Here is a 57671-nt window from a genome sequence, read left to right on the forward strand (position 1 = left end):
ATATGGTATAAAAAGAGTTGTCTATTCAACATACCAAGCTGTATCGGGAAGTGGAATAAAAGGAATAGAGGATTTACAAAGAGGATTAAAAGGAGAAGAACCAAAAACATATCCTCATCCAATAGTTAATAATTGTTTACCTCATATAGATTCTTTCTTAGAGAATGGATATACTAAAGAGGAAGAAAAAATGATAAATGAAACTCGTAAAATTTTAAATAAAAAAAATCTTCCAATAACTGCAACATGTGTTAGAGTTCCAGTTTTAAATGGTCATGCTATATCAATAAATGTTGAGTTAGAAAGAGAGGCAAACTTAGAAGAACTAAAAGCAAAATTTAGAGAAACAAAAGGCATTGTACTTGAAGATGATGTGAAAAATAATAGATACCCTTTAGCTACTGAAGCCAGTGGAACAGATGAAGTTTATGTAGGGCGTTTAAGAAAAGATTTTAGCATAGAAAAAGGATTAAATTTATGGGTTGTAGCTGATAATATTAGAAAAGGAGCAGCAACAAATGCAGTGCAGATTGCAGAAATTTTAATGAAAAATAACTAGAGGAGAAAATATGCTAAAAGTAAATCCAAATTTAGATAAAATTGAGATATCTGTTATAAGAAAGATAGCAGAAGCTTGTAGAGAATATGAAGGGGGTGAAAAGCCACTGATTAATCTAACAATAGGAGAACCAGATTTACCGCAACCTAAAATAATAATAGATGAAACTATTGGGTATATGAAAGATGCTAAATTAGGTTATCCGCAGTTAGGTGGTATGATTGAATTAAGAGAAGAGATTGGAAAATATTATAAAGAAAGATATAGTTTAAAGATAGAACCAGATGAAATAATTATAACTGTTGGTAGTACAGAAGGATTGTCAACAGCAATAAAGACAATAATTATGCCAGGAGATGAGGTTCTAACTCCATTACCTGTTTATCCAGGGTATGAACCATTAATAGTATTAGCTGGAGCTAAGTTAATAAAAATGGATACATCAAGTGACAATTTTGAATTGACTGTTGATGTTTTAAAGAAGTATGTGACACCTCAGACGAAAGCTATCATTTTAAATTATCCATCAAATCCATCAGGTGTAACTATATCTAGAAAAAATAGAGATGAGATATTAAAATTTGCTAAAGAGAAACATCTATATATAATAAGTGATGAGGTTTATAGTGAAATTATATTTGAGGGTGAACATAATAGTTTTTTACAAGATGGATATAGAGAAAATGTTATTTTAATTAATGGTTTTTCAAAATCACATTCTTTAACTGGTTGGAGAATAGGATATATAATAGCAAGTAAAAAAATGAGAGAGTATCTGATAAAGGTACATCAATACGCAGTAACATCAGCGAGTATAATTTCTCAAAAAGGAGCACTAATAGCTTTAAAAGAGTGTAAAGATATATCTTCACAAGTTGAAATTTATAAGAAAAGAGCTGAAAGTGTATATAAAAAGTTAAAAGAGAAAAAAATATCTGTTATAAAACCTAAAGGAGCAATCTATATTTTTGTATCCTTAGATGGAATTACAAAACTAAACTCTTTAGATTTTGCCAAGAGTCTTTTGGAAGAGGAAAGAGTTGCAGTTGTCCCTGGAATAGCCTTTGGAATGGACAATTATATAAGAATTTCTTTAGTAAAAGATGAAGAAATTTTAAATGAAGCAGTAGATAGATTTATTAATTTTGTAAATAAAAAAGATAGAGAATAAACTCTATCTTTTTCTATTAAAATTTAACTTTATTTACTTCATCAGCAAATTTTTTAGTAATAAGTTGAGGTCTAGTGATAGCTCCACCAACAACAACAGCATAAGATCCTAACTCCATTGCTAATTTTGACTTCTCTGGAGTATCAAAATTTCCCTCAGCAATTATAGGAGTTTTACATTTTGATATTAACTCTTTAAGGACATCAAAGTTATTTAAACCTTTAGATTGTTCAGTATATCCAACTAAAGTTGTTCCAATATAATCAAAACCTAATTCTTCTGCACGAACTCCCTCTTCAGCAGTAGAGATATCAGCCATAAATTTTTGGTTAGGATATTTAATTTTTAAAGATTTTAAAAGATTTAAATCAGCATTTATAGTAGCGTCAAGAGCAATGACATCAACATTAGTAGCAATAAGTGCTTCTAATTCTTTTTCAGTAGGAGTAATATAAGAAACCATATTTTCGTAATCTTTTTTTATAATACCAATGATCGGTAAATCAACTACTTTTTTTATTTCAAGAATATCTTCTACTCCATTTGCTCTAATTCCAACAGCTCCTCCCATTTGAGCAGCAACAGCCATTCTACCCATTATAAATGAACTGTGTAAAGGTTCGTTTTCTAGTGCTTGACACGATACAATAAGACCTCTTTTCATAAAATCCTCCTAGTTGTTATTTTCTATAATCTCATTTATTTTTTGTTTAATAGGATCAGCCATAGCTCCAAAAATAGCTTGAATTCCACCTTGTACCTCTAAAACTCCAGTTGCACCAAGACTTTTTAATTTAGCTTTATCAACTTTAGCTACATCTTTAACAGATACTCTAAGTCTTGTTATACAAGCATCAACATCATCAATATTTTCTTTTCCACCAAGAGCAGCTAAAACTTCTTTAGATGTTTCAAAAAGAGAATCTTTAGTTACTATTTTAATCTCTTCATCATCTCCCTCTCTACCAGGAGTTGCAATGTTGAAACGTTTAATTAAGAATACAAAAGAAAAATAGTATAGAGCAAACCAAATCGCTCCAATTATTAAAACATACATCCAATTAGTCGCTTCATTTCCTTGTAGAACACCAAAAAGAGTAAAGTCTATTAAACCTCCAGAGAATGTATTTCCAATAGATATATTTAATAAATCAGCTACAAGAAAAGATAAACCATCAAAGAATGCATGAACTCCATATAACCAAGGAGCAACAAATAAAAACATAAATTCGATAGGTTCTGTAATTCCTGTGATAAAAGATGTAATTGCAGCTCCTAAAAATAATCCACCTACAAGTTTTCTTTTGTTTAGAGGTGTACAATGGTACATAGCTAAACAAGCAGCTGGAAGACCAAACATCATAGTAGCAAAACGTCCAGCAAAGAATCTAGTTCCCTCAGTAAATAGACCAGTATGATTAGGGTCAGCTAATTGAGCAAAGAAAATATTCTGAGCTCCAACAATAGTTTTTCCAGCAACTTGAGCAGTTCCACCAAGCTCAGTATACCAGAATAAAGGATAAATCATGTGATGTAATCCAACAGCTCCACTTAATCTTAAAAGAAAACCATAAAGGAAAGTTCCCAAAATTCCTAAGCTAGCAATAGACTTTCCGGCAGATGTTAACCATCCTTGGAATGTTGGCCATGTTAAGAAAAATATTATACCGATTCCAATTGCTACAAAAGAAGAAACAATAGGAACAAATCTTGACCCGCCAAAGAAACCAAGAACAGCAGGTAGTTTAATATTGCTATATTTATTATGTAGGTAAGCTACTAAAGAACCTATAACAATAGCTCCGACAACACCTGTATCGATAGATCCTACTTCAGGTTTAAATGCTGTAATCAATCCTTTGATAGAAGCATTCATAACTAAAAAAGCTACAGCACCAGCTAAACCAGCTGTTCCCTTATCTTTTTTAGCTAATCCGATAGCAAGTCCGATACACATAATAAGAGCTAAATTAGCAAAGATAACTTCTCCAGAAGCAGACATAACCTGTAAAATACCTTGTAGAATTGGTATATTTAAGAAAGGATAAGCATTAACAGTATTTGCATTTGAAAGAGCTCCTCCAATTCCTAAAAGTAGTCCAGCAGCTGGTAAAATAGCTATTGGAAGCATGAATGATTTACCAATTTTTTGTAAATTTTTAAACATAGTAACCTCCTGTTGTATAAATAATTTTCATATATCATTTGTTTTGTGAAAATAATTTTCATGAATTATAGTATGAATATATCACATAAATATTAAAATTACAACAAAAAAACAGCTTTTAAGCTGTTTAATTTAAAATTGCTTCAATTGTTAACTGCATTTTTTTTCTTAAATCCTTATTAGATAAAAGAATTGTAGAGATTAAGTCAAAAAGATACATAGTTGAGAATTGAGTATTTATAAAATCTCTTTTATGAATAAAGTCTGAAGCACAAATCAAAATTAAATCGTTGGAAAATTTTTTAATAGAACTATTAGGAAAACTTGTAACTCCAATTGTATGAGCACCATTTTTTTGAGAAACTCTCAAAGAATCCACGATTTCTTTTGTTTCACCAGAAATAGATATTCCAATAACAAGGTCATCAGGAGAAACAATAGCACTATTTATAATCATCATATGGGAATCAGTGATACTAGAAACGTTAAATCCCATTCTTAGAAGTCTTTGCATAAATTCCTGGGCAGTAAGTCCAGAGCTCCCAACTCCATAAATATAAATTCTTTTAGCTTTTTTAATCTCTTCTACAACTTTTAAAATAAGCTTTTTATTAATTAGTTGATTTGTTTTTTCAATCACTTCTGTGTAATAGTTATGAACAGCTGAGAAAAGCTCTTTTTCTTTGGGAAGAGAGTTATTAAAAGTTGTATTTAATTTAATCTTCATTTGAACAAAGCTATCGCAATTGATTTTTTTAGAGAATCTAGTTATTGTAGAAGTAGATGCTCCTGTAGCTTTTGAAAGGTTAGTAATTGATATGTTTTCGATATTATCTTTATGTTTAAGTATATAATCAGCGATATCTTTTTCTTTTTGAGAAAAATCGCTATATCTTTGTTTTATTTCATATACGATATCCAAAGTAAAACCTCCTAGAACAGTTATACTATAACTATATCATAAATAAATTTATAAAAAAATAGTTATTTTCGTGATATAATAACCACTAAATAATGATTTCATTGGAGTGAAATATGGAAAAAAAAATAAGAGTGACATTACCTAGAAAAATAGTTGAGATTTTAGAAAATGATATTGAGGAATTTTTTATAAAAAAAAATACTTTATTAAATTATATATATGCAGAAAAAATAAAAGAAAATCAAGAAAAAAAAATTATTTGTCCTTATAAAGGAGAAACTTCAGTTATTCAGTTTAATTTAAATAAAAAAAATTTAGAGGGATATTATAATTTTTTAGAAGAAAATAATATTCAGAATGAGTCAGAATTCTTTAGAGATATTTTAATTGAATATGCTAGCTTAGGAAAGAAAAAAAGAGAATGTTTTTTATTTAAAGAGATAGTTGAAAGGATAAATTATTCAATAAAAGAGAAAAGAATAATAAAGATAGTTTTTCGTGATGAGAAAAATATTGAAGTTGAACCATATTTAATTGAGAGCTCTAAGTTAGAGGTTATGAACTATTTATTTTGTTATAATCTGAGAGAAGCAAAATGGAAGAATTACAAGATTAAGTATATAAAATCAATTTATATAAAAAATATCTCTTTTAAACTGAGAGATAAAGAGTTTATAGATAAAATGAAAGACAATTTTGATCCTTTTATATCTTTTGGACAGTATATTAAGATTAAATTAACAACAAGTGGAAAAAAGATATTTAATGAAATAGAAACTAATAGACCACAAGTTATAAAAATTGATAAAGATGAATACATATTAGAATGTTCACATGAAAAAGCAAAAAGATATTTTAGTTTTTTTCTAGATGAAGTTGAGATATTGGAACCACAAGATTTAAGAGAGTGGTTTAAAGAGAAATATAGAAAAGCTTTATTTAAATATGAGAAATAAAAAAATCCTCATTAAAGAAAACTCCTTTAATGAGGATTTTTTTTTATATATTTTTCAATTTTTCAAGATTATACCCTAAAATAACACCTTTATCATATCTAATAATAGGAGTTTTAAAAAGAATAGGGTTCTCTAGAAGTAACTCCATTGTATCATAAACCATGTACTCTAAGTTTCTTTTTTTAGACTCTTTTCCTTCAATATCTAAAAAGTCATCTAAATCATAGCATTTTAGAAAAATTTCGAACTCTTTTTTTGAGGGAGCTTTCTCCAGTAAATCAATAAATTGAGTTTTAATCCCTCTTTCTTTAAAAAATCTTTGAACTTTTTTAGTTTCATTACAATTTTTTCTTCCAAATATTTGTATTATCATAACTATACCTCAATATACCTCCATTTTCCTTGTCTAAACCTATATAAACATGCTAAACCACGATACGTTAAATCTACAATCATTACCATCCAAGCACCATTTAAACCAAAGTTAAATATATATAAGAATAGATATGTAAGGGGAATTCTAATCAAAAACATACCCAAAGACGTAATCCAGAGAACAGATTTAGTATCTCCAGCTCCTCTTAAAGCACCACTTAAAACCATTGAAACCGCTAAAATAGGTTGAGCGATAGAAACGATTCTAAGAGCAGAACTAGCCATAGGAACTATAGATTGCTCTTTTGTAAACATTGAAATTACAAATTTTGGAAAAATCATAAAAATAAATCCAAACGCAGTCATGACTCCCATAGCTAAAAACATGTTTAAGTAACCAGCTTTTTTAGCTTCTTGATATTGCCTAGCTCCTAAGTGTTGTCCAACAAGAGCAGTACCAGCAACAGAGAATCCAAGTCCTAAATTGAAAGAGAAAGATTCTGCAGTTAGAGCTATTTTATGTGCAGCATATTGCAATGTTCCTAAGTTTATAACCATAGCTTCAAAAATAAGCATTCCAATTCTAAATATTCCTTGTTCTCCAGCAGATGGTAGCCCAACTTTTAGAAGTCGCTTACAAATCTCTTTATTTATTTTAAAATCTTTTTTACTTAATGCAATACAATAATTTTTTTTGTATATTATTAAGAATGAAAATATTAAAGTAACTATTCCTCTAGATATTGTTGTAGCCACTCCAGCTCCAAAAACTCCAAGATTTAAAACAAAGATAAAAATATAATTAAGTAATATGTTTGAAAAAATGCTAATTGTGTTATTAATCATTGGAATTTTAGCTTTATTAATAGATCTAAAACCATATGAAAAAATAATGTTGAAGCATAAAAAAGGAATTCCTAAAGAGACAACTTTTAAATAACTTAAAGCGTCTGTGATAGGTTGATTTTTACTAATAATTCCAAGAATATTTTTACCGAAAATAATAAAGATAAAAGTAACGATAAAAGCTGCAGGAACTCCTAGAATTAAGCTTTGACTCATTCCTTCTTTAGCTTCATTATAATTTTTAGCTCCAAATGCACGGCTGACCATGGCGGTAGTTCCAACACTGATTGCGAAAAATATTGGGATAACAGTTAAAATAGGAGCAGTTCCTAAACCAACAGAAGCAATAGCTTCAGGTCCTAATCGTCCAACCATAATTAAATCAAAAAATCCAAGCAATGTTTGCACAAACATATCTACAATAGTAGGTAAAGCAATGGTAAAAATAGATAGAATTTCACTTCTATTTTCTCTCCAAAGAGAGCGAATTTGTTTCAAAATAATCCCTCCAAAAATTTATTTCTAAAGGGTATTATATATTAAAAAATTTAAAATTGATATATAAAATTTTCAGCTGGAACTTTTTTTTGAATGATACCATTTTCATATAACCAATTAATATTATTTCTCCAAACTTCTTTAGTTTGAGTTAAAAATTTATTTTGAGGCGTTTCCATTATTGGTAGTAAGATTTCTAAACTTTCTTTTTCTACAGTTTCACTTAGTGGAAATTGATCGATAGCTTGTTTTGAAAGAAGAAGATCTAAACATTCATTAGGATTATTTTTAACATCCTCAAATCCTTTTTGCATGGCTTTAAGAACTTTTGCATAGGTATCCTTATTTTGATTTAAAAGTTCATCGTTAGCAACTAAAATAAGTTCGTATGCTTGAGGAATTCCAAAGTTATCAATTAAAAAATAGTTTATATCGATGCCTTTCTCTTTAATAATAGGAACTTCGTGATTAATCATATTTCCAATTGTAAAATCAACTTGATTTGTAATCATAGATGTTAGAAGTTCAAATCCTACATCAGTAATTTTTAAAGAGTTAGGGTTTAAATTTTCAGAAATCATCATTGATTTTAAATATGTTTCCGAAAGAACTCCACCACTAGTACCTGCAATTTTATTTTGGAAATCTTTTGGAGAAGTTATATTTTTTTCTTTTAAAGATATAACTGTATTAACAGATCTCTGAAGTATTGCACCAAAGGATTTTATAGGAATATTTTCATTAGCTCTTGCCATAACTACATTATTTAAATAGGAGATTCCTATATCAGCTTTTTTAGCAGCAGGTAAAGTCAAAGAGTCGCTAGGTGAAGAGGGATAAATTACATTTAATTTTATTCCTTCATCTTTAAAATATCCTTTTTCAATAGCTGTGTAAAGAAAAGAGTGCACAGCGTTAGGGTACCAATCTAAAATTATGGAAACTTCTTTTAAATCTTCCTTTTTTTTTGAGTTACAACTAAGTAATAAAGTAACCATTATTAAAATAGTAAGTATTTTTTTCATTTATTCCTCCAATGTAATATTATATTTTCAAATATAGTTATAATTTGCACTAAAGTTATAGCAAGTAAAGATATAATAACTATGGGTGCAAAGACTCCAGCACCGTCTAATTGAGACATCATTCTTTTACTAAAATATCCAAGACCAGAAGTAGCACCTAACCATTCTCCAATGGCTGCTCCGATTAAAATAAGAGGAATACTCATTTTTAGAGCAGAAAAAAAATTAGGAAGAGCTCTAGGAAGTTTTAATTTTAAAAAAATTTGCAGTTTACTTGCTTTAAGGCTTTTAAAATAATTAATTTCATCTTTTTCTACGTTTTGTAAACCATTATATATAGTTATTGTAATTGGAAAAAAAGATATAATTACAGCAACGATAACTTTGCTCCAAATAGAGTAACCAAACCATAAAATAAAAATTGGTGCTAGAGCAGTAATAGGAATAGTTTGGCTAGTTATAATTAAAGGATGGATACAACTGTATACAACATGACTAAAATCCATAGAGATAGCCAAAAATATTCCTAACAAAATGGTTAATATTAAAGAAACTATTGCAATATTAAGTGTAGCTGGTAAATGGATAAAGAAAAGACTTTCTTTAAGAATCCAAATTTTTTTTAATATATTTAAAGGAGTAGGAAGAATATAACCCTTATTAATATATCTTCCTAGAATCTCCCAGAATATAAAAAATGAAAAAAGAGAAATGATAGAAAAATTAATTTTTTTCATAAAAGCTATCTCCTTTGATGATAGAAAGAATCTCTTTTTTCAATTGTAATTTTTTTTCAAGAGTTATATTTTCAGGAACTAAAAACTCTTTAAATTTTGAAAGAGGTTTTTTTGAGCAAACAAAAATTCTGTGTGAAAGAAAAATTGCTTCATCGATATCGTGAGTAATAAAAATCATACTTTTTTTAAAAGTCGAAATCATATTTAAAAGCCAATTTTGCAAATCTTCTCTAGTTATAGCATCTAGAGCAGAAAAGGGTTCATCTAAAAGAAGTAACTCTCCTTCGCTCATTAATGTACGAATAAGAGAGATACGCTGTTTCATTCCTCCAGAAAGTTCATTAGGGTAACTATCTGAATATTCTAATAGATTAAAACGTTTTAAGAGAGAGATGGCGTTTTCTTTTTCTATCTTTTTATTTCCTTTTTTAATTTCAATTGGTAAAAGTATATTTTCTAAAATAGTTCTCCACGGAAGAAGAGTATTTGATTGAGGCATATAGGATACACTTTTTAGTTGGACAGTGCCATTAAAGTTTTTTTCAATTCCTGCTAATATTTTTATGATTGTTGATTTACCACACCCACTTCCACCTACTACACTAATTAGTTCATTGTGTTTTATATTAAAGGAAAGATTATCTAAAATATAGTTGTTATTATCGTATTTAAAAGTTAAATTTTTTACATCAAGCATATTCATTTTAAAAAGACCCCTTGTAAGACATATCCCAGAATTTATACTCATAAATACTACAATTAATAAAAATTGTTTTTAAGTGTTCTTTTTCTTCTTCAGATATATTTTGACAATACTTTTCAACAAGCTCGATATTCCAATTAGTTAACTCTTTGTATCTAGAAGAGGAGTAGCATTCAATCCACTCACCATAGAATTCATCACTAGAACCATAAAGTTCTTTTAACTTCAATCCAATCATTTCATAACTCCACATACAAGAAAGAGCAGCGACAGCAACTTCTTTTATATCACCACAGTGAGCTACCGAGAGCATATAACTAGTATATGAAGTATTATCAAGAGTTGGTTTTTTTGATGCAATATCTAATTCAGTAATTCCTAATTTTTTCATATAAATTCGATGTATTCCCATTTCAGAATTTAGAATTCCATCTGTAAGTGCAGCAAATTTTTTCATATCACTTTCATTTTTACTTTTAATAACACCCAATGCAAAAAGTTTTGCGTAGTCAAGAAGATAGATATAATCTTGAATAATATAGAATTTAAATTTATCTTTTTCTAGAGAACCCATACCGATTCCTTTTACAAATGGATGTGTGTAGTAACTATCCCAAATTTCTTTTGCACTTTTGTATAACTCTTTTGAAAACATAAAAAACCTCCAATTAAAATTTATATAAATAAAAAAAGCTATTTTCCAAAAAAAAAGGAAAATAGCTTTATATACACAATTATAAAATAAAAGTGATAATTAACTACTTCCCTACGCTAGGATTAACTAGATCAGGTTCTAAGGGTAAGTCTCAGCCAAAAGGCACCCCTAGTAGTTTAAAATATAATTTGATTATTAGAATGGGAATTCATCTTCATCAAATGATGATCCGCCAAAGTCATCATTTGATGACTGCTCAGCAACTTTAGGTGCTGAATAAGATGGTGTTGGAGCAAAATCAGATGGTGCAGATGATTCTCCTCTTCCTTCAACAAACTCCATGCTTTCAACAAGTACGTCATAAGTTGTTCTTTTTTCTCCGTTTACCTCATATCTATTCATTTGAAGTCTACCATTAACAGCAACTTTTCTACCTTTTCTTAAGTATTCACCGATAAGTTCAGCTGTTTTTCCAAAAGCAACACAGTTAATAAAGTCAGCTTCTCCTTTAGAAAAAGGTCTGTCAACTGCTAAACTAAATCTTGAGTATGCTTTTCCGCTTTGACCAAATTTAAGTTCAGGATCTCTAGTTAAACGTCCAATTAATACGACTAGATTCATAAATACCTCCTATATTTTAGTTTATACACAGAGATTATAACAGAAAAATAAAAAAAATAATATTTATTTATAAAATAATTTTTTTAACTAAGGTGTTGAATATGGTATAATATTATGAAAAATGTAAATTGTAGAAAGGGGAAAAAATGAAAAAAGCAATTTTATTAGATGTGAGTGCAATAATGTATAGAGCTTTTTATGGAAATTTAAATTTTAGAACTAAAAATGAGCCAACAGGAGCGGTATATGGATTTGTTAATACTCTTATGAGTATTATAAATCAATTAAATCCTGATTATATAGGAGCTGCTTTTGATGTAAAAAGAGCTACTTTAAAAAGAAGTGAAATATATAAGGAATATAAAGCTCAAAGAGATGCAGCACCAGAGGATTTAGTAGCTCAAATACCTAGAATAGAAGAGCTTTTAGATTGTTTTGGAATAAAAAAATTTAAAATAGATGGATATGAAGCAGATGATGTATTAGGAAGCTTGGCTAAAGAGTTAGGAGCTAAAGGTATTGAATCTTATATAATAACAGGGGATAAAGATTTATCTCAGATTTTAGATTCACATGTGAATATCGCTCTTTTAGGAAAAGGCGATGGTGGAGGATTAAAAATATTATCTACTGAAGAGGATGTTATTGAACAACTTGGAGTAAAACCGAAAATGATTCCAGATTTATTTGGATTAATTGGAGATACAAGTGATGGAATTCCAGGTGTAAGAAAAATTGGTTCTAAAAAAGCTATCCCAATGCTAGAAAAATATGGAAATTTAGAAGGGATTTATGAAAATATAGATTCTTTAACTGAGCTTCCTGGAATAGGAAAATCCTTAGTAAATAATCTGATTGAAGATAAAGAATTAGCTTTTATAAGTCGTGAGTTAGCGACAATTGAACTGTTAAATTTAGGTGTGAAGGAAAATGAATTAGAATATAAAAAAGACGATAAAAAACTTTTAGAACTTTTTAAAACATTAGAATTCAAATCTCTAATAAAAAAGATGAATTTAGAAGAGGGGCAAAATCAAGTTATAGCTCAACCAGTTTCACAAAATGGGATGCAGCTAGGATTGTTTAGCTTTCAAGGAACAACTGAAATACTTGAAGAAAAAGGATTCTTTGTATTAGAAGGAGTTAAAATAAAAGAAAGGTTAAATTCAGATAGTGAAATAGCTATTTATTGGGGAGAAAAAGGTGTAGCAGTATCTTTAAAAAATAAAGATTACTTTTTGCCGTTAAAAGATGAAGAAAGTAGGAATTATTTTAAGGAAGTTTTAAATTCTAATAATAAATTTATATCATATGGATTTAAAAACTTTTTGAGACATGGGTATTTTGTAAAAAATATGGATTTTGATACAATGTTAGCTTATCATTTACTGACATCTCAAACTAGAGAAGAGATTGAAGTAATGTTAAGAAATGTCATAGAAGAGGATGTAGAAAAGTATAGTGAAGTTTTTGGAAAAACAAAAATAGAGGATATATCTGCTGAAGATTATGGAAAGTTTCTTACAAAAAGAACGAGGGGAATGCTTATTGCTTATCCAGAGCTTGTAAAAGAGTTAGAAAATAATAATCTATACAATGTTTTAAAAGAAACAGAGATGCCTTTGATCAGAGTATTAGCTGATATGGAGATTGAAGGAATAAAAATATCCCCAGAATACTTCTCTAAATATAGCTTAGAGCTAGAGAGCAGAATAGATGAGTTAACAAAAAAAATATATGAAGAAGCAGAAGGGGAGTTTAATATCAATTCTCCCAAACAATTAGGTGAGGTTTTATTTATTAATTTAAATATTCCACCAGTGAAAAAAACTAAAACAGGATTTTCAACTGACAGTGAGGTTTTAGAAAAATTAGCTGAACAAGGGTATGAAATAGCTAAATCTATTTTAGAGTTTAGAAAGTTAAGTAAATTAAAATCTACTTATGTGGATCCTCTTCCTAAAATAGTTGATGAAAACAATAGATTACATACAACTTTTAATCAAACAGGTACAGCAACTGGAAGATTGTCATCATCAGATCCAAATCTTCAAAATATTCCAGTGAGAACTGAAGAGGGAATGAAGATAAGAGCAGGATTTATAGCTAAGGAGGGTTCTGTTTTATTGGGGATAGATTATTCTCAAATAGAATTAAGAGTTTTAGCTGAAATATCGCAAGATACAAACTTAATAGAAGCATACTCTAAGAACTTAGATTTACATAGTTTAACAGCTAGAAAAATCTTCGATTTATCAGAAGATGCTTTAGTGACAAGAGAGCAAAGAGATGCTGCTAAAACAGTAAACTTTAGTATAATATATGGTAAGACAGCCTTTGGATTATCTCAAGAGTTAAAAATAACACCAAAAGAAGCTTCAGATTATATAACAAGATATTTTGAACAGTACCCATCAGTTAAACATTTGGAAAAAGAGATAATTGAATATGCTGAAGAACATGGATATGTTGAAACATATTTTAAGAGAAAAAGAATAATAGAAGGAATCAACTCGAAAAATAGAGTTATAAAAAATCAAGCGGAAAGAATGGCTGTAAATACAGTGATTCAAGGAACTGCTGCCGAAGTTTTAAAAAAGGTTATGATAAATTTATATGATCTATTAAAAGGTAAGGAAGATATACATATGTTGCTTCAAGTTCATGATGAATTGATATTTGAAGTAGAAAAAGAAAAGGTTTTAGAATATAAAGAAAAAATAGAAAAAATAATGAGAGAAAGTATTCAGTTCTCTAAAGTTAAATTAGAAGTAAATAGCTCTATAGGAAAGAATTGGGCTGAAACAAAGTAGGAGGAGATTGTGTCGTATACTTATAAAGTTAAAAATGAGATACTTCATCGTTGCGACTTAAATAAAGATGAAAAATACGCCGAGATAAGAGCGATACTCTTATTAAAACACGCTATTAACCAAAATAGCATAGAGTTGAAATTAGAAAATAAAGAGATAGCAGAAAGAATTTATTTTATGTTAAAAGAGTTAACTAACTTAAAGATTTTTATAAAATTTTCTAAAAGTAAAAAATTTGGAGAACATAATACCTATGTAATAAGCATTCCATCACAACCTGGAATAAAAAAAATTATTGAAAATTTAGAAAACTATTCATCTAAAGGGGATGAAGTGAGTGAAGAGATTGAAAAAGGATTTATAAGAGGAATGTTTTTAGGATGTGGTTATATAAAATCTCCTGAGAAAGAGTATGCTTTAGATTTTTTTGTTGATAGTGAGGAATTAGCAGATGAACTATACAACCTCTTAGTGAAACTTGAAAAAAAAGTTTATAAAACAATAAAAAGAAATAAGCCACTTGTATATATGAGAAATGCAGAGGATATTATGGATATAATAGTTTTAATCGGTTCAATGAAAGAGTTTTATAATTATGAAGAGACAACGATGATAAAAGATTTAAAAAATAAAACTATTAGAGAGATGAACTGGGAAGTTGCCAATGAAACAAAAACTTTGGATACAGCTAGAAAACAGGTAAAAATGATAAACTATATTGGGTATAAAATTGGACTAAATGAATTGAGTCCAGTTTTAGAGGAGATAGCATTTTTAAGATTGGAAAACCCAGAAGCATCATTACAAGAGTTAGCAGAAATGATAGGAATATCTAAATCTGGAATTAGAAATAGATTTAGGAGATTAGAAGAAATACATAATGAACTTTTAGAAAAAGAAAGGGAAGCATAAGGGGAGTACAATGAAAATAATAGAGGATATTTTGCTAACTAAAGAAAAATTTGAAAATACATATGTAGCTATAGGTGCTTTTGATGGAATTCATATGGGACATAGAGAGTTGATTTCTCAAGCTGTAAAAAAAGCTAAAGAAACTGGAGGGAAGTCAGTTGTTTTTACTTTTTTAAACCATCCAATGGAAGTGACGAATAGAGTAAAAGCCCCCAAATTAATTAGCTCTTTAGAAGAGAAAATTCATATAATAGAATCTTTAGGAGTAGATTATTTAATACTTCAACCATTTACTCAAGAGTTTTCTAATATGACTCCTCAGATATTTGTAGAAAGAGTTTTAGCAGAGTTGTTAAGAGCAAAGGAAATATATGTAGGATTTAACTTTTCTTTTGGAAAGGGAGGAAAAGGAACGGTTGAAAACCTAAGACAATTAGGAAAACAACATAAGATTTTTGTTAATATAATAGAGCCTGTTAAAATCAAAGAACAGATTATAAGCTCAACATTTATAAGAGAGATGTTAGCAACGGGAAATTTAGATATAGCTAATAGATGTTTAGGGCAACCATTTTTGATTATTGGCGAAGTTGTACATGGAAGAAAATTGGGAAGAATAATGGGGTTTCCTACAGCAAATTTAAAAATATTAAATAAAATATATCCTCCTTTTGGTATATATGGAGGAAGAGTTAAAATAGAAGGCGATCCAAATTGGTGGCATGCAGTAATTAATATAGGAAAAAATCCAACATTGAAACCTGATGAAAGAAGTATTGAGGTTCACATATTGGATTTTGATAGAGATATATATGGAAAAAGAATATATGTTTCTTTGATAGAATTTTTAAGACAAGAAAAAAAATTTAATTCAATGGATGAATTAAAAGAAACAATAAAAAATGATGTTTTAAATTGGAAAGAAAAGGTAAGGGTAAAAGCAGATGGAGATTGTATTAAAAATAGATAATTTTGAAGGCCCTTTAGATCTTTTACTACATCTTATAGAAAAGAAGAAAATGAAAATATCTGAAATAAAAATATCTCAGATAATAGACGAGTATCTTCAATTTATAGAAAAAGCACAAAGTGATAGTTTAAGTGTAAAGGTGGAGTTTTTAGAGATTGCATCGGAACTATTGGAGATAAAAGCAGTATCTATACTAAGTGTTGAAAAGGAAGAGGAAAAAGAAAAGGATCTAAAAAGAAGATTAGAAGATTATAAAGTATTTAAAGAAGTTGCACAAGTGATATCGAGTATTGAATGCGAATATAATATCTCTTATACTAGAAAAGAAGGAAGAAAAATAACCAAAAATATTCCTAAAGAGTTTGATTTAACTACTTTAAAACTTCAAGATATGTTAAATAGTTATGTAAAATATTTACCAAAAGACGAGGAGTATTTAGAAATTGAAGTTGAGAAAAGATACTCTTTGAAAGAGGAGATGGATAGAATAAAAGTCATTCTTTACTCTTCGGAAAAGGTTGTATTAGAGCTTTTTAGACGAGCAGAAAATAGAACTCATTTAGTATATATCTTTTTAGCAATTTTAGATTTGTATAGAGATGGGGTTATATTGATAGAGGGTGAAGGTAACTTAAAGCTCTTTAGGAGGGATTAAGTGGAATACAATTATAAGATATACACACCAGAAAAATATGCTAGTAGCATGAGTAAAGTAGCTTTGAATAAATATTTAGAAAATAATTTGAAAGAGGATATATTAAGTATAAAGGTAATAGATATATCATGTGGTTCTGGAAATCTTTTGTTAGCAATGCTAGAGGAGTTATTAAAAATTTCAAAGGAAATTTTTGGAGAGTATAGGTATAGTGAAAATTGGATAACAGGATTTGATTTAGATTCAAATGCATTAAAACTATTAGAAAAAAGAGCTGAGGCTCTTTTCTTTAAATATGGAATATTTGGAAAATTAAACTTGAAAGAGTGTGATTCATTATATGAAAAAATAGATGAAAAATATGATATAGTAATAGGAAATCCCCCATATTTAGGAGAAAAAAATCATAAAGAAATTTTTCATACAATAAAAGAAACTGATTTTGGAAAAAAGTATTATAAACCGAAAATGGATTATTTTTATTTCTTTATAGATAAAGGAATTGACATATTAAAAGATAGTGGCATTTTAGTGTATTTAACTACTAATTATTGGTTAAAAGCTGATAGTGCAGAAGGAATAAGAGAAAAAATGAAGTTTGAAGGTAGTTTTTTTAGATTAGAAAACTATAGTTATTCAATATTTAAAGATGCTATTGGACAACATAATATAATTTTTTATTGGCAAAAAAATAGAGAAAATTTAACAATATCTGTAAATGATGATGGTATTGAGTATTTTATTGAAGAAGAAAATATTTTTACAGAGGAACATAGTAAAATTGCATTAATTCCTCCTTTTTGGAAAGAAAATATAAAGAAAATTAGGGAGAAAAGTAATGTAATTTTAGGTGACCTTGTAAATGTTAATCAAGGAATAGTTAGTGGAGCTGATAAAGTTTTTGTTTTTGATGAATATAAGGAGGAGTTTAAAAAATATTTAAAACCTTTTTACAAAAATAGAGATATAGGTAAATATGAGGTATCAAAAAAACCACCATTTTGGATTATGTATTTAAATGGTAAGTCTGAATTAGATGATATAGTTATAAATTATTTATTGGATTATAAAAGCAAACTTTCTACGCGAAGAGAAGTTATAAATAATAGAATAAATTGGTGGGAATTACAGTGGGCTAGAGATGAAGAGATTTTTTTAAAACCTAAAATTATAGTTAGGCAAAGATGTAAAACCAATAATTTTGCCTATACGGAAAAAGAGTTTTATGGAAGTGCAGATATATATTATTTAACTGCAAAAACGGAGCAAGTCAATCTATATTATATTTTAGGATATCTAAACTCTAAAATTTTCTTTTCGTGGTTTAATTATATAGGAAAGAAAAAAGGGAAAAATTTAGAATTTTATTCGACTCCTTTAAAAGAATCGCCACTATACTATCCAACTGTTAAAGAGGAAATAAAATATATTGAAAATCTCGTAAGAAAACAACTTGAAAATTATAGTGAAAATATTCAAGATGAAATTGACAATTATTTTAGCAGAATAATGAATATAAAAAAAATGAGCGAAGAGAATTAACTCTTCACTCATTTTTTTATTTAATAATAAATATTATAGAGCTTTTAAATCATTTGCAATAAATTGAGCCTTAGCACCAAATATAGCTTGAACTCCATTTTGTCCAACTTTTAAAACTCCAGAAGCTCCAAGTCTTTTTAATTCTGCATCATTTACAAGAGCAGTATCCTTAACTTCAAGTCTTAATCTAGTAATACAAGCATCAACAGATATAACGTTTTCTTTTCCTCCTAAAGCAGCAAGAACTAGAGTAGCTAATTCACTACCTTCAGCTTTAGGTTGGTCATCAATTTCAGCTCCAACTTCTCTTCCAGGAGTAGCTAAATTGAATTTTCTGATGAAGAATCTAAATCCAAAGTAATATATTACAGAGAATCCTAAACCTACAACGATAACCATTGGCCACTTAGTTTCGAATCCTTCAGTTCCAGGAAGAACACCAAACATAATATAGTCAATAACACCACCAGAGAATGTCATACCGATTCTAACACCAAACATATTCATTAACATAAATGATAATCCAGCAAAAACACAGTGGATTCCATATAAAACAGGAGCAACGAATAAGAAAGAGAACTCTAAAGGTTCAGTTATTCCTGTTAAGAAAGAAGTAAGAGCAGCAGAGAATAAAATTCCAGCAGCCATTTTTTTATTTTCAGTTCTTGCTTCATGGTACATTGCAAGAGCAGCAGCAGGTAATCCAAACATCATGAATGGGAATTTACCAGTTAAGAACTTACCAGCTCCAGAGTAAGTAGCTGATGAGAATGAGTGAACTCCATCCTTTAACATTGCAAACCAAATAGCTTGATCTCCGTTAACGATTTGTCCAGCATTGTTTGTATACTCACCAAATTGATACCAGAAAGGTGCGTAGAAAATATGGTGTAATCCAAATGGGATTAAGGCTCTTTCTGTAATTCCGAATAATAGTGTAGAAATATTAGTGTTTGTTTCATTAGCTAAATAAGATAACTGAGCAAGTCCTGCTTGAACAGGTTGCCAAATATATGGCATAGCTAAACCAACTAAGAAAGCAAGAACAGCAGTCATGATTGGAACAAGTCTTTTTCCTGCAAAGAAACCTAAGAAAGCTGGTAACTCTGTCTTATAGAATTTCTTGTAACAAATAGCAGCAATAACACCTGCAATAAGTCCTCCGAAAACTCCAGTTTGAAGAGTAGGTATTCCTAAAACCTCTGCGAAAGCAGGATTTCCAGTTGCAATACCGTTAGCAGCATCTGTAAGTGTTCCCATAGTAGTATTCATAATTAAAAGAGCAACAATAGCAGCAAGAGCAGCAATACCGTCCCCACCAACTAAACCAATAGCAGCTCCAACAGCGAATAAAAGTGGTAAATTACCAAAAATTATTCCTCCAGCTTGTTCCATTAAAGGTATACCTAACTTATTTCCAGCAGCAAGGAATATACCAGCAGCTGGTAAAATCGCAACCGGTGTCATCAAAGCTTTACCGATTTTTTGAACTTCAGCAAATATTTTCATAAAACTCCTCCATAAGATTGATAATAAAGAATATTTAATTCACTAAAAGAATACATTTTATTTTGAAAAAAGTCAAGAAAATTATCAAAATAAATGAGCCTTTTTTTTACGCATAATTTGTGTTATAATTTAACAAAATATTTTAAAAGGGAGTAAAACATCTATGGAAAAAGATGAAAAAAATAGAAAATATAAGATACTTGAACCCTTTTTTAAGAAGGAAAAAAAGTTGAGAGAGATAGAAAAAGAAACTCAAATCTCTTATGCCACATTAAAAAGGTGGGTAAGTCAATATAAAGGTTTGGGAGAAAAAGGATTAGTAAAAAAACCTCGAGCAGATAAGAATACTTTTAAAAAAGTAAATGAAGATGTAATGGAGCATTTGAAAGCTTTATATAAAGAATATCACACTTTACCAGTAACTAAGCTATATGAAAAAGCTAAAAATATGCTCAGTTCCTATAATAGCATGATAAGTTATCCAACTTTTTTCAGAATAATAAATAACTTAGATGAGAATATAAAACAAAATTCAATAAAATCCGTAAAAAAAGCTAAGGTGTATGAATACGCTATTATACAAAAAGCTATACCAATTCCTTTTTTTAATAATAAAAATAAAATTTTTTATTTAACTATTTTTTACAATAAAGAAAATTATAAAATTATAAATTTTATTTTTGAGGAAGAAAAAAGAGAATTGACAAAACTATTTAATTTTATTCAAGAAAGTATTATAATAGAGGGAGCCTATCCTAAAAATATATCTTTAGATGAACGAATTCTGGGAGTTTCCAAGAGTTTATTAAGAACAATATTTTTTCAAACCAAAATTAGTTTGATTCAAGAGGAAGCAGATGAAAACATAATGAGATTTGTTAGATATATAGACACAGATATTTTAAAAGAATTTAATGCAGAAAAACCCAAAAGTATAAAAGAAATTTCAATGTTTATAAAGAGATATTTATTTATACAAGATGATAAAATAGAAAGTTTAAATAGCGAAGAAAAATATAAGCTTCTATATTTTTTGCATAAGTATAAAAGAAAAGTATATAATAGTGGAGTTAGAGTAAAAAATAATATATATAATAGCTCAATGTTAAAAGATATAGAGGGAGATGTTGTGGATGTATTTTATAACGAGTTTTGTGTAGAAAGTGTTGATATTTATATAAAAGATATGTTTGTTGATAAAGCTAAAATAATAAAATAAATACTAGGAGTGTACATGTTTAAAAATTTTTTAAAAGGAATAGTAATAGGAGTTGCAAATGTTTTACCTGGTGTTTCTGGAGGAACACTAGCAGTAGTATTAAATATTTACGATAAATTAACAGAAGCAGTTGGAAATTTTTTAACAGCCTCAATGGAGAAAAAAATAGAATATGCTAAATTTTTATCTCAAATAGGATTAGGAGCAGTAATAGGAATTGTAGCATTTGCAGGAGTTATTTCTAAAATGTATATGCTATATCCTAAAGGAACAACAGTTGTTTTTCTATTTTTGATACTGCCATCAATTCCAGTAATATTAAAGGGTGAAAAGTTTTTTAAAAAGGATAATTTCTTAGCTTTTTTAGCAGGAGTTGTGTGTACAGGAGTTTTTATATATGTAACTAAACTACTTGCAGGAGAAGAAGTCATAAGAACGACAGCGTCTATTTTTACTTTATCGTATGGAATAAAACTTTTTTTGTGTGGAATAGTTGCAGCAGGAGCTATGGTGATACCTGGAATTTCGGGTTCTCTATTACTTATGATAATGGGAGAATATTACAATATATTAGGGTATATTAAAAGTTTTAATATATTACCATTAAGTTTTTTTGCTATAGGGACTGGAATAGGACTAATTTTGGTTTCTAAGGGAATAAATATACTTCTAAATAGATATAGAAGTTACACTTTAAATTTTATAGTAGGTATAATAATCGTTTCTTTAGTTCAGATAGTAGAAACATTATTTGTAAAATAAAAAAAGCCTTTTAAGGCTTTTTTTTTATAATTTTTTTAAAGCTTCTAAAGCAGCGTCGTAGTTAGGCTCTTCAGTAATCTCTTTTAAATACTCAGTATAAGCGATTTTACCATTTTTATCTATAATAATTACAGCTCTTGAAGTTAATCCAAGTTCTTTAATATATAGTCCATAGTTGTGTGAAAACTCTCTATCTTTATAGTCTGAAGTAGTTATTGCATTTTTAATATCTTTAGCTCCACAGAATCTGTTTAAAGCAAAAGGTAAATCCATAGAGATTGTTAAGATGATAACATCCTCTAATTTTGCAGCTTCTTTATTAAATCTTATAGTTTGCATTTCACAAACAGGTGTATCTATAGATGGCATAGCAGAAATAACTACAGTCTTTCCTTTTAAATCGTTTAGAGAAAGAGGTGATAAATCAGTTTTTGTAATAGTAAAGTTAGGTGCAACATCTCCAACAAAAACCTCTTTTCCAATTAATGTTAAAGGACTTCCACCAAATGTAATAACGTCTTTTCTTTCCATGATAAAACCTCCTAAATTTTTTTATTTAAATTATACTTTTTTGGTGTATAAAATGCAAGAAAAATTTTTAGAATTTTTAACATCATCAGCACCACTTAATATCATACTTTGATAAAGTTGGCTTTTGAATGTTTCAAGGGTAACCTCAACTCCTTCTTGCCTACCTCCAATAGATCCCCAAATTATAGGACGTCCAATTAAAACTCCATCTGCTCCAAGTGCTAGATATTTAAGAATATCTGCTCCCTCTCTCACAGCTCCATCAGCTAAGATAGCTATATCATTACCTACAGCTTGAGATATTTCTTGTAAAACTTCAGCAGGAGCAAAAGTTTCATTTAAACAACGTCCTCCGTGATTAGAAACAACAATAGCAGAAGCACCTGCTTCAACACATATTCTAGCTTCATCAACAGTTAAAATTCCTTTTATAATGACAGGAAGTTTTGTTGATGAAACAATTTCTTTTAAATCATTTAAAGTTTTAGGACCTACAGGTTGATTAAATAATTTCATTGTAACAAGACCAGCGCCATCCACATCAATTCCAACGGCTATAGCTTCAGCTTCTTCAGCCAATTTTATTCTTTTTATAATTTCAGAATTTTCTCTAGGTTTAATTATAGCAATGCCTTTACCATTTGCTTTTTTTATTGCATCAATTCCTACTTGAAAACAGTTAGGATCTCCAGTATCTCCAATCATAGCTATAGTGCCAGCATCAAGAGCTCCAAATACAACGTCATTAGAGTATTCTTCATCGCTAACATATCCACCCATATTAAATTTTGTTCCAGTTATAGGGGCAATCATAGCTGGGAAAGATAACTCTTCTCCAAAGAAGTTACATTTCAATTTAGGATCAGTTACTCCATGCAAAGTTCTCATTGCAATTTTAACTTCTTTTAATTTTTCATAAGCTCTTTGAAAACTTCCACCACTAACAGCTCCACCCATTCCTGGAACTTTTCCTGCACACCATCGACCGTTACACTCTGCACATAATATACAAAAATCTTTCATTCTTTCCTTTGCATTTTTTTTAATCTCTTTTATATCCACTTTTCTCCTCCCGCAAAATGTTTATTTAGAACAATCTTTTGTATCAATAATTAAAGTAACTGGACCATCATTTAAAAGCTCCACTTTCATATCCGCTCCAAAAATACCTGCTTCAGTTTTAAATCCAAGTTCTTTACATTTTTTTAGAAATTTTTCATATAATTCATTTGCCATATCAGGTTTAGCAGCATCTATAAATGCAGGCCTACGTCCTTTGATACAATTTCCATAAAGAGTAAATTGAGAGATGATTAAAAGCTCACCATTTACATCTTTTAATCCTAAGTTCATTTTATCTTCAGAATCATTGAAGACTCTTAAATCAGTTATTTTTTTAGCTAACCAATCGACTTCTTTTTCAGTATCTGTATGAGTAACACCTAAAAGCACAAGAAACCCTTGTTCTATCTCTCCCGTAATTTGATTATCAACACTAACACTTGCATGCTTAACTCTTTGTATAACAGCTCTCATAAAGCAACTCCTTTTGTATTTTTATTGGTAATTATATCATAAAAGTGATATAATTATTAAGAAAAATTAAAAACTAATATTTTATGAAGAGGTACAATATGGGGAGAGAAAGAGTTTTAACAGAATTTGCAAAAGTTATTAATTCAGATAGGTATCAATACACAGAAAGTGATATTTTTCTAATGGAAAATATGGAAGAAAAAGAAGCTATATTTGATATGTATTTTAGAAAAACTGAAGATGGTGGTTTTGCTGTTGTATCGGGAGTTCAAGAAGTAATCGAACTAATTGAAATTTTAAATGAAACTAGTGAGGAAGAAAAAAGGGAGTATTTTTCTAAAATAATAGAGGAAAAACATCTATTAGAATATTTAGTAAAAATGAAGTTTACAGGAAATCTTTATGCAATGAGAGATGGAGAGATAGTTTATCCAAATGAGCCTATAATTTCAATAAAAGCACCTTTAATTCAAGCTAAAATTTTAGAAACACCAATTTTAAATTTGATGAATATGCAATTAGCTATAGCAACGAAAGCTTCAAGAATAACAAGAGCAGCACATCCAATTCCTGTAAGTTCTTTTGGAAGTAGAAGGGCACATGGATTTGATAGTGCAGTATCGGGAACTAAGGCTTCAATAATAGGAGGATGCTTATCGCATTCAAATATAGTTACAGAATATAAATATGGAGTTCAGAGTGTTGGAACAATGGCTCACTCATTTATACAAGCTTTTGGTGTTGGGGCTTTAGCTGAGAAAAAAGCATTTGATACTTTTATAAAGCATAGAAGAGAAAGAAAAGCTAACTCTTTAATATTATTAATAGATACGTATAATACGTTGGGAATAGGTTTGAAAAATGCCATTCAAAGCTTTAAAGATAATGGAATAGATGACTCTTATAAAGGAAATTATGGAATAAGAATTGACTCAGGAGATTTAGCATATTTATCAAAAAAATGTAGAAAAGAGCTAGATTCTGCTGGATTTAAAAAAGCAAAAATATTTTTAACAAACTCTTTAAATGAGTCTTTGATAAAATCTTTAAAAGAACAGGGAGCTTGTGTAGATATATTTGGCGTAGGAGATGCAATTGCTGTAAGTAAGTCAAATCCATGTTTTGGAGGTGTTTATAAAATTGTTGAAATTGATTATAACCCTGTTATAAAACTTTCTGAAGATGTTATAAAGATTTCAAATCCTGGATTTAAAGAGGTATATAGAATTTATGATAAAGAAGGATTTGCATATGCAGATTTAATAACACTTGTAAATAATGATTCTGATAAAGAAAAGTTATTAAAAGGGGAGGACTTATTAATCAGAGATGAAAAGTATGAATTTAAATCAAGCCTATTAAAAAAGGGAGAATACACATATAAAAAGATAACACGTGAATTTGTAAAAAATGGTGTTGTAATGGAAGAAAGTTCTCAGCTTATGGATGTCTTAAATTCAAGAGATTATTATCTTGATTCTTTAAATAGAATATCTGAAGAAAGAAAAAGATTGGAAAATCCACATCAATATAAAATAGATTTATCAAAAGATTTACTTGAATTAAAATATAATCTAATTAAAGAGATTAAGAGTCAAATAAATTAAAAATAGGCTGACATAAGTCAGCCTATTATAATCATTTATCTAAACCAACAATAAGCAATTCAGCAGAACCTAGATTTGTAGCAATTGGAACTTTATGAACATCAGAAACTCTAATAAGTGCTGAGATATCGGGTTCGTGTGGCTGTGATGTTAAAGGATCTCTAAAAAATAAAACAGCTGCGATATTATCAGTAGCTACTTCGGCACCAATTTGTTGATCGCCACCTATAGGTCCTGATTTGAAGCGGTGAATTTGTAAATTAGTTGCTTCCATAATTCTAAGTCCAGTTGTACCAGTTGAAACAAGAGGGTATTTTGCCAAGATGTGCTCATATTTTTTCGCAAAGCTAACCATTTCTGGTTTCATGTTGTCGTGAGCGATTAATGCTATTTTTTTCATTTTGACCTCCATAAGTTTTACTATAATCATTATACAATAAAAAATTAATATATAAAAGGAGTAAGCGTATGAATTTTGATAAAATTAATTATATTGAGAGGGAAACTGGGGAGATAAAAACAGAAATTCCACCTGGAGAAGGATTTTTAAAGTTTTTATATTATAATCCCTTAGGAAAATTACCTCTAAATTTAGTTGTTAGAAAAAAATTTTTAACAGATTATTATGGAAAAAAGATGTCTGAAAAATCATCTATAGAAAAAATAAAGCCTTTCGTAGAAGAAAATTCTATAAATATGAATGAGTCAAAAAAAAGAGTTGAAGAGTTTACATCTTTTAATGATTTTTTTATAAGAGAGCTAAAAGAGGGAGCAAGAGAAATATCTGTAGATGAAAATGTATTAGTTTCCCCTGCAGATGGAAAAATACTGATTTTTAATAATTTAAAAGAAACAACAAAGTTTTTTTTAAAGGGAGATGAATTTACTTTAGAAGAGTTTTTAATGGATAAAGAGGAAGCTAAAAAATTCCAAGGTGGAACAATGGTAATTATAAGACTTGCACCAGTAGATTATCATAGATTTCATTTTCCAGCAGAAGGAATAGTAGGTGAATCTAAACTAATAGATGGATACTATTATTCGGTGTCGCCATATGCAATAAAAAAGAACTTTAGGGTTTATTGTGAAAATAAAAGAGAAATTTCAATTTTAAAAACTGAAAAGTTTGGTGAGGTAGTTTTAAGTGAGATTGGAGCTACGATGGTTGGTGGAATAAAGCAAACGTATAAGCCAAATACTTTAGTAAAAAAAGGTGATGAGAAGGGATACTTTTTCTTTGGTGGATCGTCGTGTGTATTACTTTTTCAAAAAGATAAGGTAGAGTTTGACAAAGACCTTTTAGAAAATAGTAGCAAAGGATTGGAAACTAAAATATACATGGGTGAAAAAATAGGAAAAGCTAAGTAGGTGTATCTGTGAAAAATCAAAAAAAATATTTTAGAAAAGGAGATATAATAATTTATTTAATACTGGTTAGTATATTTTCTATACTAGGATTTCAAATAACGAAATTTAAAGCCTCAGATGCGGCAAGTGCAGAAGTTTATGTAAATAATCAGTTGAAGTATGTATATCCATTACAAATAGAAGAGAAAGATATTTTTGTTCCAACTGATATAGGTGGAGTAAATATAAAAATAAAAGATAAAAGAATAAGGGTTACAACCTCAAATTCCCCCTTAAAGTTAAACGTGAAACAAGGATGGATAGAGCAACCAGGTGAGGTTATAATTGGAGTTCCAGATCGATTGATAATTAAAGTTGTTGGGAAAACCAATGAAAGATCAGATGATGTAGATTTTGTAATAAAATAATAAAGAAAGGAGTAAAGTAATGAAAAAAGGATATCTACATTTATTTATAGTGGGATTATTACTGATTTTAATTCAAACTTTTTTTCAATATAATGAAGCCTTCAACTCCATTGCAGGGCAGATGGTAAGTTCTATAACACCATTTATATATGCTGTTTTTATAGCTATATTAGTAAGTCCTCTTGTAAAGATATTTGAAAACAAAGTAAAGATGAGAAGGTCGTGGGCAATTGGAATAAGCTTAATGATAGTTTTTCTTGTTATAATAGAATTAGTTTTAATTATAGTTCCAAATATAATAAACAGTGTAACCGATTTAATTGATAAGTTTCCAACGATGTTAACAAGTTTAAGTTCTAACACTGAGCATTTGATAGATTTTTTAAAAGAAAAAGATTTGTTGTTTTTTGATCCTAAAGAGATAGAAAATAATTTAATAAAATTTACAAGAACTAATTTAGGGAATTTTAAAAATTTAGCATTTGGATTAGGAGCTGGAGTTTTAAGAAGTTTAATGGGAGTAATTAACTTTTTTATTGGAGTTTTTATCTCTCTTTATTTAATGTATAGTAAAGAGTATTTTATGGAGTTTTTAGAAAATATTTTTTTACTTTTTACTACAAAATCAAATGCAAAATATGGTGTAGATTTTGTTAGAAAAGTAAATGATGTATTTTTAAAATATATTTTAGGAAGAATATTAACATCTGCAGTTGTAGGTTTTTTAGTGTTTTTAGTTCTTTTTATAGCAAAAGTACCATATGCTCTTTTAAGTGGAGTTATGGTAGGGATAGGAAATATGATTCCATATGTGGGATCAATAGTGGCTGGAACAATAGCAACATTTTTGATATTATTAGCAGCTCCATTAAAAGTAGTATATCTTTTTATAGCTATCGGAGTAGGACAAGCTGTAGATGGATTTATAATTGGACCAAAAATAATGGAAGAATCTGTTGGAATGAGTAGTTTTTGGACTATTGTAGCAGTAATGGTCTGTGGAAGTTTCTTTGGACCTTTAGGAATGTTTTTAGGAGTACCAGTATTTGTAATTATAAAATTTATATATTTAGAGTGTTTAAAAAAAAGGAGTGAATAGATGAGTAAGAAGTATAGATTAATAGCCTCGGCAACAATGGGATTAGAGAGTGTTGTTAAAGATGAGTGTAAAGAGTTAGGGTTTGAAAATATTGAAACGTTTAATGGTAGAGTTGAATTTGATGGAGATGAAAAGGATATTGTAGAAGCTAATCTACATTTAAGATGTGCAGACAGAGTTTTTATAAAAATGGCAGAGTTTAAAACATTAACTTTTGATAATCTATTTGAAAATATAAAAAGATTACCTTGGGAAAATATAATTTCAATAGATGGAGAGTTTCCAATAAGTTGGGTAAGTTCGGTAAAGTGTAAGCTTTTTTCAAAATCTGATATTCAAAAAATAGTCAAAAAAGCTATAGTTGAAAGACTTAAAGTGGCGTATCAAACAGAAAGACTTGTAGAAACTGGAGGTCTTTATAGAGTAAAAATACAAGCTCATAATGACATGTTTTTAATTATGATTGATACGAGTGGAGAGGGGCTACACAAAAGAGGTTATAGAAATCTAATAAATGAAGCACCTTTAAAAGAGACAATGGCAGCAGCCTTAGTTTTATTAAGTCGTTGGAAAGGTGGAGAAAGACCACTATTAGATCCAATGTGTGGAACGGGAACTATAGCAATTGAAGCGGCTATGATAGCAAGAAATGTAGCTCCAGGAGTAAATAGAAATTTTGCATCTGAAAAGTGGGATATAATACCTGAAAATTTATGGGTTGATTTAAGAGATGAAGCTTTCTCAAGAGAGGATTATGAGAAAGAGGTAAAAATATATGCTTCAGACATTGATTCTGAGACTGTGGAAGTAGCAAAATCAAATGCTTTAAAAGCTGGAGTAGATGAAGAGATCGAATTTAAATGTATGAATTTTCTTGAGTTAGAGACAATGGCAGAAAAAGGATGTATAGTGACGAATCCTCCGTATGGAGATCGTTTATTAGATGATGATGCTGTAGAAAGATTGTATGGTCTTATGGGAGATATTTTCCAAATGAGATTCCCAAAATGGTCTTATTACATAATAACATCTTTTGAAAATTTTGAAAAAGTTTTTGGAAAAAAAGCTACAAAAAATAGAAAGTTATATAATGGTGGAATAAAGTGTCACTATTATCAATATTACGGAGCTAGATAATGGATGGGTTTGATTTAATAGTAGTTGGAGGAGGACCAGGAGGGATTTTTACAGCTATTACAGCAGCAGAAAGAGGATTTAAAGTAGCTCTTTTAGAAAAAAATAGACGTATTGGAAATAAAATATTGGTAGCAGGGAGTGGAAAATGTAACCTAACTCATACTGGAAAACCTAAAGATTTTTCTGATAAATATGGTCAAAATGGGAAATTTTTAAAAGAGGCTTTAAATAAATACTCGCCAGAGATGTTAAAAACATTTTTTAAAGAAAATGGATTACCTTTAGTATTAGTAGAAGAAACTGGAAAATATTTTCCTGAAACATTTAGTTCTTTGGATGTGGTAGACCTTTTAAAGAGAAAGATGGTAAATTTAGGTATTAAAATAGTAGAGGGAATAAAAATAGAAAGTATTCAAAAAAACTTAGAAATATTTTCAATTTTTACAGATAAAGGATTATATAAGTGTGACAATCTAGTTCTAGCAACAGGTGGGAAATCTTATCCTGGGGTTGGAACAACGGGAGATGGATATGTAATGGCTAAGGAGCTAGGGCATAAAATTATACCCCCAAAACCAGCACTAACTCCTATATATGTGAGAGATTATTTTTTTCAAGAACTTTCTGGAATAAGTTTTCAAAATGTTAAAATAACTATTTGGAAAGAAAATAAAAAAGTTATAGAGAAAAAAGGAGCTGTGTTGTTGACACACACGAATTTTAGTGGTCCTGGAATATTGGATAACTCTAGATTTGTTGAAAGTGAAAGTCAGCTAGAGATTAATTATATTGGAAAAGAGTATGATGTTCTAAATAAAGAGATAATTGAAGAGATGAATAAAGATGGTAAAAAAACTATAAAGAAAGTTTTATCTTATTATTTTTTACCTGAAAGATTTATAAAAACTATATTATCTGTTTTGGAGATAAGCGAAGAATTAAAAATAGCAGAACTTTCAAAAGAGAAAAGAGAGAGTCTAGTAAGATTGTTAACTTCGAATAGAATGGAAATAACAAAAGTTGGAAGTTTTGAAATGGCTATGGTAACAAGAGGAGGAGTCTCTTTAGATGAGGTAAACGCTAAAACTATGGAGTCTAAAAAAATCCAAGGTCTTTATTTAGTTGGAGAACTTTTAGATATTGATGGAGATACAGGTGGATATAATATTCAAGCAGCATGTTCCACTGGAGTTTTAGCTGGGAAATCTATGAAAAAAAAGGAGAGAGAATAATGAAAAAGGAAGATTTTATAAGTTATGCTCAAGAAGTAGTTTTAACAGTTTTAAAAATTACTTCTACTCAATTGGATAAGTTAAGAGAAATGGGAGATATTTCAGGTGAAGAAATTTTAACTGAAAAGGTTTTATTACCATATGAAAAAATATATGGAGCACTTTTAGAGATGAAAGTGGACAAAATGAATGAAGAGGAGTTCAACTCTTTTAAAGAGATGGTAGAAGAGATAAGAGAAAAAAATAGATTACCGCTTGAAAAAATTCAAGAAACTTTAAAAAAGAGAGAAGAACTAAAAGATAAATCAGGAGCTATAGTTGTAAAAAGATTTTTTAAATATAATTTGAATAGATTGCTGGACAAAAAGGATAAAATACTTAATAGATACAATCAACTAGCAACAGAAGAACAAAATTTAGAAAACTTATTAAAAGATACTATACAAGAAGAGGAACAATTTGATATAATTTATAAGCTGCAACCAGTGAGAGAAAAACTTAGAGATACAGAGGATAAGTACTTAGTTGTTGAAAAAGATATCAATCAATTAAAAAAGAAGTTAGAATCTAAATGGCCTTATGAAATTTACGGGGTTGTTTCAGAAGAGGAACTTTTAGAAACATATAAAGAAGCTTTTAAAATGGAGGACTAGTAAGAATGGAAAAGGGATTCAAACAGATTTTAATTTTATTGGCAGTATTTATTGTCTTTTTTCTTTCGAAAAAGATGTTTGCAAAACCAAGAGTTGTAATAGGAAAAAATATGGAGGTAAGAAATATGAAAGAAGTAAAATTAAACGCTAAAATAGTTACACCAAGAGGAGATATTAACTTAGTTCTTTTCCCAGAAGTAGCACCAGTAACAGTATTAAACTTTGCACACTTAGCAATGAGAGGATACTATAACGGTATTAAATTCCATAGAGTAATTGAAGACTTTATGGTTCAAGGTGGAGATCCAACAGGAACAGGAACAGGTGGACCAGGGTACCAATTTATAGATGAGTTTAAAGAGGGAGTAGTTTTTGATAAAAAAGGAATATTAGCAATGGCTAATGCTGGACCAGAGACAAATGGATCACAATTCTTTATAACTCATGTTGAGACACCTTGGTTAAACTATAAGCATACAATTTTTGGTGAAGTTGTATCTGAAGATGACCAAAAAGTTGTAGATTCAGTAAAGCAAGGAGATATCATTGAAAGAATTGAGATTACAGGAGATGTAGAAGAGTTCTTAAAAAATGAGGAAAATGCTGAATTTACAGCTCAAATGGATGAAATTTTAGATTCTCAATTTCCAAATTTAGTACAATACTAATTTAAAATAGGGGGATAATTCTCATGGTAAAGATAGAGAATAAAAAGTTAACTGTAGAAATTAATAAATTTGGTGCAGAATTGAAAAGTGTTATAAATAAAGAGAATGGAATAGAATATATTTGGCCAGGAAGTGAAGGAAGTTTTAAAAAAAGTGCTCCTAATCTATTTCCTTTTATAGGAAATATTCTAAATGGTGAAATAGATTATCCTTTAGGAAAAAATGAAAGAGTTACTCTTCCGATGACGAAACATGGGTTTGCTAGGGATTTAGAGTTTGAAATTTTAGAAGTGACAGACAATGTAGCAAGGTTTCAATTAAAACCAAATTCATATACAAAGGAAAGATATCCTTACAATTTCTCTTTAATAGTTGAATACATATTGATAGAGGATATTTTACATCATAATTATATAGTTAAAAACGGTGATGTGGTTGAGATGTACTATCATATTGGTGGACATACAGCTTTTTATTGTAACTATAATAATGATAAAACTTTTGAGAATTACTATTTAGAATTAAAAGAAGAAGAGTGCAATTTATATAAAATTGACGAAAGAAATAACTCTTTTTTATTTGATATTCCAGAGAAGATAACGCTGTGTGAGAAGTTTAATCTATCGAAAGATAAATTCGCTAAAGATGCATTGGTATTTGAAGGAATGGAAAATAAACAAATAAATATAAAGCATTTAAACTCCTCTCATGGAGTTGAATTTAAATTTGAAAATTTACCAATATTAACTTTATGGACAAGTACAGATTCGAGTGAATTTATTTGTTTAGAGCCGTGGGCTGGAATAACAGATTTTACAAATGGTTCTAATAAAGTTGAGAGTAAAAAAGAGATTCAGAGATTAAATTCAAATGAACAAAAGAAATATTCACAAATAATGAGATTTTATTAAAATAAACACTTCTATACAAAGAGATAATCTCTGTACAGAAGTGTTTTTATTTTGTCTAATTATTTTCCAAAAGAACAATGTGGAAAAGTACAAATTGGACAGTCAAGACATAGTCCCCCATGACCGTAAGAAGCGATATCTTCAAAAGTTATTTTTTCATCGGCTAAAATTCTAGGTAGAACCAAGTCAAAAGCAGTTCTTTTAGAGTGCATAACACACCCAGGTAAACCTAAAATAGCTCTATCTCCATGATAAGCTAAAAGTAACATAGCTCCAGGTAAAACAGGGGAACCATAAGTAATTAGCTCTCCCCCCATCTCTCTTATAGCAAGAGGGGTTCTATCGTCTGGATCTACAGACATACCTCCAGTGCAAAGAATAAGTTCAGCCTCACTATCTAGTGCTTCTTGTATTTTTTCCTTTATCATCTCTTTTTCATCTGAAGAAAATGTGTGATAAATAACTTCACATCCATACTCTTCAACTTTTTTAGTTAGAATAGGACCAAATTTATCTTGAATTCTGCCATAGAAAACCTCATTTCCAGTGGTTATGATAGCTATTTTTTTCGGTTTAATTGGTAAAATTTTAATAATGTTTTCTTTTGAAATATTTTCCATCTCTACGATTTTATCTTCATTGATAACTAGAGGAATAACTCTTGTTCCAGCTACTTTTGTTCCCTTTTTTATAGGTGTATTGTTATGTAAAGTAGATACAATAATTTCTCCTAGGCTATTTATTTTTAATAATTCAGTTACATCAACTTTTAATAGTCCATCAATGTTTGCAATAAAATCTATTTTACCCTCTTTTATTGTTGAGAAATCTAAACCTTTACCAGCAATGTGCTCTTTTATCCTAATAGCAGCATCATTTTCATGTAAAGTTCCCTCTTGATGTTCCCATACGTAAAGATTGTCTTTTCCAAGTTTTAAAAGTTCTGGAATATCCTCTGTTTGTATAATATGACCTTTTTTAAATGCTACCCCTTTAAATTCTCCAGGAACAATTTTTGTGATATCGTGACATAAAATCATACCAGTAGCATCAACAGTCTTAACAGTTTTCATAAAGCCCCTCCCTAAATGTATTGTTTTATAAGAATTTTAAATTTTCCTTTTTTATTTTCGCCTAAGTTTTTTTCTAAAATAAATTTTCCTTTTTTTCTAATTGTAATTACTGAACCAATATTAACTGTTTTATTTTTACTTTTCTCAGTATTATAGTTAATTAAAACATCTCCACTTTCGATTAAGTTTGTACTAATATTTCTAGACGAATTTCCAATAGAAGCTATAATAGAATCAAGTCTAAAAGATGAAACAGTATCTGTAATCTCTTTAAATTCCAATTGAGGAACTTCAGAAGTGTTGATGACACTAATTTTTATAGGAATAGTATTTATTTGCCCAAGATTATTTTTTATAATGCTAAAAATATCATTTGTAGCTATACAATAACCGATGTTATCTTTAACGATAATATCACCTAAAGTTTCTCGTTTAAGTCCAAGCCCCATAATGGTACCTAAAAAATCTTTATGCTGTAAAATTTTAAATTTGTTAGAAGCATCAACTTTAAAATAAGTAACAACTTCTTCTAAGAGTGAAAAATCGAAGTTTTTTGGTGTGAAAATCACTAACTGTTTTTCACTGTAAGGAGTTAAACCCAAAGTATGTACATCTAAATTAATTGAATCACAAACGTCATGCAGTTTTGTCCAAATTTGTGGAGGTAAAAAAATAGAACCATAAACAGGATAATCAATTTCTAAACATAACGATAAATCCTCCCAAATAGAAGCTATTAGAAACTCATCTTCATTTGGAAAGAGGTTAAAAAAATATTTTTTATTCATATATTGCTCGCTTTCACCAGATTATTTTGAAAAGTATAGATATATTGATTTTATATCATATATATGATAAAATCAAATAGATTTGTAAAAACAGGGAGATGATTAAAAATGGTAGAAAGAAAGTATATTGCACCTAATGCAATTACAGCAGCGAATATGTTTTTAGGATATCTAAGTATTACAGCTTCCATAGCGGGGGATTTCTCAAAAGCTATTTGGTTTATAATATTAGCTATGGTATGCGATGGTTTAGATGGAAAAACAGCGAGAAAACTAGATGCATTTAGTGAATTTGGAAAGGAGTTCGACTCTTTCTGTGATGCAATATCTTTTGGATTAGCACCAGGTATATTGGTTTATTCAGTTTTAAAAAATCCAGAATATTTTGGAGTAGTTGAATCTTTAAAAAGCGTAGACACGATGAAGTCTTTTGTTATTCCAATATCGTTTATATATGCACTATGTGGAGTTATGAGATTAGTTAAGTTTAATATAGTAACAACAGCATCAAGTGAAAAAGATGACTTTAGTGGTATGCCAATTCCTTCAGGAGCATCAGTTGTGTGTTCATACTTATTATTTGTTGAGGTAGTGAAAACAAATTTCGGAATGAATCTATTCTCAATAGAAGTTTTTGTAGGATTAACACTATTAGCCGCAATTTTAATGGTAAGTACAATACCATTTAAAACACCCGATAAAGTATTTGGGTTTGTTCCTAAAAAACTAACAATACCATTTGTTGTCTTAGTTTTAGTGACGTTGAAATACAGCATGTTTATAGTTACTTGCTACTATATACTAGTTAATTTAACAAAATTTTTTACAGAGAGATCAAAAGAAGACGTTGAATAAAAAATAATTGATTATGATACCCGATAAAATCCAAAAAAACTATTGGAAAATCGGGTATTTTATTTGAATAGTAATATAATTATATGGTATAATTTTAAAGGAGTAATTATGAGTATATTAGATAAATTAAATGAAAAACAAAGAGAAGCAGCTAAAAAAATTGAAGGACCACTTTTAATATTAGCAGGAGCGGGATCTGGAAAAACAAGAACCATCACATATAGAATTGCACATATGATAAATGAAAAGGGAATCTCCCCTTATAAAATTTTAGCAGTTACGTTTACAAACAAAGCGGCTAAAGAGATGAGAGAAAGAGTTGAACTTTTAATTGGAGAAGATGCACATAAAGCTATGATATCGACTTTTCACTCTTTTGGTGTAAGATTATTAAGGGTATATGGAGATAAATTAGGTTATAATGCTAATTTTACAATATATGATACAGATGACCAAAAAAGAGTTATAAGAGGAATTATGAAAGAGCTTGTTGTTAATGATAAATCATTAACAGAGGGAGCTGTAGTTTCAATTATATCAAAACTAAAAGAAAATAGTGTGAGTGTATCTGATTACGAAAAAGAAAATAGATTTGATTCTAATTACAAAATAATATTAGAGTGTTATAGAAGATATAACGGAACTTTAAAAGAAAATAATGGAATGGATTTTTCAGATATTTTGGTTAATCTTCATAAACTATTAGATATTCCAGAGGTTTTAGAAAAACTTCAAGAAAAATTTCAATATATAATGGTTGATGAGTATCAGGATACAAACAATATTCAGTATAATATAATTACTAAAATAGCAGCGAAATATAGAAATATATGCGTAGTTGGGGATGAGAATCAGAGTATATATGGATTTAGAGGTGCTAATATAAAAAATATATTAGATTTTGAGAAGGATTATAAAGATGCTTTAGTTGTTAAACTTGAAGAGAATTATCGTTCAACATCTGCAATTTTGACAGCAGCAAATGAAGTGATAAAGAATAATAAAACGGCGAAAGATAAAAATTTATGGACTAAAAAACCTCAAGGAGAGCTAATTACTATAAAAGAGTGCCTAGATGGAAGAGAGGAAGTAAATTATATAATTGAAGAGATTGTAAAAAGAAAAAATCTGGGAAAAAGTTACAGAGAGTTTACAATTCTTTATAGAACAAATGCTCAGTCTAGACTTTTTGAAGAGGGGTTATTAAAATATAATATTCCATATAAGGTTTTTGGTGGAATGCAATTCTATCAAAGAGCTGAGATAAAAGATATAGTAGCATATTTAACAGTGATAAATAATCCTCAAGATGCAATTAACTTAAATAGAATAATAAATGTTCCTAAGAGAAAAATAGGGGATAAAAGTATAGAAAAAATAAGGGATTATGCAAATGAAGCAAATATCTCAATGTTTGAAGCTCTTGGAAAAGGAATGGAGATACCAGGTTTAACTTCAGGTGTAAAAATAGCTTTAGATGAGTTATATACAATTTTAAATGACTTAATAGAGTTAAGTCATGAAGGAAATGTAAGTGAGGTATTTGATGAATTAATAAGAAGAGTAGGATATTTCTCTTATTTAAATTCAACATATGGTGCAGAAGCTGAGGGAAGAGTAGAAAACGTAGAGGAATTAAAAAACTCTATAGTAGAGTTGGAAAAAACGGTGGACTTTTTAACATTGAGAGAATATTTAGAGAATATATCTCTTGTTAGTGCAACAGATGATTTGGAAGGGGAGTCGGATTATATAAAATTAATGACAATCCATAACTCTAAAGGATTAGAGTTTCCTGTTGTTTTCTTAACTGGAGTAGAAGATGATATTTTCCCTGGTTCAAAGAAAGTGCTTTTCAACCCAGAGGAATTAGAGGAAGAGAGAAGACTTTGCTATGTTGCAATTACTAGAGCAGAGGAGAAATTATACCTGACATATGCAAAAAGTAGATTTGTTTATGGTGAGTTTTTAACAAAGATAAAATCAAGATTTATAGAGGAACTTCCTGTAGAAGTTTTAGATAAAGTAGAGAAAGTTCAAGATCTATTACCAAAATCAAAACTCTCTACAAATGATAAAAAAATAACAGGTTATAAAAATATTATAACTGCAGAAGATTTAAAAAAGATGAAAAATATTTCAAATTCTCCTTTTGCTATGGGAGAGAAAGTTATTCATACAAAGTTTGGATTAGGAAAAGTAGTTGAAATATCAGAAAAAAAATTAGGCGTACAATTTGTAGATGGGAAAAAAGATATAGCTTTGGCTTTAGCAACAAAATTTTTAACTAAAGCATAGGTTAAAAGGAGAGAAAGTTTATGAAGAGAAAAACTCTTAATAAAGAAATTCAATATAATGGGATTGGTCTTCACAAAGGTGAAGAGATAAAAATGAAATTAATTCCGACTAAAAATGGTGGAATAGTCTTTAAAAGAGTAGATTTAGAGAGTGGTAAAAATGTAATCTCTATGGATATAGAAAATACATTTGATCTGACTAGGGGAACAAACCTAAAAAATGAGTTTGGAGCAGCAGTTTACACAATTGAGCATTTTTTATCAGCTCTTTATATAGCTGGAATAACAGATTTAATTGTTGAGCTAGATGGAAATGAACTTCCTATTGGAGATGGAAGTGCAAGAGTTTTCCTAGAAGTTATTGAAAATGCTGGAGTCCAAGAGTTAGAAGAAGAGGTTGAAGAGATTGAAATAAAAACACCAATAAATTTAACTGTAGGGGATAAACATATAGTAGCGTTACCATATGATGGATATAAAATAACTTATACTATCAAATTTGATCATACATTCTTAAAAAGCCAGATGTTAGAAGTTGTTTTAGATGTAGAATCTTATAAAAATGAAATAGCAAATGCAAGAACTTTTGGATTTGATTATGAAATAGATTATTTAAAGAAAAATAATTTAGCTTTAGGTGGAACATTGGATAATGCTATTGTTGTAAAAAAAGATGGAGTTTTAAATCCAAGTGGTCTAAGATTTGAGGATGAGTTTGTAAGACATAAAATTTTAGATTTAATAGGTGATTTAAAAGTATTAAATAGACCTATAAAAGGGCATATAATAGCTATCAAAGCAGGCCATGCTTTAGATATAGAATTTGCAAAATTACTTAAAAAGCAGGAGGAAAAGATATGTTAGATGTTATGGAAATAATGAAAAGAATACCACACAGATATCCGTTTTTATTAGTTGATAGAGTTTTAGAAATGGATAAAGAGGCGCAAAAAATAAGGGGATTAAAAAATGTAACTGTAAATGAAGAGTTTTTTAATGGACACTTTCCAGGACATCCAATTATGCCAGGAGTTTTAGTAGTAGAAGGAATGGCACAGTGCTTAGGAGTTTTAGTTTTAGATGATACAGAAGGGAAAGTACCGTATTTTGCTGCAATTGAAAATGTAAAGTTTAAAGCTCCAGTTAGACCAGGAGATCAATTAATATACGAGGTACAAGTTGATAAATTAAGAAGAAACATAGTAAAAGCTACAGGTGTAGCAAAAGTAGATGGTAAAGTGGTGACTGAAGCATCATTTACATTTACTATTATGGAAAAATAGAGAGTAGGGTGAAAAATAGTGACTGAAATTCATAGCACTGCTATAGTTGAGGATGGAGCAATACTGGAAGAGGGAGTAAAGATAGGTCCTTTCTGTATAGTGGGAAAAGACGTAAAGATAGGAAAAAATACAGTATTACAATCTCATGTTGTAGTTGAGGGAATAACTGAAATAGGAGAAAATAACACAATCTATTCTTTTGTTTCTATTGGTAAAGCTTCACAGGATTTAAAGTATAAAGGTGAGCCAACAAAAACTATAATTGGAGATAATAACAGTATTAGAGAGTTTGTAACAATTCACAGAGGAACAGATGATAGATGGGAAACAAGAGTTGGAAGCAATAATTTATTAATGGCATATGTTCATGTGGCTCATGATGTAATAGTGGGAGATAACTGTATACTAGCAAATGGAGTTACTTTAGCAGGGCACGTAACTGTTGACGATTTTGCTATAATTGGAGGATTAACACCTGTTCATCAATTCTGTAGAGTTGGTTCTTATTCTATGACTGGTGGAGGGAGTGCAATAAATCAAGATATTTGTCCATTTGTTATGGCAGAAGGAAATAAAGCTGTAATAAGAGGATTAAATACTGTTGGACTTAGAAGAAAAGGATTTACAGAAGAGGATCGTTCAAATTTAAAAAAAGCATATAGAATTATATTTAGAAATGGAAATCCATTAAAAGATGCTTTGGTCGAGCTTGAAAGCGAATTTCCTGAAGATAAGAATATAAAGTATCTTGTAGAGTTTATAAAAACTAGTAACAGGGGGATTACAAGATAATGAAAAAAGTTGGAATAATAGTAGGTAACGGAAAGTTACCTCTATATTTCCTTAAAGAAGCGGAAGCTAAAGGGATAGAGGTATACTTAATAGGACTTTTTAGTACAATTGAAGAGGATATAAAAAAACATAAAAATTATAAAAGCTTCAATATAGGAGAAATAGGAGAGATAACAAAATACTTATTACTAAATGATATAAAAGAAGTGGTAATGCTTGGAAAAGTAGAAAAATCAATTTTATTTCAAGAGATGAAATTAGATTATTTTGGAGAAAAATTAATGGAAAAATTACCAGATAAAAAAGATGAGACTTTATTATTTGGTGTAATATCATTTTTAAGATTAAATAAGATAAAAGTATTACCTCAAAATCATTTATTAGGAGATATGATGTTTAAAGAGAGGTGTTATACTAAAAATATACCTTCTCAAGAGGATAAAAAGACAATAAACATAGGGATTGAAGCGGCTAAAGTACTGAGTGAAATAGATGCAGGACAAACAGTTGTTTGTAAAGATTCTTCAGTGGTAGCCTTAGAAGGAATAGAAGGAACCGATAAAACAATAGAAAGAGCTGGAGAGTATGCAGGGGAAGAGTGCATAATTATAAAAATGGCAAGACCTCAGCAAGATATGAGAGTTGATATACCAGCGGTAGGACTAGAAACAGTAAAAAGAGCTATACAAATAAAAGCTAAAGGAATTGTAGCTGAAGCAAATAAGATGTTATTTTTAGATATGAAAGATTGTATAGAATTAGCTGAAAAAAATAATATCTTTATTATTGGAGTGAAAATATGAAAATATTTGTTTCTACAGGAGAGGTGTCAGGAGATTTACACCTATCTTATTTGGTCAAGGAGGCTAAAGAGTTAGATAAAAATGTAGAGTTTTATGGAGTGGCTGGTAAGCACTCTAAAAATGTAGGAGTTAACATAATACAAGATATCGACGAATTAGCAATTATGGGATTTACTGAAGCGATAAAGAAATATAGTTATTTAAAAAATAAAGCTGAAGAGTATCTTAATTTTATAAAAAAAGAAAATATAAAAAAAGTTATTATGGTAGATTATGGTGGATTTAATCTGAAGTTTTTAGAATTACTTAAAAAAGAGATTGAAGACATTGAAGTATTTTATTATATTCCTCCAAAACTTTGGATTTGGGGAGAAAATAGAATTGACAAATTAAAATTAGCTGACCATATTATGGTTATTTTTCCTTGGGAAGTTGATTTTTATAAGAAGCATAATGTAAATGCGATATATTATGGTAATCCATTTACAGAGAGGTATGAAAAGATAGATAGAACTGGGGATAAAATTTTACTACTTCCAGGTAGTAGAAAGCAAGAGATAAAATCTTTAATGCCTGATTTTATAAATCTTGTAAAAAAGAATTCAAATGAAAAATATCTTCTAAAACTTTCTTCAAAAGAGCATTTAGAGTGGATTGATCAAAATTTAACAGATTTAGATAATTTAGAAATATGTTATGATATATCTTTAAATAAAAGTGTTAAAGAAAGTAAAATTGCTATAGCTGCATCAGGAACAGTTACTTTGGAATTAGCTTTACTAGGGATTCCAACAATAGTAGTCTATAAAACTAATTTCATAAATTATGTAATAGCTAAATATATTTTAAAAGTTGGTTTTATATCTTTACCAAATTTAACTCTAAATGAAGAGGTTTTTCCAGAGTTATTACAAAAGAAATGTAACTCTGTGGAAATAGAAAAAAATATGAAAACTGTTTTAGAAAATTTAGACTCTGTTCAAGAAAAAATTCAACGAATAAGAGAGAAGCTTTCTGGAGTAGATATTACAAAAAGATATGCTGAATTTTTATTGAAAGGAAAATAAAATGGAAAAAATTAATGAATTAGATAGGAAAATAATGGGGTTTTTTAAAAATAAATCTTTAAAAACTTTCTTGAAATATAGTTTGAAATATAAGACTGCTATGCTAGGAGTAATTTCATTATCGACTGTAACATCTTTAATGAGTGCAGTACCAGCGTGGTTAAGTAAATATTTAATAGATGATGTTTTAGTAAAGAAAAATGCAAAAATGATGATGATTGTTATTGGAGCTATTTTTGCATCTACTATTTTGAAAGTTATAACAAACTATTTTGCAGATATTTCATCAGGATACATAACAGAAAAAATAAGAAGAGATATCAAAATAGATGTATTTTCACATCTACAAAGATTACCAATAGCATATTTTAAACAAAATAAGCTAGGAGATTTAATGGCTAGACTTTCAGGAGATTCAACAACTCTTGGAAGAATAGGATTTATGCTGTTTGATATGTTGAAAGAGTTTGTAACTGTTGTTGCTCTTTTATTTAGAATGTTTCAAGTTGACTTTGTATTAGCATTGATATCACTAACTGTTTTACCAGCAATACTTTCTATGGTAAAAAAATATACAAAGAAAATTAGAAAGTCAGGAAGAATAAGACAAGATACAGTTGGAGATGTAACTGCTTTTGTTCAAGAAGCTTTATCTGGAATATCAGTTATAAAAGGTTTCAATAGAAGCGATAAAATTATCGATAAATATATGGATGTAACTCAAGAAGAGTTTGATAAAATATATAAAACAACAAAAATAAAAGCTAAGATATCTCCTATAAATGAGATTTTAGCAACAATAATGATTTTATTAGTAGCGGGGTATGGTGGTTATCAAATAATAGTTGCTGAAACTATGACACCAGGAGATTTAATATCTTTTATAACTGCAATAGGACTTATGCAACAACCGCTAAAGACTTTAATCAAAAGAAATAGTGAGTTACAAGAAGCTTTACCATCTGCAGATAGAGTAATTGAAATTTTAGATGTAAAGTTAGAGCCAGATCATATAGGTGAAGAGGTTAAAGAAGTACCTGAAATTATAGAGAAAATTGATTTTAATAATGTTGATTTCAAGTATGATGATGGAGATGAAAAAGTATTGAAAAACTTTAACTTAAATGTTAAAGCGGGAGAAGTGATCGCTTTAGTAGGGAAAAGTGGAAGTGGAAAAACAACTTTAGTAAATTTATTACCAAGATACTACGACATAACTTCAGGAAGTATAAAAATAAATGATATCGATATAAGAGAGATATCGCTACAAAAGTATAGAAACCATATTGGAATAGTGCCACAAGAAACTTTCTTATTTAGTGGAACTATTGGCGAAAATATTGGTTTTGGAAAAGATAATGTTTCAAAAGACGAAATAATAAGTGCTGCTAAAATGGCAAATGCGTATAACTTTATAATGGAGTTACCGAATCAATTTGAAACGGAAGTTGGAGAAAGAGGAGTTCTTTTATCAGGTGGACAAAAGCAAAGACTTGCAATAGCTAGAGCGTTGATTCAAAACCCAAGTATAATGATACTTGATGAGGCAACATCAGCTTTGGACACAGAATCAGAAAGATTAGTTCAAGAAGCTTTAGATACTCTGATGAAAGGAAGAACGACTTTTGTTATAGCTCATAGATTGTCTACAATAATAAATGCAGATAAAATAGTTGTAATGGAAAACGGAGAGATAAAAGAGGTTGGATCGCATCAAAAATTACTAGAAAATAACGGAATATACAGAAAACTTTACGAGATTCAATTTGGAAAAATAGAGCCTATAGAAACAGTAGATCTAATTGAAAACCAAAAGCTTGAAGAGTTAGAACAGTATATATAGAGAGGAAGAGAAATGATAAGATTAGACGGAAGAAAAACAAATGAAAAAAGAGAAGTAAAAATTACTAGAAACTACACTATGTACGCTGAAGGGTGTGTTTTAATAGAAATTGGGAATACAAAAGTTATTTGTACTGCAACAGTTGTAGAGAAGGTACCACCTTTTTTAAAAAATCAGGGTAAAGGATGGATAACAGCGGAATATTCAATGTTACCAAGAGCAACAGGAGAGAGAAACCAAAGAGAAGCTGCTAAAGGAAAACTTGGTGGAAGAACAATGGAGATTCAAAGACTTATAGGAAGAGCTTTAAGAGCTTGTATTGACCTTGAGAAATTAGGAGAGAGAACAATAACTATCGATTGTGATGTAATTCAAGCAGATGGTGGAACAAGAACTACATCAATCACAGGTGGATTTATAGCTTTAGAAATGGCTATGAGAAGACTTATGGAAAAAGGATTGTTAACAGAAAATCCAATTATTGCTAACATTGCAGCTATATCTGTAGGAACTGTAAAAGGAACTCCAGTGCTTGATTTAATGTATACTGAAGATTCAGAAGCAGAAGTAGATATGAACGTAATTATGAATGATAAAGGGGAGTTTGTAGAGATTCAGGGAACTGGAGAAGAGGCGACTTTCTCAAGAAAAGAGTTAAATGAATTATTAGATTTAGCTGAAAAAGGGATCTATGAATTAATAGATATTCAAAGAAAAGAGATAGAGGAGGAGTTTTCTAAGTAATGAAAATATTTTTAGCCACAGGAAATAAGAAAAAAATAGATGAGATGTCAAAAATTTTATCTGGATTAGATTTTGAGATACTTTCTATAAAAGATGGAATAGAAATTCCTGAGGTTATAGAAGATGGAGATACTTTTGAAGAAAACTCAAAAAAGAAGGCATTAGAGATAGCAAAATTTACAAATATGATCACAATTTCAGATGATTCTGGTCTTTGTGTTGAAGCTTTAAATGATGAGCCTGGAGTTTACTCTGCTAGATACGCTGGAGAAGATGGAAATGATGCAGCAAACAATAAAAAGCTAATAGAGAATTTACAAGGGATAGAAAATAGAAAAGCAAAATTTGTAACTGTGATAACTTTAGGAAAACCAAATGGAGAGTATCACTCTTTTAGAGGTGAAATAGAGGGAGTAATTATAGACGAAGCTAGAGGAAAAGATGGCTTTGGATACGATCCTCATTTTTATTTACCAGAGTATGATAAAACATTTGCTGAGATGCCTGAAATAAAAAATCAAATTAGCCATAGAGCAAAAGCTTTAGAAGCTTTAAAAAATGGAATTGATAAAATATTAAATATAGGCTAACCTAAATGGGTTAGCTTTTTTTAAGAGAAAAGTTATTAGGGAGATAAGATGTACTTAAAAGGTGTGGAAATTTATGGATTTAAGTCTTTCGGTGAAAGAATAAGAATAGATTTTGATGGGGGAATAACCTCTATCGTTGGACCAAATGGAAGTGGAAAGTCAAATATATTAGATGGAATATTATGGGTTTTAGGAGAGCAGTCCTATAAAAATATAAGAGCTAAAGAGAGTAAAGATATTATATTTTCTGGTGGAGAGGGAAAAAAACCTGCAAATTATGCAGAAGTTTCTCTTTTTATAGATAATAGAGATAACTTTTTTCCAATTGAAGCTGATAGTATAAAAATTACAAGAAAGATGTCTCAAAATGGAGATAATGATTATTTAATCAATGATAAAAAAGTTAGATTAAAGGACATAGGCGAGTTGTTTTTAGATACTGGTGTTGGAAAAAGTGCTTACTCTGTAATAGGACAAGGAAAAGTAGAAAGAATAATTTCATCTTCAAATAAAGAGATAAAAAGTATAATAGAGGAAGCTGCAGGAGTAAAGAAGTTTCAACAGAAAAAAATGGAATCTGAAAAAAGATTAGAAAAAGTTCAAAATGAACTTGAGAAAATAGAACTGGTTTTAAATGAAATTGGTGAAAATAGAGCAAGAGTTGAAAAGCAATCTAAAAAAGCAGTTGAATATTTAACCTTAAAAGATGAGAAAAATATTTTACAAAAAGGAGTTTTAACATTTGATTTAAACTCTAAAGATGAAATATTAAAATCAGGGGAAAAAGAGCAAGAAAGATTAGTAACAATAACGTCAACGTTAGAAGAGGAATTAAAAAAATTAGAGATAGAACTTAACTCAATTGAAAATAGAAGAAAAGAGTTATATTCTAAAATAGAAAATTTTTCAGAAAGTAATACATCGTTAAGATCTGAGATTGAAGCATTAGAAAAAGAAGAGATAAGAGTTAGAGAAAGAATGACATCTTATACAAGAGAGTTAAAACAAAAAGAGGAAGAGATAGTTTTAGTAGAAAGAACTGTAGAATCTAAAGAACAAATATTAGAAAAATTAAAAGAGGAAAAAGAGAGAGTAAAAGAAAGAGTTTTAGATATTGAAACAAAAAATAAAGAGTTTGAAAAAGCTATTGAAGAAAAAGAGACAAATAAGAGAGATAAAGAGATTAGTGTTGAGTTAAAAAAGAGAAAAATAATGGATTTAGAAGTTGAAAAGTTAAAACTTTTAAACGAAATTGAAAGTTCTACAAGAAGAATGAAAGGTAGTGAATTCAAGATTTCATCTTTGAAAGAGGAGAAAGAGGGATTCGATAAAAAAATAGAAGAAAATTCAAAAGAACTAGAAAAAGCATTAAAAAATAAAGAGCTAAAACAAAAAGAACTGAAAGAAACAGAAGAGAGACAGATAAAGTTAGAGCAAGATATCAGTGATTTAAGTAGAGATATGAATAAGGCTGCAGAGCTAGTAAGAAATGCTGAATTTGAAGAAAAAAGAGCCTCAGCTAAACTTCAAGCTCTTTATAGAGTTCAAGAAAGTAATGAAGGGTTTTATAAGGGAGTAAAAGAGGTTTTAAATGCTAAAATATCAGGAGTAGAAGGTGCTGTAATATCACTGATAACAGTTCCAGAGAACTATCAAAAGGCAATAGAAGCAGCGATACCAGGGAATTTACAAGATATAGTTGTAACAACGAGTGAAGTAGCTAAAAAAGGAATAGAGGTTTTAAAAGAAAAGAAGGCTGGAAGAGCTTCATTTTTAGCTTTAGATACAATTAAAGTTGGTTCAATAAAAGATATTCCTAAAAAAGAGGGTGTTGTAGGAAGAGCATCAGATTTAGTAACTGTAGATAAAAAATATAGCAAAGTATTAGATATGCTATTGGGAAATATTTTAGTTGTAACAGAGGCAGATGTTGCTTTGAAAATATTAAAAGAGAATAGCTACAGTGGAAATATAGTAACTCTTTCTGGTGAGCTTTTAAGTTCTAGAGGAAGAATAACTGGCGGAGAAAATTCAAACTCCATTGTAACTCAGATTTTTGAAAGAAAGAAAGAGATTAAAACTTTAGAGGATAGTACAAGGGAGATTTCATCTAAATTAAAGGATTGGAATGAAAAAATTCAAGTTATGAGTAAAAAGCTTGAAAAGTATGAGGATGAAATAGGCGGAATTGATGCCTTAGAGGATAGTTTAAGAAAACAATCTAAGATAGCAGAGGAGTTATATTTAGATTTAAAATCAAGAAGTGAAAAATTAGAAAAAGAAAAAAGAGTAGTAGATATAGAGATTCAAGAAGAGGAAAACTACAGTAAAGAGTATGCTAAAAGAGTAGAGAATTCTCAAAGTGAAAAAGAGATAACTGAAAAAATAGTTTTAGATTTAAAAAATGAATTGGATAATGAAAATTCAGCAATTCAAATTTTAAATACTGAGATAAATACTTTAAGAAATAGATTCTCAGATATAAGAATACTGTATTTAAATAGTAAAGATAGATTTATTCAAATTGAAAAAGAAGAAGAAAAAGAAAAAGATGAGCAAAGAGAACAGCAGGATAAAAAAAATAAAATATTAAATATTTTAACAGAAATAAAAAAAGAACTTGAAAAATTAGAAGAAAAGGCTCATACTATAGCAGAAGATATAAAAAATAAAAATATAAAATTTGAAAATGAAAACCAAGAACTAAAAGATATGAAAAAAGAGGATCATATTCTAGAAGAAAAATCAAAAGATATGATAAAAAATTCAAGAGAAATTGAAACAACTTTATTCAAAGAGAAAGAGATTTTAAATAGAGAGTTAGAAAGAAAGGAGAGAATTTCTAGAGAGATTGAAGAGATTTTAATTCAATTAGAAGAGTTACTAGAAGTCGAAGAATATTCTCTAAAAGAGGAGGATATAAAAGTTTCAAGAACAAAGGTAAGAGAGTTAGAATTAAAATTAAGAGGTTTTGAATCTGTAAATTTACTTTCAATTGAGGAGTTTAAGGAGTTAGATAATAAATATAAATTTATTGATCTTCAAAGAGAGGATTTAGTAAAAGGAGAGAGAAGTTTATCTCTTTTAATAAAGGAGATTGACCAAACAATTGAAGAAAAATTCTATGAGGCTTATGAGGAGATAAATAAAAACTTTAATGAGATGTGTATAGAAACATTAGATAACTCAGAAGGGAAATTATCACTTCATAATGGAGATGATTTCCAAAATTGTGGTGTTGAAATATCAGTAAAGTATAAAAATAAAAAAAGACAAGCCCTTTCGCTACTTTCTGGTGGAGAAAAGTCAATGGTTGCAATAGCATTTATAATGGCAATATTTATGTATAAACCTAGTCCATTTACATTCTTAGATGAAATTGAGGCTGCTCTTGATGAAAAAAATACTAGAAAATTAATTGGAAAATTAAAAGAATTTACTGATAGATCTCAATTTATTTTAATAACTCATAATAAAGAAACTATGAAGGCATCAGATTCTCTATATGGAGTAACAATGAATAAAAAAATAGGAATTTCTAAATTAGTTCAAGTAAAAATTTAGTAAAGAGAGGAAAAAATGAGACTTTTATCGTATATATATTTTTTAATAACCTCAATACGAAATTGGCTTTACGATAAAAGGTATCTTAAAATAAATGAGATACCAGATGTTGATATTTTATGTATAGGGAATATAACTGTTGGAGGTACTGGTAAAACTCCAGCAGTTCAATTCTTTGCAAAAAAACTTCTAAAAATGGGAAGGAAAGTTGCTATAGTATCAAGAGGATATAGAGGGAAAAGAAAGATTGATCCATTAGTAGTAAGTGATGGAAAAAAAATATTAGTTACATCTAAAGAGAGTGGAGACGAACCTTATATCCATGCTTTAAATTTAAAGATGCCTGTTATAGTAGGAAGAAATAGATACGAGGCTTGTAAATTAGCAGTGGAAAAGTTTGGAGTAGACACAATAATATTAGATGATGGTTTTCAACATAGAAAACTAAAGAGAAATAGAGATATTATACTGATTGATGCAACAAATCCTTTTGGATGGGGTGCGTTATTGCCTAAAGGGACTTTAAGAGAGGACTTTCAAAAAGGTGGAGAGAGAGCAAGCGAGTTTATAATAACAAAATCAGATCTAATATCTGAAAGTGATTTAGTGACATTAAAAAGATTTTTAAAAGTGAAATTTAAGAAGTCAGTTTCAGTTGCTAAACATGGAGTGACTTCGTTATGTGATATAAAAGGAAATGCAAAACCCTTATTTTGGGTAGCAGGAAAAAGAGTACTTCTTTTTTCAGGCCTTGCAAATCCACTTAATTTTGAAAAGACAGTGATTTCTTTAAATCCAGAGTACATAGAAAGAGTAGATTTTATGGACCATCATGATTTTAAAGAGAAAGACTTTGATGTTATAAAAAAAAGAGCTAAAGCGATGGATGCAGATTTTATAATAACAACAGAAAAAGATTTAGTGAAGCTTCCAAAGGGATTAGAGATGGACAATTTATTTGTTCTTAAAATAGAGTTTACAATGTTAGAAGATAATAGTTTAAAAGGATTTGGTGAAATAAATGAAAAATAGAATAGAAAAAAGAGTAGCAAAAGTAATTGAAAATGCGGATACTCTTGACAAAAGAGCCTACTTAACTATCGATTGTGATGGGGTAGTTAAGAGAAAAGAGATGAATTTTTCAATTCCTTTAATGGTGTTTTGTGAAAATGATGAGATTTTTGAAAGAGTTTTAAAAGAAGAGAGCAACAAAATAGAGAGAATTAAAGAGAAAAAAATAGAGAGATTATCAAATATATCTGTTGATAGATTAAAAGAAAATTTTATGAAGCTAGTGATAAAAGGTGAGTTAGAGTTCTCTAAAAAATATGGAAAAGAGCTAGCTTTAAAAGATAAAGAGGAGTTTATAAAAACTATATTTAATCTATCTCTTATGGATAATATAAGTTTTTACAAACCTTTAATGGCTTTAGCTATGAAAGAGATTATAGAAAATATAGGGTGGATAGATGAGATAGGTTATCTTATTATTAGCTATTTTACAAAACAAAGATATGATTTAAGTCAATTAGAAAACGCTATAGAAAGTGAAAGTGAGATTACTGAAATTTCTGAAAATATATCATTGTTAGCATATAAAAAAGTATTAGAAAGTTATACTTATAAGAATGAAAAAAAATATAGAGCTATGTTACTAAATGGAGTTAAAAATCAAAATAAAATAACTCACTGGCAAATTGATGATGAAATTTTAAATAGCATAAAGTTTTAAAGGGGGCAATAGGTGTTAAATTATTTTAATATAAAAATGATTAACATTATAGATAATAAATCTGTTTCAAAAAATGAAATATTAAAAATAATGGTATCTAATATGGTTGAAAATAGCGATTTGATTTCTGATAAGGATATATTTTATAGAGAGGTTTTAGAAAGAGAGAATGTGGGAACTACGGGAATTGGAATGGGAGTTGCAATTCCTCATGCAAGAACAGAAGTAGTAAGAGATATTGTAGTATCAGTTGCATTACTAAAAAGACCTGTAGATTTTGATTCATTAGATGGTGAAAAAGTTAAAATAGTAATTTTGGTTGGAGCACCAAAAGGTGAAAGTAAAAAATATTTAGAGCTGCTTTCGTTATTAGCTAAAATTTTTAGAGATAAAAAAATTAGAGAAAGTATTTTAGAAAGTACCACTACAGAGTGTTTAATTGAAGCTATTGCGGAGATTGGCTAAAAATGAAAATAGGAATATATGGAGGAAGTTTTAATCCTATCCATAATGGTCACGTATATATGGCAAAGTTTATTATAGATTATTTAAAATTGGATAAACTTATTGTTATACCTGTAGGAACTCCTTCTCATAGAAAAAATATATTAGAAGATGCAAACATGAGATTAAAAATGTGTGAAATAGCATTTAAAAACGAAGAAAAAATAGAGGTTTCAGATATAGAAGTAGAATCAAAAGAGGTTTCGTTTACGTATGATACATTATTAAAAATTATTGAAAAATATCCAAACAATGAGTATTATGAAGTTATTGGTGAAGATTCGGGAGCATATTTTCATAAATGGAAAAATTATAAAGAGATTTTAAAATTAGCTAAGGTAGTTGTTCTTCAAAGGCGAGGATATAGTACTTTATTAAAAGATTCAAATCTTTTACAAGTGAAAAATCCATTTTTAAATTTTTCCTCAACAAGAGTAAGAGAAGCTATTTTAAGTAAAGAATCCATAGAGAATATGGTACCAAAAGAGGTAGCAGAGTTCATAAAAGTTAATAGATTATATAAAAAGTAAAGGGAGGTAGCATAAAAGCTACCTCTTTTGTTCACTTAGGGACCATTTTTTTTATGGAAAAAATGTTCTAAATATGGTAAAATTTAGTGATTTATTGAGAGGAGAGAAATAATGAGTTTAAGAGTACCAAATCATATAGCAATAATTATGGACGGGAATGGACGTTGGGCAAAAGAAAAGGGAATGCCTAGAACATATGGACATAAAGCTGGAGCAGATACTTTAAGAAAAATATTAACTTCTTGTGGAGAGTTAGGTATAAAATATTTAACAGTTTATGCTTTTTCAACAGAAAATTGGAAAAGAGCAAAGGAAGAAGTGGATACTTTAATGTTTCTTTTCAAAACTTATTTAAAAAATGAAAAAAAATTATTGATGAAAAATAATGTTAAATTTTTAGTTTCTGGAAGAAAAGAGGGAGTTAGTAAGGATCTTCTTGTGGAAATTAGTAAGTTAGAAGAGGCGACAAAAGGAAATACAGGGATAACATTGAATATAGCTTTTAACTATGGAGGTAGAGCTGAACTAGTTGATGCTATAAAAGAGATTGTAAAAAATAATGAAAAAGAGATAACTGAGGAAACTGTAGAAAAATATTTATACAATCAGTTACCAGATCCAGAGTTACTAATAAGAACAAGTGGAGAGATGAGAATTTCTAATTTTTTATTATGGCAGATAGCCTATTCTGAAATATATGTAACAGATACTTATTGGCCAGATTTTAATAAAGATGAGTTAATAAAGGCTATAGAGAGTTATCAAAAAAGAGATAGGCGTTTTGGAGGAGTAAAATAGATGTTAAATAGGATATTAGTAGCTTTAATAGGAATACCACTTTTAGTAACAGTATTGTTAAAAGGGGGATTTTTACTATTATTGTTTGTAAACTTTGTTATATTAGTCGGATTGTTTGAATTTTATAAAATGGCAGAAATTGGTGGGAAGAAACCAGATGTAAATCTAGGTTATATAGCTGGATTAGCTATACCAAATATAATATATTTCACAAATGTAGATAATTCAACACTTATACTTATGCCTATAACGCTATTAACAATAGCTTTAATAGGAAAAAAAGTTTTACAAAATAAGGTTGAAAATTCTAGTAGGGATATTGGAATTACGCTGCTTGGAGTTGTTTATATTTCAGGATTGTTCACACATCTGTTATTAATGAACTATCTTCCAAATGGTGGGAAATGGTTATTAACAATTCAGATCTTAGTATGGGTATGTGATTCATTTGCATACTTTGTAGGAATGGGAATAGGTAGAAAAATATTTAAACAAGGATTTAGTTCAATTAGTCCAAAGAAATCTATAGAAGGTTCTATTGGTGGTATAGTTTTTACAATGGGAACGATTTACTTGATAAACAGATATTTTAATATTTTTGGAACTGATGTCAGTACAATAGTAGTTTTATTATTTGGATTCTTAATTAGTATTGTAGCTCAAATAGGTGATTTAGGTGAGTCTATGTTTAAAAGGGAGTTTAAAGTAAAAGATTCAGGAAAATTACTAGGAGAACATGGTGGAATACTAGATCGTTTTGATAGTATGCTATTTGTTGTACCAATTGTATATTATTTATTAAAATTTATTTAGAGAAAAGGGTAGCTTAAAAAGCTACCATTTTTTTAGAAGAGAAATATAAAGAATTTGAGGAGAGGAAGTATGAAAAGTATAACTATATTGGGTTCTACAGGAAGTATTGGAACAAACGCATTAAAAGTTATAGAGGTAAAAAAAGAGAAATTCAAGGTTATAGGAATGTCTGCGTATTCAAATTTAGAGTTATTTAAAGAGCAAATAGAGAAATTTAATCCAAAATACCTTTGTATTGGATCTGAAAAAAATGCTGAAATTTTAAAGAGATTATATCCAGAAAAAATAATATATTTTGGAGACGAAGGATTAAAACTTATGGGAGCTTTAGAAGAAGCTGACATAGTTTTAACAGCAATAAGTGGAGCTGTTGGAATTGAGGCTACAGTAGAAGCGATAAAAAAAGAAAAAAGAGTTGCCCTAGCAAACAAAGAAACTATGGTAGCTGCAGGAGATTACATAAACAAGCTTTTAAAAGAATATCCGAAAGCTGAGATAATTCCTGTTGATAGTGAGCATTCAGCTTTATTCCAAAGCATGCAAGGAAGTAAAAAAGAAGAGGTGAAAAATTTAATTATTACAGCTAGTGGTGGAACTTTTAGAGGGAAAACTTTGGAAGAATTAAAAGATGTAACAGTTGAAGAAGCTTTAAAACATCCTAACTGGTCTATGGGTAAAAAAATAACAATTGATTCGTCAACTTTAGTTAATAAAGGATTAGAAGTAATAGAGGCTCATATGCTATTTGGAGTAGATTATGAAAATATTGAGGTTCTAGTGCATCCTCAAAGTATAATTCATTCAATGGTAGAGTTTGTAGATAACTCTATAATAGCTCAAATAGGAGCCCCTGATATGAAGCTACCTATTCAATACGCATTTACATATCCTGAAAGGGAGAGTAGTGGTGAGCTAGAAAGATTAAGTTTAAAAAGTTTGAGAGAGCTTACTTTTAGTCAAGTTGATAATGAAGTATTTAAGGGAGTACAGTTAGCTTTTCAAGCTGGAAAAATAGGAAAAACAATGCCTTGTGTTTTTAACTCGGCAAATGAGGTTGCAGTAGAGCTATTTTTAAAAGGTCAAATAAAATTTTTAGAAATATATGAGATAATAGAAAAAGCTATGGAACTTCATAAAGTTAAAGAGATAGATTCGTTAGAAATAATAAAAAATGTAGACAAAGAAACTAGAAAGTGGGTTTATGATAATTATGCAAGAGATTAAAAAAGGAAGGCTTATAGTTATAGAGGGAACAGATTCAAGTGGAAAAGAAACACAAACAGCAATGTTGTTTGAGAAATTATCAGAAAAAATAAGTAAGATAAGAAAAATATCTTTTCCAAATTATGAGAGTCCAGCATGTGCTCCAGTAAAAATGTATTTAGCTGGAGAATTTGGAACTGATGCAGAGAAAGTAAATCCATACCCTGCTTCAACAATGTATGCAATAGATAGGTATGCATCTTATAAAACTGATTGGGGAAATTTTTATAATGATGGTGGAATAATCATAACAGATAGATACACAACATCAAATATGGTTCACCAAGCATCTAAAATAGGTAACCCTCAAGAAAAAGAGATGTATTTATCTTGGTTAGAGGATTTAGAATATAATAAAATGGGAATACCAAGACCAGATTTAGTTATTTTCTTAAATATGCCAACAGAAACTGCTCAAAAATTAATGGCTGAAAGAAAAAATAAAATAACTGGAGAGGATAAAAAAGATATTCATGAAAAAAATGTTGAATATTTAAAAAAATCTCATGAGAATGCGTGTGAAATATCAAAAAAATACTCTTGGAAAGAGATCAAATGCGTCGAAAATGATAGGTTAAAAACAATAGAAGAGATTTCAAATGAAGTGTTTGAACTCGTAAATAGAATCTTATAACAGGAGGAAAGATGGATATAATAATAGCACTATTATTACTAGGAGTGATAATTTTTATACATGAGTTGGGTCATTTTTTAGCGGCAAGATTTTTTAAAATGCCTGTTTCTGAATTTGCAATAGGTATGGGGCCTGAGTTATATTCCTATTATACTGGGAAAACTTTATATTCTATTAGAATAATACCAGTAGGTGGATTTGTTAATATTGATGGAATGGAAGTTGAAAGTAAAGTTGAAAATGGATTTAACAGTAAGTCGCCATTTGCAAGATTTGTAGTTTTATTTGCTGGTGTATTCATGAATTTTATATTGGCTTTATCAGTGATACTAGGAGCAACATTTGTTAGTGGAAAAGCTATTCAAAATACCAATCCAATAGTAGGAAATGTAATAAAAGAGGCAAAAGCATCAACAGTTTTAAAAGAAAACGATATTATAAAAGAGATAGATGGAACAAAAATAACTACATGGTCTGAGATAGGTGAAACAATAGCAAAAGATTCTAAAAAGAGAGATACTTTAGACGTAGTTATAGAAAGAGATGGAAAAACTTTAGATGTAGTAGTTCCATTGACTAAAATAAGTGAAGAAAAGCCAGCGATTATGGGAATAATTCCTGAATACAAATTTGAAAAATATGGTTTTGGAGAGGGAATAAAGCAATCTTTTAAAATATTTGTAGGTGTATTTGAAGATACATTAGGTGGAGTTAAAATGCTTGTAACAGGGAAGGTAAAAGCTAAAGATATTAGTGGTCCTGTTGGAATAGTTAAAGTTGTAGGAGATGCAAGTAAAAGTGGTAGCTCTGGAATCTTAATTTGGTTACTTGCAATATTATCAATAAATGTAGGGATATTCAACTTATTACCTTTTCCAGCTTTAGATGGTGGAAGAATTATATTTGTTATATTAGAATTAATTGGAATAAAAGTTGATAAGAAACTTGAAGAAAGATTTCATACAATTGGTATGATTATGTTATTTGGGCTAATTATATTTGCAACAGCTAACGATATATTTAATATTTTTAAATTTTAATTAAAAATAAGGATGTGATTGTGTGACAAAAAGAGATCGTATAAAGAGAATAGCAACTATTTTATTTGCAGCTAATGGAATTAGAAATACAAAGATAGAGGATATAGCCAATGTTTTAGGAATGGCAAAAGGTGGGTTCTATTACTATTTTAAGAGTAAAGAAGAATTATTATTAGAAATAATGGATAATTCAGTTATAAGTAGAAAAGAGTTTTTAAAAGAAGTTGGAGATTTAGATGTTCCTTTCGAAGAAAAATTAAAAATGATTGTTAGAAGAAGATTAACTTTAAAAGATGATAGATATAATCTGTTTTTATTTGCTAAAATTTATGAAAATGGAGAGATAAATCTAACATATGATGATTATATGAAGAGAGATATTATATTTAGTGAATTTTTAAATAATAATAGAGAGCATATAAAAGAGGAGTACAGAAGTGAAATAGAGAAAATTAGAACAATGTTAAGCTCATCATTAACAACTCTTTTATTATATTTAATAACTCAAACAGGAATAGAAGTAGTAGATGAAGATAGTTATAAAAGAATGGTTGAAAAATATGCGACTATTGACATAACTAGAGAGATTGAAATGTTTTATAATCTATTTTTAAAGTCTATGTTAAATTAATCTAGATAAAAAAAATCTTTAACCTAGAAAATATAATAAAATAAAAAGGAAAAAAGAGGGGAAATTTGAACTAATGTTTAGAGTGAAACTCTTTGAAATAATCTAGAACAGAATTTTTTAAAAAAGTCTTGAAAAATAACAAAATATCAATTATAATACATTGTTATCGAAAATAGAAAGTAGGAGGAAAAGAATGAAAAAATCAATATTAGTAGTTTCAGAAAGAAAAGAAACATTAAAACAAGTAAGAAAAGCTTTATCAGAAGTTTATGAAATAATAACATTTAATAACTTATTAGATGCTCTAGATATGTTAAGAGAGAGTGATTTTGACGTAGTTTTATTAGATGAGTATTTAACATGGTTTAATTTTTCAGAGGCTAAAAGAAAGTTAAATGGAATAGGTAAGGATTTTGTAGTAATAGGACTACTTGATGAGGAAAATGAAACTTTAATTCAAGAGATGAAAGAAGCGGATATTTACAACTATTTATTAAAGCCAGTAGATGTTAAAGAGATGAATAGAATAATGATACCAGCTTTAAGAAGCTTAGAAATAGTAAAAGAAAAGAGAAAGTTAGAAGAGAAGCTTTCTGATACAGAAGATGAAAATGAAATAATTGGACAGTCTACAAGAATTAAAGAGGTAAAGAACTTAATTGAAAAAGTAGCAGAGAGTGATTTAACTGTTTTAATAACAGGAGAAAATGGAGTTGGAAAAGAGTTAATCGCTAAAGAGATATTTAAAAAGAGTGATAGAAGAAAAGAAAACTATATAACAATTTCATGTGCTTCTTTACCAGAAGATTTAATTGAAAGAGAGTTATTTGGTTATGAAAGAGGAGCGTTCTTAGGAGCGACTACAAGTAAAAAAGGAATTTTAGAAGAAGCAGATGGTGGAACTGTATTCCTTGATGAAATATCAGCAATGGATTTAAAAGCTCAATCAAAAGTTCTTAGAGTTATTGAGTATGGAGAGTTTAGAAGAGTTGGAGGAAACAAATCAAGAAGAGTAGATGTTAGATTTATAGTATCTACTAATAAAGATTTAAAAGAGGAAACAGAAAAAGGTAAATTCAGAAAAGATTTATACCATAGATTAACTGCTTTCCCAATTGAAGTTGCACCTTTAAGAGATAGAAAAGATGATATTCCTATGTTAGCAAACTATTTCTTAAATAAAATTGTAAAAGATTTAAGAAGAGAGATACCAGTTATTTCAGGAGATGCTATGAAGTATTTAATGGAATACTCATATCCA

At 29.0% G+C, this 57671-nt stretch carries 58 protein-coding genes and 1 riboswitch (1 of these 59 running past the window's edge); of the genes, 41 read left to right on the forward strand and 17 right to left on the reverse strand.

All coding sequences use genetic code 11. The features are described from left to right. The coding region (locus ACRC8M_RS00965; protein ID WP_438527405.1) for an aspartate-semialdehyde dehydrogenase at nucleotides 1-559 on the forward strand (559 nt) is incomplete at its 5' end. A gap of 10 nt (nucleotides 560-569) precedes the next feature. After that, on the forward strand, nucleotides 570-1730 hold the full coding sequence (locus ACRC8M_RS00970) for a pyridoxal phosphate-dependent aminotransferase (protein WP_438527406.1): 1161 nt from the start codon (nucleotides 570-572) through the stop codon (nucleotides 1728-1730). A 16-nt stretch (nucleotides 1731-1746) separates the two neighbouring features. Here the strand turns inward: ACRC8M_RS00970 and ACRC8M_RS00975 are convergent, their stop codons facing one another. From ACRC8M_RS00975 to ACRC8M_RS00985, 3 genes are all read right to left on the reverse strand, one after another. Further along, nucleotides 1747-2394: an N-acetylmannosamine-6-phosphate 2-epimerase gene (locus ACRC8M_RS00975; RefSeq protein ID WP_438527407.1), complete on the reverse strand. Its 648-nt coding sequence runs from the start codon at nucleotides 2392-2394 to the stop codon at nucleotides 1747-1749. Between the two features lie 9 nt (nucleotides 2395-2403). Then, a complete protein-coding gene (locus ACRC8M_RS00980) occupies nucleotides 2404-3897 on the reverse strand; it encodes a PTS transporter subunit EIIC (protein WP_438527408.1) in 1494 nt (497 codons plus the stop codon). Nucleotides 3898-4024: 127 nt separating this feature from the next. Continuing rightward, on the reverse strand, nucleotides 4025-4819 hold the full coding sequence (locus ACRC8M_RS00985) for a MurR/RpiR family transcriptional regulator (protein WP_438527409.1): 795 nt from the start codon (nucleotides 4817-4819) through the stop codon (nucleotides 4025-4027). Between the two features lie 113 nt (nucleotides 4820-4932). On the opposite strand from ACRC8M_RS00985, the gene ACRC8M_RS00990 reads away from it, so the two are divergent. Next, nucleotides 4933-5775 carry a WYL domain-containing protein gene (locus ACRC8M_RS00990; protein ID WP_438527410.1) on the forward strand — a complete coding sequence of 281 codons (843 nt, stop codon included), beginning with the start codon at nucleotides 4933-4935 and terminating at the stop codon, nucleotides 5773-5775. A 43-nt stretch (nucleotides 5776-5818) separates the two neighbouring features. Here ACRC8M_RS00990 and ACRC8M_RS00995 read toward each other — a convergent pair whose 3' ends face one another. From ACRC8M_RS00995 to ACRC8M_RS01025, 7 genes are all read right to left on the reverse strand, one after another. Then, nucleotides 5819-6148 carry an arsenate reductase family protein gene (locus ACRC8M_RS00995; RefSeq protein WP_438527411.1) on the reverse strand — a complete coding sequence of 110 codons (330 nt, stop codon included), beginning with the start codon at nucleotides 6146-6148 and terminating at the stop codon, nucleotides 5819-5821. A gap of 2 nt (nucleotides 6149-6150) precedes the next feature. After that, nucleotides 6151-7494: an MATE family efflux transporter gene (locus ACRC8M_RS01000; RefSeq protein ID WP_438527412.1), complete on the reverse strand. Its 1344-nt coding sequence runs from the start codon at nucleotides 7492-7494 to the stop codon at nucleotides 6151-6153. Nucleotides 7495-7544: 50 nt separating this feature from the next. Then, on the reverse strand, nucleotides 7545-8519 hold the full coding sequence (locus ACRC8M_RS01005; protein ID WP_438527413.1) for an ABC transporter substrate-binding protein: 975 nt from the start codon (nucleotides 8517-8519) through the stop codon (nucleotides 7545-7547). After that, complete coding sequence (locus ACRC8M_RS01010) at nucleotides 8516-9256, reverse strand: ABC transporter permease (protein WP_438527414.1); 741 nt, start codon at nucleotides 9254-9256, stop codon at nucleotides 8516-8518. The genes ACRC8M_RS01005 and ACRC8M_RS01010 overlap by 4 nt, the downstream gene beginning before the upstream one ends. Then, a complete protein-coding gene (locus tag ACRC8M_RS01015) occupies nucleotides 9243-9959 on the reverse strand; it encodes an ATP-binding cassette domain-containing protein (RefSeq protein WP_438527415.1) in 717 nt (238 codons plus the stop codon). Before ACRC8M_RS01015 ends, ACRC8M_RS01010 begins: the two co-directional genes overlap by 14 nt. 1 nt (nucleotide 9960) lies before the next feature. Continuing rightward, the gene (gene tenA, locus ACRC8M_RS01020) at nucleotides 9961-10614 is read right to left on the reverse strand and encodes a thiaminase II (RefSeq protein ID WP_438527416.1); all 654 of its coding nucleotides are present in this window, start codon (nucleotides 10612-10614) and stop codon (nucleotides 9961-9963) included. Between the two features lie 91 nt (nucleotides 10615-10705). Beyond that, nucleotides 10706-10794, reverse strand: a riboswitch (TPP riboswitch). A 15-nt stretch (nucleotides 10795-10809) separates the two neighbouring features. Further along, complete coding sequence (locus ACRC8M_RS01025) at nucleotides 10810-11235, reverse strand: single-stranded DNA-binding protein (RefSeq protein WP_438527417.1); 426 nt, start codon at nucleotides 11233-11235, stop codon at nucleotides 10810-10812. 146 nt (nucleotides 11236-11381) lie between these two features. On the opposite strand from ACRC8M_RS01025, the gene polA reads away from it, so the two are divergent. From polA to ACRC8M_RS01050, 5 genes are read left to right on the forward strand one after another with little or no spacing between them, the layout of a single operon-like run. Continuing rightward, a complete protein-coding gene (gene polA / locus ACRC8M_RS01030; protein WP_438527418.1) occupies nucleotides 11382-14048 on the forward strand; it encodes a DNA polymerase I in 2667 nt (888 codons plus the stop codon). A 9-nt stretch (nucleotides 14049-14057) separates the two neighbouring features. Beyond that, a complete protein-coding gene (whiA, locus tag ACRC8M_RS01035; RefSeq protein ID WP_438527419.1) occupies nucleotides 14058-14960 on the forward strand; it encodes a DNA-binding protein WhiA in 903 nt (300 codons plus the stop codon). A 10-nt stretch (nucleotides 14961-14970) separates the two neighbouring features. Then, a complete protein-coding gene (locus tag ACRC8M_RS01040) occupies nucleotides 14971-15930 on the forward strand; it encodes a bifunctional riboflavin kinase/FAD synthetase (RefSeq protein WP_438527420.1) in 960 nt (319 codons plus the stop codon). Then, nucleotides 15905-16585, forward strand: a complete 681-nt coding sequence (locus ACRC8M_RS01045; protein WP_438527421.1) for a segregation and condensation protein A — start codon at nucleotides 15905-15907, stop codon at nucleotides 16583-16585. The genes ACRC8M_RS01040 and ACRC8M_RS01045 overlap by 26 nt, the downstream gene beginning before the upstream one ends. Then, complete coding sequence (locus ACRC8M_RS01050) at nucleotides 16586-18127, forward strand: Eco57I restriction-modification methylase domain-containing protein (protein WP_438527422.1); 1542 nt, start codon at nucleotides 16586-16588, stop codon at nucleotides 18125-18127. A gap of 33 nt (nucleotides 18128-18160) precedes the next feature. On the opposite strand, the gene ptsG is transcribed toward ACRC8M_RS01050, so the two are convergent. Continuing rightward, nucleotides 18161-19636 carry a glucose-specific PTS transporter subunit IIBC gene (ptsG, locus tag ACRC8M_RS01055; protein ID WP_438527423.1) on the reverse strand — a complete coding sequence of 492 codons (1476 nt, stop codon included), beginning with the start codon at nucleotides 19634-19636 and terminating at the stop codon, nucleotides 18161-18163. A gap of 163 nt (nucleotides 19637-19799) precedes the next feature. Between ptsG and ACRC8M_RS01060 the strand changes: the two genes are divergently transcribed. Together ACRC8M_RS01060 and ACRC8M_RS01065 are read left to right on the forward strand one after the other, a co-directional pair. Beyond that, nucleotides 19800-20855: a helix-turn-helix domain containing protein gene (locus ACRC8M_RS01060; RefSeq protein ID WP_438527424.1), complete on the forward strand. Its 1056-nt coding sequence runs from the start codon at nucleotides 19800-19802 to the stop codon at nucleotides 20853-20855. A gap of 15 nt (nucleotides 20856-20870) precedes the next feature. Then, nucleotides 20871-21617 carry a DUF368 domain-containing protein gene (locus ACRC8M_RS01065; RefSeq protein ID WP_438527425.1) on the forward strand — a complete coding sequence of 249 codons (747 nt, stop codon included), beginning with the start codon at nucleotides 20871-20873 and terminating at the stop codon, nucleotides 21615-21617. A 24-nt stretch (nucleotides 21618-21641) separates the two neighbouring features. On the opposite strand, the gene tpx is transcribed toward ACRC8M_RS01065, so the two are convergent. From tpx to dtd, 3 genes are read right to left on the reverse strand one after another with little or no spacing between them, the layout of a single operon-like run. Beyond that, complete coding sequence (gene tpx / locus ACRC8M_RS01070; protein WP_438527426.1) at nucleotides 21642-22148, reverse strand: thiol peroxidase; 507 nt, start codon at nucleotides 22146-22148, stop codon at nucleotides 21642-21644. A gap of 30 nt (nucleotides 22149-22178) precedes the next feature. Beyond that, nucleotides 22179-23210: an alpha-hydroxy-acid oxidizing protein gene (locus tag ACRC8M_RS01075; RefSeq protein WP_438527427.1), complete on the reverse strand. Its 1032-nt coding sequence runs from the start codon at nucleotides 23208-23210 to the stop codon at nucleotides 22179-22181. A 21-nt stretch (nucleotides 23211-23231) separates the two neighbouring features. Next, complete coding sequence (dtd, locus tag ACRC8M_RS01080) at nucleotides 23232-23684, reverse strand: D-aminoacyl-tRNA deacylase (protein ID WP_297434728.1); 453 nt, start codon at nucleotides 23682-23684, stop codon at nucleotides 23232-23234. Between the two features lie 98 nt (nucleotides 23685-23782). On the opposite strand from dtd, the gene ACRC8M_RS01085 reads away from it, so the two are divergent. Next, entirely contained in the window at nucleotides 23783-25291 is a 1509-nt protein-coding gene (locus ACRC8M_RS01085) for a nicotinate phosphoribosyltransferase (protein WP_438527428.1), read from the forward strand. Nucleotides 25292-25322: 31 nt separating this feature from the next. Here ACRC8M_RS01085 and mgsA read toward each other — a convergent pair whose 3' ends face one another. Then, nucleotides 25323-25721, reverse strand: coding sequence for a methylglyoxal synthase (gene mgsA, locus ACRC8M_RS01090; RefSeq protein WP_438527429.1), 399 nt, complete (start codon nucleotides 25719-25721; stop codon nucleotides 25323-25325). Nucleotides 25722-25759: 38 nt separating this feature from the next. Between mgsA and ACRC8M_RS01095 the strand changes: the two genes are divergently transcribed. The 8 genes from ACRC8M_RS01095 (at nucleotide 25760) to ACRC8M_RS01130 (ending at nucleotide 32766) form a co-directional block, all read left to right on the forward strand. After that, nucleotides 25760-26659: a phosphatidylserine decarboxylase gene (locus ACRC8M_RS01095; RefSeq protein WP_438527430.1), complete on the forward strand. Its 900-nt coding sequence runs from the start codon at nucleotides 25760-25762 to the stop codon at nucleotides 26657-26659. 8 nt (nucleotides 26660-26667) lie between these two features. Continuing rightward, nucleotides 26668-27066, forward strand: a complete 399-nt coding sequence (locus tag ACRC8M_RS01100; protein WP_438527431.1) for a NusG domain II-containing protein — start codon at nucleotides 26668-26670, stop codon at nucleotides 27064-27066. 19 nt (nucleotides 27067-27085) lie between these two features. Continuing rightward, on the forward strand, nucleotides 27086-28165 hold the full coding sequence (locus ACRC8M_RS01105) for an AI-2E family transporter (RefSeq protein ID WP_438527432.1): 1080 nt from the start codon (nucleotides 27086-27088) through the stop codon (nucleotides 28163-28165). Further along, on the forward strand, nucleotides 28166-29302 hold the full coding sequence (locus ACRC8M_RS01110) for a THUMP domain-containing class I SAM-dependent RNA methyltransferase (protein ID WP_438527433.1): 1137 nt from the start codon (nucleotides 28166-28168) through the stop codon (nucleotides 29300-29302). Then, entirely contained in the window at nucleotides 29302-30534 is a 1233-nt protein-coding gene (locus tag ACRC8M_RS01115; protein ID WP_438527434.1) for an NAD(P)/FAD-dependent oxidoreductase, read from the forward strand. Before ACRC8M_RS01110 ends, ACRC8M_RS01115 begins: the two co-directional genes overlap by 1 nt. Continuing rightward, complete coding sequence (locus tag ACRC8M_RS01120; RefSeq protein WP_438527435.1) at nucleotides 30534-31187, forward strand: hypothetical protein; 654 nt, start codon at nucleotides 30534-30536, stop codon at nucleotides 31185-31187. The genes ACRC8M_RS01115 and ACRC8M_RS01120 overlap by 1 nt, the downstream gene beginning before the upstream one ends. Before the next feature lie 125 nt (nucleotides 31188-31312). Next, a complete protein-coding gene (locus ACRC8M_RS01125; RefSeq protein WP_438527492.1) occupies nucleotides 31313-31855 on the forward strand; it encodes a peptidylprolyl isomerase in 543 nt (180 codons plus the stop codon). A gap of 23 nt (nucleotides 31856-31878) precedes the next feature. Further along, entirely contained in the window at nucleotides 31879-32766 is an 888-nt protein-coding gene (locus tag ACRC8M_RS01130; protein ID WP_438527436.1) for an aldose 1-epimerase family protein, read from the forward strand. A 59-nt stretch (nucleotides 32767-32825) separates the two neighbouring features. Here the strand turns inward: ACRC8M_RS01130 and ACRC8M_RS01135 are convergent, their stop codons facing one another. Further along, nucleotides 32826-33839, reverse strand: a complete 1014-nt coding sequence (locus tag ACRC8M_RS01135) for a molybdopterin-binding protein (RefSeq protein ID WP_438527437.1) — start codon at nucleotides 33837-33839, stop codon at nucleotides 32826-32828. 11 nt (nucleotides 33840-33850) lie between these two features. Continuing rightward, nucleotides 33851-34627, reverse strand: coding sequence for a YlmH/Sll1252 family protein (locus ACRC8M_RS01140; RefSeq protein WP_438527438.1), 777 nt, complete (start codon nucleotides 34625-34627; stop codon nucleotides 33851-33853). Nucleotides 34628-34735: 108 nt separating this feature from the next. On the opposite strand from ACRC8M_RS01140, the gene pssA reads away from it, so the two are divergent. The 22 genes from pssA to ACRC8M_RS01250 form a co-directional block, all read left to right on the forward strand. After that, complete coding sequence (gene pssA, locus ACRC8M_RS01145) at nucleotides 34736-35482, forward strand: CDP-diacylglycerol--serine O-phosphatidyltransferase (RefSeq protein WP_438527439.1); 747 nt, start codon at nucleotides 34736-34738, stop codon at nucleotides 35480-35482. Between the two features lie 108 nt (nucleotides 35483-35590). Next, a complete protein-coding gene (locus tag ACRC8M_RS01150; RefSeq protein WP_438527440.1) occupies nucleotides 35591-37780 on the forward strand; it encodes an ATP-dependent helicase in 2190 nt (729 codons plus the stop codon). Between the two features lie 20 nt (nucleotides 37781-37800). After that, nucleotides 37801-38643, forward strand: coding sequence for a UDP-3-O-acyl-N-acetylglucosamine deacetylase (gene lpxC / locus ACRC8M_RS01155; RefSeq protein ID WP_438527441.1), 843 nt, complete (start codon nucleotides 37801-37803; stop codon nucleotides 38641-38643). Then, nucleotides 38637-39062: a 3-hydroxyacyl-ACP dehydratase FabZ gene (gene fabZ / locus ACRC8M_RS01160; protein WP_438527442.1), complete on the forward strand. Its 426-nt coding sequence runs from the start codon at nucleotides 38637-38639 to the stop codon at nucleotides 39060-39062. Before lpxC ends, fabZ begins: the two co-directional genes overlap by 7 nt. 18 nt (nucleotides 39063-39080) lie before the next feature. Further along, nucleotides 39081-39854: an acyl-ACP--UDP-N-acetylglucosamine O-acyltransferase gene (gene lpxA, locus ACRC8M_RS01165; RefSeq protein ID WP_438527443.1), complete on the forward strand. Its 774-nt coding sequence runs from the start codon at nucleotides 39081-39083 to the stop codon at nucleotides 39852-39854. Next, complete coding sequence (locus tag ACRC8M_RS01170) at nucleotides 39854-40657, forward strand: LpxI family protein (protein WP_438527444.1); 804 nt, start codon at nucleotides 39854-39856, stop codon at nucleotides 40655-40657. Before lpxA ends, ACRC8M_RS01170 begins: the two co-directional genes overlap by 1 nt. Next, nucleotides 40654-41724, forward strand: a complete 1071-nt coding sequence (gene lpxB, locus ACRC8M_RS01175) for a lipid-A-disaccharide synthase (RefSeq protein ID WP_438527445.1) — start codon at nucleotides 40654-40656, stop codon at nucleotides 41722-41724. The genes ACRC8M_RS01170 and lpxB overlap by 4 nt, the downstream gene beginning before the upstream one ends. Before the next feature lies 1 nt (nucleotide 41725). Continuing rightward, a complete protein-coding gene (locus ACRC8M_RS01180; RefSeq protein WP_438527446.1) occupies nucleotides 41726-43567 on the forward strand; it encodes an ABC transporter ATP-binding protein in 1842 nt (613 codons plus the stop codon). 12 nt (nucleotides 43568-43579) lie between these two features. Further along, on the forward strand, nucleotides 43580-44311 hold the full coding sequence (gene rph / locus ACRC8M_RS01185) for a ribonuclease PH (RefSeq protein ID WP_438527447.1): 732 nt from the start codon (nucleotides 43580-43582) through the stop codon (nucleotides 44309-44311). Continuing rightward, the gene (locus ACRC8M_RS01190) at nucleotides 44311-44901 is read left to right on the forward strand and encodes an XTP/dITP diphosphatase (protein WP_438527448.1); all 591 of its coding nucleotides are present in this window, start codon (nucleotides 44311-44313) and stop codon (nucleotides 44899-44901) included. Before rph ends, ACRC8M_RS01190 begins: the two co-directional genes overlap by 1 nt. 48 nt (nucleotides 44902-44949) lie before the next feature. After that, a complete protein-coding gene (gene smc / locus ACRC8M_RS01195; protein WP_438527449.1) occupies nucleotides 44950-48465 on the forward strand; it encodes a chromosome segregation protein SMC in 3516 nt (1171 codons plus the stop codon). 15 nt (nucleotides 48466-48480) lie between these two features. Next, nucleotides 48481-49497, forward strand: a complete 1017-nt coding sequence (gene lpxK / locus ACRC8M_RS01200) for a tetraacyldisaccharide 4'-kinase (RefSeq protein ID WP_438527450.1) — start codon at nucleotides 48481-48483, stop codon at nucleotides 49495-49497. Then, a complete protein-coding gene (locus tag ACRC8M_RS01205) occupies nucleotides 49487-50197 on the forward strand; it encodes a hypothetical protein (protein WP_438527451.1) in 711 nt (236 codons plus the stop codon). Before lpxK ends, ACRC8M_RS01205 begins: the two co-directional genes overlap by 11 nt. 12 nt (nucleotides 50198-50209) lie before the next feature. Then, the gene (locus ACRC8M_RS01210) at nucleotides 50210-50662 is read left to right on the forward strand and encodes a PTS sugar transporter subunit IIA (RefSeq protein ID WP_438527452.1); all 453 of its coding nucleotides are present in this window, start codon (nucleotides 50210-50212) and stop codon (nucleotides 50660-50662) included. A 2-nt stretch (nucleotides 50663-50664) separates the two neighbouring features. Then, nucleotides 50665-51231: a nicotinate (nicotinamide) nucleotide adenylyltransferase gene (gene nadD / locus ACRC8M_RS01215; protein WP_438527453.1), complete on the forward strand. Its 567-nt coding sequence runs from the start codon at nucleotides 50665-50667 to the stop codon at nucleotides 51229-51231. 111 nt (nucleotides 51232-51342) lie between these two features. After that, the gene (locus tag ACRC8M_RS01220; protein WP_438527454.1) at nucleotides 51343-52029 is read left to right on the forward strand and encodes an isoprenyl transferase; all 687 of its coding nucleotides are present in this window, start codon (nucleotides 51343-51345) and stop codon (nucleotides 52027-52029) included. After that, nucleotides 52030-52842 carry a phosphatidate cytidylyltransferase gene (locus ACRC8M_RS01225; RefSeq protein WP_438527455.1) on the forward strand — a complete coding sequence of 271 codons (813 nt, stop codon included), beginning with the start codon at nucleotides 52030-52032 and terminating at the stop codon, nucleotides 52840-52842. A 69-nt stretch (nucleotides 52843-52911) separates the two neighbouring features. Further along, the gene (gene dxr, locus ACRC8M_RS01230; protein ID WP_438527456.1) at nucleotides 52912-54066 is read left to right on the forward strand and encodes a 1-deoxy-D-xylulose-5-phosphate reductoisomerase; all 1155 of its coding nucleotides are present in this window, start codon (nucleotides 52912-52914) and stop codon (nucleotides 54064-54066) included. Next, on the forward strand, nucleotides 54044-54739 hold the full coding sequence (locus ACRC8M_RS01235; protein ID WP_438527457.1) for a dTMP kinase: 696 nt from the start codon (nucleotides 54044-54046) through the stop codon (nucleotides 54737-54739). Before dxr ends, ACRC8M_RS01235 begins: the two co-directional genes overlap by 23 nt. 11 nt (nucleotides 54740-54750) lie before the next feature. Next, entirely contained in the window at nucleotides 54751-55779 is a 1029-nt protein-coding gene (locus tag ACRC8M_RS01240; protein WP_438527458.1) for a M50 family metallopeptidase, read from the forward strand. A 22-nt stretch (nucleotides 55780-55801) separates the two neighbouring features. Beyond that, the gene (locus ACRC8M_RS01245; RefSeq protein WP_438527459.1) at nucleotides 55802-56410 is read left to right on the forward strand and encodes a TetR/AcrR family transcriptional regulator; all 609 of its coding nucleotides are present in this window, start codon (nucleotides 55802-55804) and stop codon (nucleotides 56408-56410) included. 193 nt (nucleotides 56411-56603) lie between these two features. After that, on the forward strand, nucleotides 56604-57671 hold the 5' portion of the coding sequence (locus tag ACRC8M_RS01250; protein ID WP_438527460.1) for a sigma 54-interacting transcriptional regulator. The gene runs 318 nt beyond the window's last position; 1068 of the gene's 1386 nt are visible here — the first part of the coding sequence; the start codon lies at nucleotides 56604-56606; its stop codon lies beyond the right edge, outside the window.

Source organism: Cetobacterium sp. (assembly GCF_051653945.1).
GTDB lineage: Bacteria > Fusobacteriota > Fusobacteriia > Fusobacteriales > Fusobacteriaceae > Cetobacterium_A.

Bases quoted from the DNA above. Each gene is read 5' to 3' on its own strand.
- ACRC8M_RS00970 (WP_438527406.1), top strand. From the start codon at position 570: ATGCTAAAAGTAAATCCAAATTTAGATAAAATTGAGATATCTGTTATA.
- ACRC8M_RS00975 (WP_438527407.1), bottom strand. From the start codon at position 2,394: ATGAAAAGAGGTCTTATTGTATCGTGTCAAGCACTAGAAAACGAACCT.
- ACRC8M_RS00980 (WP_438527408.1), bottom strand. From the start codon at position 3,897: ATGTTTAAAAATTTACAAAAAATTGGTAAATCATTCATGCTTCCAATA.
- ACRC8M_RS00990 (WP_438527410.1), top strand. From the start codon at position 4,933: ATGGAAAAAAAAATAAGAGTGACATTACCTAGAAAAATAGTTGAGATT.
- ACRC8M_RS00995 (WP_438527411.1), bottom strand. From the start codon at position 6,148: ATGATAATACAAATATTTGGAAGAAAAAATTGTAATGAAACTAAAAAA.
- ACRC8M_RS01005 (WP_438527413.1), bottom strand. From the start codon at position 8,519: ATGAAAAAAATACTTACTATTTTAATAATGGTTACTTTATTACTTAGT.
- ACRC8M_RS01010 (WP_438527414.1), bottom strand. From the start codon at position 9,256: ATGAAAAAAATTAATTTTTCTATCATTTCTCTTTTTTCATTTTTTATA.
- ACRC8M_RS01015 (WP_438527415.1), bottom strand. From the start codon at position 9,959: ATGAATATGCTTGATGTAAAAAATTTAACTTTTAAATACGATAATAAC.
- tenA (WP_438527416.1), bottom strand. From the start codon at position 10,614: ATGTTTTCAAAAGAGTTATACAAAAGTGCAAAAGAAATTTGGGATAGT.
- ACRC8M_RS01025 (WP_438527417.1), bottom strand. From the start codon at position 11,235: ATGAATCTAGTCGTATTAATTGGACGTTTAACTAGAGATCCTGAACTT.
- polA (WP_438527418.1), top strand. From the start codon at position 11,382: ATGAAAAAAGCAATTTTATTAGATGTGAGTGCAATAATGTATAGAGCT.
- ACRC8M_RS01040 (WP_438527420.1), top strand. From the start codon at position 14,971: ATGAAAATAATAGAGGATATTTTGCTAACTAAAGAAAAATTTGAAAAT.
- ACRC8M_RS01045 (WP_438527421.1), top strand. From the start codon at position 15,905: ATGGAGATTGTATTAAAAATAGATAATTTTGAAGGCCCTTTAGATCTT.
- ptsG (WP_438527423.1), bottom strand. From the start codon at position 19,636: ATGAAAATATTTGCTGAAGTTCAAAAAATCGGTAAAGCTTTGATGACA.
- ACRC8M_RS01060 (WP_438527424.1), top strand. From the start codon at position 19,800: ATGGAAAAAGATGAAAAAAATAGAAAATATAAGATACTTGAACCCTTT.
- ACRC8M_RS01065 (WP_438527425.1), top strand. From the start codon at position 20,871: ATGTTTAAAAATTTTTTAAAAGGAATAGTAATAGGAGTTGCAAATGTT.
- tpx (WP_438527426.1), bottom strand. From the start codon at position 22,148: ATGGAAAGAAAAGACGTTATTACATTTGGTGGAAGTCCTTTAACATTA.
- dtd (WP_297434728.1), bottom strand. From the start codon at position 23,684: ATGAGAGCTGTTATACAAAGAGTTAAGCATGCAAGTGTTAGTGTTGAT.
- ACRC8M_RS01085 (WP_438527428.1), top strand. From the start codon at position 23,783: ATGGGGAGAGAAAGAGTTTTAACAGAATTTGCAAAAGTTATTAATTCA.
- mgsA (WP_438527429.1), bottom strand. From the start codon at position 25,721: ATGATTATAGTAAAACTTATGGAGGTCAAAATGAAAAAAATAGCATTA.
- ACRC8M_RS01095 (WP_438527430.1), top strand. From the start codon at position 25,760: ATGAATTTTGATAAAATTAATTATATTGAGAGGGAAACTGGGGAGATA.
- ACRC8M_RS01105 (WP_438527432.1), top strand. From the start codon at position 27,086: ATGAAAAAAGGATATCTACATTTATTTATAGTGGGATTATTACTGATT.
- ACRC8M_RS01110 (WP_438527433.1), top strand. From the start codon at position 28,166: ATGAGTAAGAAGTATAGATTAATAGCCTCGGCAACAATGGGATTAGAG.
- ACRC8M_RS01115 (WP_438527434.1), top strand. From the start codon at position 29,302: ATGGATGGGTTTGATTTAATAGTAGTTGGAGGAGGACCAGGAGGGATT.
- ACRC8M_RS01120 (WP_438527435.1), top strand. From the start codon at position 30,534: ATGAAAAAGGAAGATTTTATAAGTTATGCTCAAGAAGTAGTTTTAACA.
- ACRC8M_RS01125 (WP_438527492.1), top strand. From the start codon at position 31,313: ATGAAAGAAGTAAAATTAAACGCTAAAATAGTTACACCAAGAGGAGAT.
- ACRC8M_RS01130 (WP_438527436.1), top strand. From the start codon at position 31,879: ATGGTAAAGATAGAGAATAAAAAGTTAACTGTAGAAATTAATAAATTT.
- ACRC8M_RS01135 (WP_438527437.1), bottom strand. From the start codon at position 33,839: ATGAAAACTGTTAAGACTGTTGATGCTACTGGTATGATTTTATGTCAC.
- ACRC8M_RS01140 (WP_438527438.1), bottom strand. From the start codon at position 34,627: ATGAATAAAAAATATTTTTTTAACCTCTTTCCAAATGAAGATGAGTTT.
- pssA (WP_438527439.1), top strand. From the start codon at position 34,736: ATGGTAGAAAGAAAGTATATTGCACCTAATGCAATTACAGCAGCGAAT.
- ACRC8M_RS01150 (WP_438527440.1), top strand. From the start codon at position 35,591: ATGAGTATATTAGATAAATTAAATGAAAAACAAAGAGAAGCAGCTAAA.
- lpxC (WP_438527441.1), top strand. From the start codon at position 37,801: ATGAAGAGAAAAACTCTTAATAAAGAAATTCAATATAATGGGATTGGT.
- fabZ (WP_438527442.1), top strand. From the start codon at position 38,637: ATGTTAGATGTTATGGAAATAATGAAAAGAATACCACACAGATATCCG.
- ACRC8M_RS01170 (WP_438527444.1), top strand. From the start codon at position 39,854: ATGAAAAAAGTTGGAATAATAGTAGGTAACGGAAAGTTACCTCTATAT.
- lpxB (WP_438527445.1), top strand. From the start codon at position 40,654: ATGAAAATATTTGTTTCTACAGGAGAGGTGTCAGGAGATTTACACCTA.
- ACRC8M_RS01180 (WP_438527446.1), top strand. From the start codon at position 41,726: ATGGAAAAAATTAATGAATTAGATAGGAAAATAATGGGGTTTTTTAAA.
- rph (WP_438527447.1), top strand. From the start codon at position 43,580: ATGATAAGATTAGACGGAAGAAAAACAAATGAAAAAAGAGAAGTAAAA.
- ACRC8M_RS01190 (WP_438527448.1), top strand. From the start codon at position 44,311: ATGAAAATATTTTTAGCCACAGGAAATAAGAAAAAAATAGATGAGATG.
- smc (WP_438527449.1), top strand. From the start codon at position 44,950: ATGTACTTAAAAGGTGTGGAAATTTATGGATTTAAGTCTTTCGGTGAA.
- lpxK (WP_438527450.1), top strand. From the start codon at position 48,481: ATGAGACTTTTATCGTATATATATTTTTTAATAACCTCAATACGAAAT.
- ACRC8M_RS01205 (WP_438527451.1), top strand. From the start codon at position 49,487: ATGAAAAATAGAATAGAAAAAAGAGTAGCAAAAGTAATTGAAAATGCG.
- nadD (WP_438527453.1), top strand. From the start codon at position 50,665: ATGAAAATAGGAATATATGGAGGAAGTTTTAATCCTATCCATAATGGT.
- ACRC8M_RS01220 (WP_438527454.1), top strand. From the start codon at position 51,343: ATGAGTTTAAGAGTACCAAATCATATAGCAATAATTATGGACGGGAAT.
- ACRC8M_RS01225 (WP_438527455.1), top strand. From the start codon at position 52,030: ATGTTAAATAGGATATTAGTAGCTTTAATAGGAATACCACTTTTAGTA.
- dxr (WP_438527456.1), top strand. From the start codon at position 52,912: ATGAAAAGTATAACTATATTGGGTTCTACAGGAAGTATTGGAACAAAC.
- ACRC8M_RS01235 (WP_438527457.1), top strand. From the start codon at position 54,044: ATGATAATTATGCAAGAGATTAAAAAAGGAAGGCTTATAGTTATAGAG.
- ACRC8M_RS01240 (WP_438527458.1), top strand. From the start codon at position 54,751: ATGGATATAATAATAGCACTATTATTACTAGGAGTGATAATTTTTATA.